Raw genomic sequence first — 57,344 nt, forward strand, 5'->3', positions numbered from 1 at the left:
GCTCGCGCGCTCGTCATGACGCACGCCAGGTTACCAGGATTCATTGTAGAAATGTGGGTAATTGAAAGATTTCGTCAAATGTAAACAGACCCTAGGTGGTAGCCATTGTGATGCGGATGCAGCAAGATCGAGGCGAATCCGTGGTCCGGAACCTCACGGGTGTATTGGAAAATTCCTCCTGGTTGCAGTCCGTAATGATCGGTCATTTCGCGGAATGTTGTGATGGCATGGAACACGGTACCTCTCGCAATCATCCACAGTGCGAAGAACAGAAGCGCGAAACGCATGCCGAAGATCACATCGAGTAAGGTTTCGCATGAAACCCACCACAGAACGATCTCGAGCCGCTGGCGGTGTGCGAGTCGCCTTCCGGCGAAATGCCCGAAGAGAGAACCAGCCAATATCGCTGGATTATTGAGTACGCGCCCGTAAGCGTCGAACCAGTGATTACCTTCATGCGTAACGCTCGATAGGTAGTCAGGGTCGTGAGTTGGATCGCCGAGCCAGGCATGATGCCGCGCGTGCTGGAGGCGGTAGAGCGTCAGGTCATTGAAGAGTGCTGGAGCGAGGAAGATGCGCGCCATCCAGTCATTGACGTTGCGGCGGGCACTCAGGTTTTTGTGGCTGGCTTCGTGCAGCAGGTTGCCGAGTGCCCGCTGCCGGTTGCCGATCACGAAGATTGCCACAACCGTAATCCAGGCGCCGATGCGGTAGTCACTCCAGACCGCAAAGCATATGATCGCCCAGTCCAAGGCAATGTCCAATAGCGATCGCCAAGCGCTGGCGCGAGGGATGTGCCAGCGTGCGCCTGTCAGGGCGATAGCTGAATGTATAGTTGTCTGATCGGCCATGACCGACGATGATGTGGCTAAACTCATCGCAGGCTCCTTCTGGTTACGTTAGGTCCCCGAGGGATCTACTCTGCGATACGTTTTTGTATCAGTAGAAGCATTGATCTGATCTTAGTCGGCCAATCGTATTTGAGAGGCTGCGGTTAGAACTGCTACGCAGCGTCTAGAATTTCTAAACACAGGGAGCGTGAACACCCTCTCCTGTGGCATAACGTCACTTTTTTCGGAGGGGTGCGTTGAGCGAAAAGGATCTTGCGAAGCTGTGTGCGACTCTCAGTCCGGTTATGGCGGAGCCGACCTATGTCTATTGTTCTTTTTCAGACTCCGTCTTGCCGTCCGGGCTATTGGCCCTTTGTACCGTAAGGGAGCGAGAGGGGCTAACGGCAATCGTGGAGCGCGATGATGCCCAACGCCTTGGGTTGCCGTACACATACGATGCTCGTCTGATCACCTTGTCGGTTCATTCCAGCCTCGAGGCAGTTGGATTTATCGCAATAGTCAGCCGCGAACTCGCGGCGGCGGGTATCCCATGCAATACGATCGCGGGCTATTACCACGATCACATCCTCGTTCCGGTTGACCGGGTGGAAGAGGCAATGACCGTGTTGCGGACAATCGCGGCGACGTCCTGCGACTGTCCTTGAGCTGGACTTGCACGTCAGATTTCGCGGACTGCCCGGGCCCGTTATTTTTTCTGCATTGCCGGCAATTTTCTTCGCGCCTACAGGTTCGGTCTTGCTCCGGTGCCATGTGTTCAATAAATTAAAGAAAACATAAGAAGATATGTCGGAGGACTGCCGGAGCATCTGGTCCAGTCGTGCTTTGACTGAGGGGACTACATTTGTGTAGTACGACTCCGCGCAGAGTTGGGAAGGAGGGAATATGTTCGAATCGGCTGAGGATCATCCAGCCCCGACACTACCGGAAATCGATGCAAACCCTGATCTTGAATACTGGCGCCGTCGTAGTGAAGAATCGCAGGCTTTAATTGCACGTCTGACGGCCCGTCTTAGAGGGCGTGATCGTCGTATCAGGTTGCTGGAACTCGCCATATCCCGGACGGCCGTCATGCATCATGTCTGGGCCACACATCTGGAACGCAGGCTCGAGCGGTTGCCTTTGGCCGGTGTGGCAGGTCAGGCCCGCAGGCATGAAGCCGTTTCAGAGCGTGAGAGCGCAGTAATTGTTGATCTTCCTCACCTGACGCACACTCTCGAGGCTCTTTTCGACGTTATGCGGGAGCATTGGTCGGAGTGGGATCCCGAACGACCGCCTAAATCTTCTACAGTTGCGCGCGCCATTGATGAGAAGCTGGGCCTCAAGGGGCAGGCCAATGGTGAAGCCTCGCGCAGCGCGCAGACCTTTGCTGCCGCACTGAGGCCGGATTCGGTTGTTGAGTCCGATGGCCGCCATCGCTGACGTTCACTACCCGACGGGATGTTCCGACGATATGACGGAATTGCCCGTCAGGTTCTCCCGCTGCTTGAATGGAGCCCATGCAGGAACTCATTCGGGCAATACAGCGGGAGGTCAATCATGTCCGATAGATTGCGTGGGGTGGGCGCGATATTGCGGCGCGGCGAGGTCGAACAGGAAGTCGGGCTGAAACGATCGACAATCTACCAGCGGATGCAGGAGGGGACGTTTCCGCGTCCGATCCGCCTGGGTGAACGGGCGGTTGGCTGGCGTGCGACCGACATCGAGCTTTTTCTTGAAGATCCCGCTGGATATCGCACGCCCCCGTCCGACGACGAGGCACGCGATGGATGATCACCTGAAACCGCGTTCGCTCGATGCCCGTCTGGATAACTGGGCGACTGCGAGTCGCGGTCCGTATGACCCGGCGGATGCAGTTCGCATAGAAGAGGCGTGGCGGCGGCTCGCAACGCCTCAGCGGGATTTGTTGCGCATGGTGTACCTGTGGCGCGCCGGTCGCGAAGTGATTTGCCGTCGACTCAGGATTCCACGATATCCGTGGTGCCGGTTTGAACTCGAACTGGCCTGCGCCAAGCAGGCATTAGCGGGTTTGCTGATGGAGAAGCCATGAGGTAGAACGGCCCGGCAATACGCTGGGAAACGGAGCAGATGGCCGATAAGATTCAATTTCGGTTGCCGGCGGTAAAGCTCCGTTCGTAGTCGACAATCTGTTCCGGTCAACGTGCCAATGTGTGATTGGCACAACCGAGTACGCGTGAGCGGCCCCGACGTATCGACGGATGCGTGTATGCACGGTGGTTATTTCACGTCCCGAAGCCTGCGTTTGAAGGCTTCTCTGCTTTGATCCCCCTTGAGCTTGCGGTGAGCCTCTCGGCGCCGCGGGCTCCTCTTCCCGCTTCCGCTCTCATACGCCGGTGCTGCATTGATGGAAGGAAGCGGATCATGAAGATGTTTCAGCCGATAGTGGACGGATCGCGGTTGCGCACGATGCACGGCATCATGCGCCGGCGGTCGCTTGCCTTGTCGTTGCTCGCCGGTACGTCGGTCTTCGCGCCCGGCCTGGCTCTGGCTCACGCCGACGACTGGGGCTGCCAGGTTCTCCTCTGCCTCTCCAATCCGGGTGGTCCCGAACAATACGGCGCGTGCGTGCCGCCGATCGAGAAACTTTGGAACGCGCTGCGCCACGGCGATCCTTTCCCGACCTGTGATTTTGGCGCAGGCGGCTCGCAGGGTACTTTCGCGACCGACATCTTCGCGAGCGGCGCTTACTGCCGAGAAGATCTCCTGTACTGGGGCGGTCCCGAGCAGAGCGAGCTGCTGTGCCATGCCACTGGGGCAATCAACGTCGAGATCGACAACCAGCTATATACCCGCGTCTGGTGGGACGTATCGGGTTCGGAACCGACGATCAACGAGTTCTATGGTGCGGGCAGCACGCAGGTGTCGTATGACCCGTCACAGTCCGCTGCGCTGTTCCTGCAGCAGACGGAACAGCAAAACGGCTTCGGTGAAGGAGGGCAATGATGCCGCCGCTCGATTTCACCACGCTCGCTCAGTTGTGTGCGCCACAAGTCGCATCGATCACTATGGCGGCGATCGTGCGGACTGAGTCGGGCTTCAATCCTTATGCGATCGGGGTCGTGCGAGGCCGGCTGGTGCGTCAGCCGGTGAGTGAGGCCGAGGCGGTTGCCACCGCCCATGCACTCGCTGCCGGTGGCTGGAATTTCAGCGTCGGGCTCGCACAGGTGAACCGTGCGAACTGGCCCACGTACGGGCTGAGCGAGTGGAGCGCCTTCGACCCGTGCCGTAACCTGGCCGCGGGCGCTGCAATACTGCGGGGCTGTTTCGAACTGGCGCGGCGCGCGCGAGCGGATACCAAGCGCGATTTGCAGTCGACCCTGCGCGCGAGCCTGTCGTGCTACGCAAGTGGCAATTTCTCGACAGGGTACCGCACCGGCTATGTACAACGGGTTATCGATAACGCCCGACTGCCGGCGCCACCATCCTCTCATGCAGTCGTACCGGCGATTGAGCCCATCCCGGTCGTTCCGGTTGATCCCGCCGTGCCTTCGAATCCGGTGCGATCCCGATCAGCTGATCACCCCGTATCGGAGCCACCTGACGCCTCACCGGGTACAAATGTTGGCGAGCCAGCCGGCAGCGCCGTGGTGTTCTAGTTCACTGGACAGACGATAGCAGTCCCATCGAAAGCAGAAAGGAGACAATGATGAATTCAGGAGTACATATTGTTAATCGGTGTTGTCGGAACGTGCTGATCAGAGTTCAGCCCGGTCGCAAAGTGGCACGTCAAATCGCCGCTACGGTTACGACGATACTCGTTGCCTCCCCGGCTTGGGCACAGCTCTCGCAGGTCAACACGCTCCTGAGCACAATCCAGACGACGCTCCTCGGCGTGGGCGGCGTGATCTGCTCGATTTCCATCATCTGGGCGGGCTTCCGGATGATGTTCCAGCATGCCCGGTTCGGTGATATCGCAAACGTGTTTATCGGGGGTCTCTTTGTCGGTTGCGCGACGGTGATCGCCGGCATGCTGATTCCGACGAGCTGATCCGAGGCGACGAATCATGAACTCGCTCAAGGATCCGGTTTTCAAGGGATGCACGCGACCCGCGATGATCTGGGGTGTACCGCTCGTGCCATTCCTCATGATTGGCGGCGGCATGCTGATTCCGGCTATCTGGGCGCTGCTGGCCAGTCCGCCGCTCGGCGTCGGACTGTTGTTCCTGATGATCCCGGTGTTCGTTGCCATGCGCGTCATCACGCGCCGCGACGACCAGCGCCTGGCGCAGTACGCACTGCGCCTGCGCATGGTCCTGCGTCAGGGTAACCGCCGCTCCTGGGGCGTACACGCTTACGTGCCGGTCCGCCTCAAGAGGAGGGCGTGACATGCGAGCTACCCCGAAACACGTCGACGTCGCGAACCGCGAAGTGGCACTGGCCGACACCATCCCGTATTCGACGCACGTGACGGATCAGGTGATCAGCACGCGCGAGGGCGACTACCTGCGGATCTGGAAGCTCTCGGGCATCGCATTCGAGGCCACCGATCCGGCCGACATCCTCGTGCGTCACGACGGATTCAACCAGCTGGTGCGTGGGCTGCCCGGGGGCCACGTGGCGCTCTGGTCGCATCGTCTGCGTCGGCGCGTGTCGGATCACTTTGCCACGCCATACGGCAACCGATTCTGCCAGGAACTGGCGACACGCTATTACGCGGGCTTTGCAGGCTACCGGATGATGGCAAACGAGCTTTATCTGACGCTCGTCTACCGGCCGAACCGCACGAAGCTGGGGCGCGTATTCAGTCGGGCTGCGCGTCGCACGCGTGACGATATCCGGCACGACCAGCATGAAGCACTCAAGGCAATGGACGAGCTGGCAGCTCAACTCGAATCAAGCCTGAAACCCTATGATCCGGTGGCGCTCGGGGCCTATCGAAAGCCAGGCCTTCATACCCGGCGTCCTCGCCGGTATTCGTCGGCGCTGGAACTGCTTGGCTATCTCGTCAATGCCGTCTGGGAGCCGCAGCCGGTTCCCTCGGGGTCAATCCGTGAGGCGCTGCCGACCTCCCGCCTGTTCGTCGGAGTGGAGAAGGTCGAGATCCGCATGCCAGCCGCGACACGGTATGCCGCGTTACTCGACCTGAAGGACTACCCCGAAGACACCGAGCCCGGCATGCTCAACGGCCTGCTGTACGGCGACTTCGAATATATCGAAACGCAGAGTTTCACCATCCTCGACAAGCCTGGCGCAAAGGAAGCGCTCGAACGGCAGCGCAACCAGCTCATTGCCGGCGAAGATGTGGCGCTCTCCCAGATAGGGGCGATGGATCAGGCATTGGATGACCTGATCAACGGCGATTTCGTGCTTGGCGAGTATCACTATTCGCTTGCCGTACTGGCCGATACGCCTGGAGACGTGTCGAAGCACGTCGCGAAGGCGCGCACGCAGCTCGCCGACGCTGGATTCCAGACGGCGCTGATAGATCTCGTGGCCGATGCCGCGTGGTTTGCGCAGCTGCCGGGCAACTGGCGCTACCGGCCGCGCGAGGCAAAGCTCACGTCCCGGAATTTCTGTGGACTGTCCAGCCTGCACAACTTTGCGACCGGCAAGCGCGACGGCAATCCATGGGGCGAGGCGATCACGATCGTCAGGACGCCGAGCGGTCAGCCGCTGTATCTGAATTTCCACGTCACACCGGAGAAGCAGGATTCGGCCGATGAGAAGGCGCTTGCCAACACCCAGATCGTCGGCCAGGCCGGTGCGGGCAAAACGGTGCTTGAGCTGTTCCTGCTCGCGATGGCGATGAAGTACGGCATCACGGCCGTCCTGTATGACAAGGACCGTGGTACCGAGATCGCGATTCGCGCGATGGGCGGGACATACACCGTGTTTCGCCGTGGCGAGCCCACCGGGCTCAACCCGTTCCAGATGACACCCGATGAAGCCGTGCTCGATTTATGGGAGCGGCTCGTGCGCAAGCTCGTTGACACGGGTTGGCTGCTGTCCGCGAAAGACGAGCTCGACATCTCGCGCGCGGTGCGGGAAGTCGCCCGTATGGACAAGCCGTTGCGACGCCTGTCGATGGTGCGGCAACTGCTGCCGAACGTGGGCGAGAACAGCCTGCATGCGCGCCTCGCGAAATGGTGCATGGGCGGGCGGCTCGGCTGGGTGCTTGACAACCCAACCGACCGAATTGATCTTGCGCGCTCGGGTCTTTTTGGGTTCGACGACACCGAGTTGCTGGACGATGCCGAAGTCTCGACGCCCGTCACGATGTACCTGCTGCACCGGACTGAAGGTCTGATCGACGGCCGGCGCTTCATCTACTTGATGACGGAGTTCTGGAAACGGCTCTCCGACCCCGTCTTCACGGATTTCGCGAAGAACAAACAGAAGACGATCCGCAAGCAGAACGGCCTGGGGATTTTCGATACGCAGTCGCCCGCCGACGTGCTGCGCAGTGATATTGCGCGCGCACTGGTCGAGCAGAGCGCAACCTTCTTCTTTCTGCCGAACCCGCGGGCGGATTACGACGATTATGTGCACGGCTTCAAGCTGACCGAGGCAGAGTTCAACATCGTGCGCAATCTTGGCGGGAACAGCCGCATGTTCCTCGTCAAGCAGGGCCACCGCTCGGCCGTCGGGCGGCTTGATCTTGCGGGCATGGGCGATGTGCTCGATGTGCTGTCTGGCACCACCGATAACGTCGAACTGCTCGACACGATCCGCGCACAGGTTGGCAACGACCCCGACGTGTGGCTACCGGTTTTCCACTCGCAACTGGCGAAGCGCCGCGCAGCGCAGCGGGGAGGCATGTAATGAGTGGCCTCTTTACCGCGATCGGCGGCACGCTCGAGAACGGCATGTCGACCTACGTGACGAACGTCTCGTCGGCGCTATCGGGCGTGCTTGTCCCTGTCGTGACGACGGCCGTCACGATCTGGGTCATCGCCTATGGTCTGGCGGTCGTGCGGGGCGAGGCGCATGAAGCCGTGCCCGCGTTCGCGTGGCGCGGGCTCAAGGTCGCTGCGATTCTCACCTTCGCGCTCGGCAGCGGCATCTACCAGCAGCAGGTCGTGACGGCCGTCAGCGGGGCCACGGCGGGCCTCGCCCAGACGATCCAGAACGCGGCGAACACGACGGGCGGTGGCAATCCCGGATGCGGATCGGTCAGCGGCAGCAGCGTGACGGCGACCAGTGCGACCAGTATCTACCAGACCCTCGACTGCTACGACCAGCAGATCGATCTCGTGCTGGATGCCTATTCCGAAAAGGCCACGCATGAAGGGCTCAGCCCGAGCGGACTTGCTGCGGCCATCGGCGACATTGTGTGCGGGTTCGTGGCGGCAGTGGGTGGCTCGATTTTCCTGATCGTGCTCGCGTTCGAGGTCGTGATGGGCCGCATGCTGCTTGGCCTTGTGCTCGGGATCGGACCGATCTTCATAGCGTGCGCCGCGTTTGCACCGACTTCCCGCTTCTTCGAGGCGTGGACCGCCAAAGTCGCGAATTACGCCCTGCTGCAGGTACTGGCTGCAGCTTTCCTGGGCATGGCCCTGACGGCATTCTCGACCGAGCTCGCGCCGTTCCAGGTGACAACGTCGGCGCCCGGTACCAACCCGGCCGCCCTCGTTGCAGCGGGCCAGGCAGCGCTGGAGGCGTCGGCCGCGTGGGGCGCAGCACTCGGCATGTTTGCGACGGCCATTTTCCTGGCGATGGTCGGCTGGCAGTTGCCCTCTGTGGCGTCCGGACTGTCCGGCGGCGCCACGGTATCCGGATTCGGGGCATTCGTGGCCGGTGTCGCGTCGCGCCGCATCGCGACCGCGATCGGACAGGCACTCAATCGCAGCGGAAACGGCCCGCGTCCCGGTGGCACGATTCGCGACCGGACGGGCTCAGGCGGCGGGTCGGGAAATTCAGGTGGTGGTTCGATGCCCGCGTATCAACGCGCGGCACGGGCCAACCTCGGACAGCAGGGTAGTTGAGTGAGGTGATCATCATGACAGGACGATTCAGGATAGCCGGTATCGCAGTCATATGGGCAGGGCTTTCTTCCGTGGGTCGTGCGCAGGGCATTCCGGTATTCGACGCGCAGAACGTGGCTCAGGCCATTGCGACGGTGCTCCAGCTTGAGCAGGAGGTCCAGCAGGAAATCCAGATCTACCAGTCGACGGTCGGCACGCGCGGCTTTGGTGCGCTTCTGAGTAATCCGGTGGTTGCCAGCTCGCTGCCGTCGAACTGGCAGAGCGTCTATACCGCGGTTCAGAACGGAGGCTACGACGGGCTGACGGGGAGCGCTCAGTCCCTGCGCTCGGCGAGTGAGATTTACAACTGCCAGGACCAGGCGGGTATAGACCAGCAGGTGTGCCAGCGCGCGCTGAACAAGCCGTTTCAGGACAAGGCGTTCGGCCTGCAGGCGTATCAGACCGAGCTGCAGGAACTGAACCAGATCCAGAGCCTGATGCAGCAGATCGACGTGACGCAGGATCCGAAGGGCGTGGCGGAGCTGCAGGCGCGCATCCAGACCGAGACCACGACGGTCGGCAACGAAATGACGAAACTGCAGCTTTTCCGGATGCTGGCTGAGACCGAAGACAGGCCCGTGGCCGAGCAGCAGAGCGAACTGGTGTTGAGCCGGGCCGGTAATACTGCCCGGCTGCAGGATCAGATGGCGCCGGCTTCATTCGGGAACTGAGGGGACGGCCATGTACAGAATTCTGATGGGATCATTTCTAGTAAATTTCGTTATCCTTATCAATGGATGTTCGTCAGGGCCGCCAAAGCTCGTCCTGCCGGACGGATCACATCGCGTGCCGATCAACCGCGTGTTTCCCGTTCCGGCGTCATCCGTTCCGTTGAAACCGCCCGCCGCATCGACCGTCGGAGCCGGAACATGAGCGCGCACGAAGACTATGGGCGCGTACTTGACATCGAGGCGTCGCTGACGCATCTGCAGGAGCGCTCCGAACGGCGGGCATGGCATGTTGCCTACGCCGCAGTCTGCGTGGCGGCGCTCAGTGCGGTGGCACTTGCTGTGATGGTGCCGTTCTACCGGGTTGTGCCGTTACCGATCGAGGTTGATCGCCTGACGGGCGAGTCTCAGGTGATCGACGTGCTCGATGCGCGTCATGTGCACACGAAGGAAATCCAGGACAAGCATTGGGTCGAGGCATACGTGCGTGCTCGTGAACGCTTCGAGTGGGGCCTGCTGCAGATGGATTACGACAGCGTGCTGGCCATGAGCGATGACGTGGTTGCACGTGATTACCGGGGTATTTATAGCGGACCGGATGCGCTGGACCGGCAGCTTGGTCCGGGCACCGAACGGCGTGTGCGGATTCTCTCGACCACGCTGCCGCCCGATGAACCGGGGCATGCGGTGGTGCATCTCGAGCGCACGACGTTTAAAAACGGCCAGGCGAACGCCGAGCCCACGCAGCGTTTTGTGATCACGCTCGCTTACACCTACCGCCCACCTGTATTCACGCGCGAAAGCGTTGCGGTCGCGAATCCGTTCGGTTTCAGGGTGACGGCTTACAGCCGGGATCCCGAATATACGCCGTCGGCTTCGACCGCGACAGCGGGAGGTATGCCATGAGAGCACTTCCTTTCCCGGCGCTCTGGCTTGCCGGCCTGCTGGTCGTGAGCCTGTCCGCCCGCGCGTATGACGTGCCTGGCTGGTCCAACGATTCGCGGGTCCGGCAGATCGTGTATGCGTCTGACGCCGTTGTGCGTATCGAAGCGCAGCGCGGCTTTGCCACCCATATTGCGCTTGATCCGCACGAACAGATCCAGGTGGTGGCGCCCGGTGACCGCGACGGCTGGCAGGTGGTGGCGAACAGGGGGGATCACGACGTGTACCTGAAGCCGCAGCTTGCCGCGCATGACTCGAATCTCGAAATCCGTACGGACAAACGCAGCTACAGCTTCGATCTGGTGGTGCTGCCGCTGAAGGCGAGGTTCGCAAACGGCGACGAGATGTATCGCGTGACGTTCGTGTACCGGGGGGAGATGAAGGCTCATGCGCAGGCTGAAACCGATGCTGAAGTCGTTTCCCGGCGCCTCGCCCAGTCGCCCGCGATACGCAACACGCGTTATTCGATGCAGGCCATGCTGCATTCGGACGATATCGCGCCGACGGCGGCCTGGGATGATGGCCGGTTCACGTACATCCGCATTCCCAGCAACCGGCGCATCCCGGCGACGTTCCGGGTGGCGGACAACGGAACGGAAAGCGTGGTCGACAAACATATGGAAGGCGACACGATCGTGGTTCACGAGGTGGCGAAGCGCTTCGTGTTACGTCTTGGTGATGAGGTTGTCGGTATCTGGAATGACGCGTACGACATGGATGGCGTGCCGCCCAGTGATGGCACGACGGTCAGCGGCGTGAAACGTGTCTTGCGGAGTCGCGACGATGAGTGACGATACTCGCAACACGATCGAACCGGACGAACCTGCCGATGGTGGTTCGACAAGGTATGGCCGGGATGCAGAGGGCGTGTCCGGAACGTCGGCCGATCGCGGGATGCCGGTGCTCGGGCAGTACCGGGGCACGCGCCCCCGCGCCTGGTGGCTGACGCCGCTTGTCGTCGTCCTCGTAGCCGGTGCCGGCGCGGTCTGGACGATTCACACGTTCCTTGCGCGTCACGACGCAGAAACGAAAGCGCATCGCGATGCCGTGGCGGAGACATCGACTCAGGGGCGCGTGTTCAAGGACACGCCGGCTGCGGCGAGCGCGGCATCCGCGCCACCCGTGGCAAGCGCACCTGTCCCAGGGGCGGTGCCAGTCGTGGTCAGTCCACCTGTTTCGGTTCAGCATCGGGCACCTGCTCGCAGCTACTACGATGCGCCTTTACTCGCGGCGGGCAGCACGTCCGGGGCGGGGGGGCAGGAAGGTGGCGTGACGGGCATGCTCCCGGCGGCGGGTATGTCTGGCGGAGTCGCGGAAGCAGCCTCGCCGGTGGCTGCAACCGTCTCAGCCCGGTCGGCTGCCGCACCCGGTCAGAGCGGGGCCGGAGCACTTGCCCAGGCGTTGACCCCGACCGCCACGCCGCGGGTGCGCGCGGACATGCTGGGTGACCGCAGCCTCATCCTTGCGCAGGGCGCCAAGATCGACTGCGCAGGCGACACCGCTTTTGATTCGACCGAGGCAGGGCTGTCGACCTGCACGGTGACAAAGAACGTCTATTCCGATGACGGGCGGGTGGTGCTAATCGAGCGCGGGTCCCAGATCAACAGTCAGTATCGCTCGAACCTGTCACCTTGGCAGAAGCGGACCTTTATCCTTTCGGCCCGCATCGAGACGCCTCACGGTGTGACCGTCGAGATCGATTCGCCAGCGGCTGACGCGCTCGGGCGCATGGGGATTGACGGTTATGTGGATAACCACTGGCGTGCGCGTATCGGCGCGGCCATGCTGCTCGGCTTCACCCAGGACGCGATCGGCTATCTGGCCACGCGCGGCGGCAACAGCAATGGGTCCGTCGTTTACGAGAACACGCAGCAGCAGGGCAACGACATGGCCACGCGGGTGCTCGACAGCACGATCAACATCCCGCCGACGCTGACGCAGAAGCAGGGAGCCGAATTTACGATCGTGGTTGCACGTGATCTGGATTTCGGATCCGTCTACGCCCTACGGCCGGAGGCCACGCCATGATCGCCCACGCTGCCATACAGGATCGAGCTGGCGATGCGGTGCTCGCGCGGCTTCCTGACGACGCATCGGTCCGCGAGCTGATGCGGCCATTCGCGCCGCTGCTCGACGATCCCGATGTCACGGAACTGGTCATCAATCGTCCGCAGCGCGTGCTGACCGAGACACACCTCGGCTGGCACGGCCACGACTATACCGATCTTGACTACGAGCGCCTGATGTCGTTCGCGGTGGCGGTCGCGACACTCGCAAACCAGGAGGTGTCGGCCCAGCATCCGGTTCTGTCCGCGCTGTTGCCCGGCGACGCGCGTATCCAGATTGTGGTGCCGCCCGTCGTACCACCGCGTACTGTCTCGGTCACGATCCGCCGGCCGTCCGCACGCGAAAAGGGCCTCGACGTGTATCGCGACGAAGGGTTGTTCGACGACACCGTGTGGCATCGTCCGGATGGCCTCGACGCGACGCTGCCGGCGCTGCGCCCTGAGGATCGCAAGCTCGTCCAGTGCCTGGAGGCGCGGGACTGGGGCACGTTCTTCCGGCTGGCCGTGACCGGGAGGCTCAATATCGTCATCGTCGGCAATACGGGCTCCGGCAAGACCAGCTTCATGAAAACCTTGTGCCGGTCGATTCCGTCAACCGAGAGGATCGTGACGATCGAAGATGTCCGGGAACTGTTTATCCGACACATCGAGAACTGCGTCCACCTTCTGTACAGCAAGGGTGGGCACGGGCAGGCGCGCGTAACGCCGGCCGATCTGATCGCGAGCACGATGCGCATGCGGCCCGATCGCGTGCTGCTTGCCGAACTGCGGGGTGCTGAAGCCTATGACTTCCTGAAGTTGCTGACAACCGGACACGCAGGCTCGATCACCAGCTATCACGCATCGAGTGCAACGGTCGCGATCGAACGCTTTGCGCTGATGGCGAAAGAGCATCCCGAAGCCGCGGCATACGACGATGCCGCGCTGAAGCGCCTGCTGTTCCTGACCATTGACGTGGTCGCGCACATGGAGGCGCATGCGCTTTACGACGACGCGGGTGAGCAGATCGGCAAGCGCTGGGGCATGACGGAAATCTGGTTCGATCCTGTGCGCAAGGTGCGCACGGCATTCGGGTGAGAACGGCATGAACACGAACCATCGATCCCTGGCTCACGCGGAAGCCGCAAGCACGGTAGCGCATCACGTGCGGACCGCCCTGGTCGCGCTCGTGATATTGGTGGTGGTAACGGGCGCTCTGGTGGCTTCACTGTGGCTCGCGTCCTTCTTCCTGTACGCGAGCCTGCGGCTCAATCCCTTCCATGCGGGGCTATGGGGTTGGCCCGATGCGGTACTTGCCTGGCGTGATGGCCAGATGTCGAGCGGTGGCCGGCGCGTGGCGGGTGCGGCGTTTCTGGGCGCGCTCGTCGCGGTGGGTGGTCCGGCAATGGGGCTTTACACGCTATGGGAGCGCACCGGACGTCGGCGCCTCTATGGCAGCGCGCGGTTTGCCAGTGAAGCGGAAATCCGCGCGGCGGGGTTGCTATGAATGCGCGCCCCGTTGCGGATGCACCAGCCATCGTCGTCGGCGTATGGCGAGGGCGTTATCTGCGCTTCACCGGTCAGCAGTTCGTGCTGCTCGCCGCCCCCGCGCGCTCGGGCAAGGGTGTCGGTATCGTGATCCCGAACCTGTTGAGCTACCCCGATTCAGTCGTGGTACTCGACATCAAGCGTGAAAACTATGTCCTGACCGCGGGGTTCCGGCGTGCGCACGGGCAGGAGGTATATCTGTTCGATCCGTTCGCAGAAGATGGTCGCACGCATCGGTACAACCCGCTATCAGCGATCTCGGACGGGCTGTTCCGCGTAGGCGACATCCTCGCGATCGGTTATGCCGTGTATCCGCCGGGCGGCCACGATGATTTCTGGAAGGACCAGGCGCGCAACCTGTTTCTCGGCATCGTTCTGTTGCTGTGTGAGTGGCGCGACGCGAGAAGGACCGGGAAGGGGCAGTCGACTCCCGACTATCCGGTCACGATCGGCGAGGTGCTGCGGCAGTCGTCGGGCAACGGCATGCCGATCAAAGCATACCTGCAGCGCGCGCTCGTCCAGCACCGTGGATTGCTAACCGGGCCCTGTGTCGACGCCCTGAACCGCTTCCTGTCGAACGACGACAAGGTGCTCGCGAGCATTCTCGCGACGTTCCACGCGCCGCTCACGATCTGGGCCAACCCGGTTGTCGATGCGGCCACGAGCGCCAACGACTTTGATCCGCGCGACCTGCGGCGCCGTCGGATGTCAGTCTATATCGGGATCACGCCCGATCACCTGTCGGAAGCAGCCCTGATCGTGAATCTGCTGTTTTCGCAAGTCGTCAATCTCAACACGAAGCAGTTGCCCGAGGCCGATCCCGCACTCCGGTTCCAGTGCCTGTTGCTGCTCGACGAGATGACGGCGATTGGCAAGATCCACATCATCGCCCGCGCAGTCGCTTACATGGCTGGCTACAACCTGCGCCTGCTTTCCATTGTGCAGTCGGTTGCGCAACTCGAATCCGTCTACGGCCGGGCCGACGCACGTACCTTCCTGACGAACCACGCGATGCAGATCCTGTATGCACCGCGCGAGCAGAAAGATGCGAACGACTACTCCGAAATGCTCGGCACCTTCACGGATCAGTCCCGTAGCATCAGCCGTTCGAACGCGATCTTCGGTGGCCGGGGCGGATCTAGCGAGAGCATATCCGAGCAGCGCAGGCCGCTACTGTTGCCGCAGGAGATCAAGGAGCTCGGGCGCGACAAGGAAATCATCGTGCTGGAGAACACCAAGCCGATCCTCGCCGACAGGATCTCCTACTGGCGTGATCCCGTCTTTGCCTCGCGGGTGTTAAGCGCACCATCGGTGCCTGCCATGAATCTCGCGCGTTTCAGTGCCCAGGTCGAGCGGCGGCTGCGCGAGGTGCAGCCCGAGGAGATCGATCCGGACGGCACCGGCCTCGTTCATCTGCCAACTGAGTATCTGGAAGTGCTGCAGGCCTGGGATCCGCGCGACCTGCCGCCGCGTCTGGCTGATCTCAGTGAGGACGAAGTGACAGCCTATGTCGAACGGCACTTCATGCTGCTGGGTGTCCCGGCCGCACGGCTTGCGCAGGCGAAGCGTCGCTTGTCGGTGGCGGACCTCGACGTCGCGGAGCTGGTGCCAGCTAAACCCATCCGTGCGAAGCGCAGACCTGTGCCCGCCGCCAGATCGGGTGTTGTGCAGATACAGGGAGGCCGGCAATGAGTGCACCGCATGTTGACGAGACCGCACGCGCGCGTGCTGCGCTCGCTGTAATTCCCGCGGACGAATACGGTACGTGGGTAGACATGGCATTTGCGCTCAAGAACGGCTTTGGTGACGCTGGTTTCGAGATCTGGGACGAATGGAGCCGCACGGCCGGCAATTACAACGAGCGTGCTGCCCGCACCACGTGGCGTTCGGTGAAGGAGTCGGGTGGCAAGACGCTCGCCTCGCTGTTCTGGCTCGCGCGGCAGCACGGTTTCGATCTGAAGCGCACGCATTATCCCGACCGGATGGCGACAACATTTGCGGTGAGTCCCGAAGTACTTGAACGGCGGGTACGTGAAGAGGCACGGCAGCAGGCCCGTCATGAGGCGGTAGCCCGCGAAGCGCAGGCGATCTGGCAGTGGGCGCGACCAGTCGGTCCGGAACACCCGTATCTCGTACGCAAGCACCTCCAGCCGGTGCCGGCACTGCGTGAGCTGGAGGCCGTTGAACTGCACGCGTTGCTGGGCTATGCGTCGGCGAGCGAAGAGCAGCCGCTCACGGGACGCGTGCTGGTGGTGCCGTTCTGGATCGGCGAGGCGATCTCCACGCTGGAGCTGATCGACGAACATGGCCTCAAATCTTCGCTGGCAGGTGGCCTCAAGAAGGGTGGGTACTGGATTGCCGGGCCGGCACCGGTTGCCGGAGACCCCTCCACGCCGATCCTGATCGGCGAGGGCATGGCCACCGTATTGTCCGCCTACCGGGCGACGGACTGGCCGGCGCTCGCGACGCTGTCGAGCGGGACGCTGCCTCAGGTCGCCGCAATCCTGCGCGAACGATATCCCGACGTCGGGCTGGTTGTGCTTGGGGATCTCGGGCCGGGCGAGAGCAGAGCCCGTCAGGCGGTGGAAGAGTCGCAGGCGCGTCTGGCACTGCCGGTATTCGCCGACGGCGCGCGTATCAACGACAAGGTGCCGACCGATTTCAACGACATGGCGGTGCTGTCGGGCTTTGGGGATGTGGGCGATTGCCTGCGGGAAATCGCGTACCGGGATGTCGGGCTGGCGGCTGTGGGTGTGGAGTCGACAGTAGGTATTGCAACCGGCGGAAAGCTGGACGACCTGAAGGAGGAAATCATGAGCCGCGTGAAAGAAACCCTGGTGAACGATGCAGAGGATGTTTCTCGTCGTCGCTCGTCGAAGCGTACCGAGCCAAAGCAGCACAACATGCCGGAATCCTCTGCGCCGACGAGCGAATCAGCGATTCCAGAGCGCCCGCCAACCGAGCCTTCCGTGGTACCCCCGGTTGGTGGTTCTCCTGCGGTCGAGTCGCGACGTCTGGCGCCGATACGCCCACCGGTGGGTGAGCCGCTGTTCGAAGTGGCCGATGTGCCCAACGAGATCCGGGCGCTGGCCGAACATCGTTTCGGCACACCGTTGCGCATGGGGACACCGCGTGAGAACGGCGGCCCCTACCGCGGCGAGGTGTTCAACACTGAGCACTACCTGATCCAGGAGGTGGCGACGCGCAGTGTCGTCTTTCATCCAAAGGCGCAGATGGAGTTCGCCTCCGACCGGCTCAGATGGATGGATCAGAACGCCCGGCTGAATGGCTCGGAATTGCAGGTCGGTTACGACGGTGACCGGCCGAAGGTCTATCCGTGGGATCGGGCGCGTGACCTGCTGGAGCGCACCGTCGGCTCACTCAAGAAATCCGCGCGTGAGTTGAATTTCAGTCCGAACCTCGAGGTGATGCTCGACCAGTTGCACGCGCGATCGTGGGCACGGGTGCGCGAAGCACGCGCGGCGGCGCTGGAGCAGTCGAAGGAGCGGGCGGCGTCGCAGGATCCTCCCGGGCCGGACCGCTAAACCGCCTCACGTGTCGCCGGTTGTGGCGAGTCGTACCTGATCAGGAAGAGGTCGCATCATGACTGAAACATCTCCTTTTGCCGCTCCGGTCATCAACGTGATCGAGCAGGATATTCCCGGGCGTCCGGGGTTTGCGGAGCAGTCCGGTGACGATGGTCGGAGCCGTCAGCTGGACGCGGCCGCGCTGGATGCCGTATCAGCCCGGCGCCGCCGCGAGTTTGACGCGGCGCGCTCACGCCTGCGTGATCAGGCGATCCGCGACGATGATAAGGCGGTACGGCAGCCCGGTACGGCTCCGACTGCAGATGCGCCGCCGGGGAACAACGACACGGCGCGCGTGCCACTTGATCAGCCGCCCGAACGGGTTCGCAAGCGCTACCTGCGTGCGTGTCACCAGTATTTCCTCAAAGATGCACCGTATCAGCTCGCGTTCGAGGATCTGGGACCATACCTCGTCACGGAACACAATCGGCCGGACGTCGTGGAGTCGATGGTAGACATCGTGGCGGCAAAGTCGTGGCGTCGCGTTCGGGTGTCGGGACATGAGGTATTCCGAAGCGAAGTGTGGCTGCGGGGGACGTTGCTCGGCATCGAGGTGAGTGGCTACGAGCCAAAAGCAGCAGACCTCGCGCGTCTGGCGGATGCCCGGCAGTCGCGCATGGACAACTGGATCGAGGCCGATGCGTCGATGCCTGCGGCCACGTCGCAAGCGCGTGCCGAAGAGACCAGCACGTCGGTGCCCGCATCCGCGTCCACAACCGGAATACCTGTGGGAGTGAGCGACACATTTCGCGCGGCGCCGTCCCGCACCGGAGAACATGTGGGGTCGCGCCAGGTTGAACGACAGCCGGCGACTGGCGACGAGCCTGATGCTCCGCGGCGGTATGCCGGCGAACTGCGCGAACATGGCCGCGCACCCTATCAGAACAACCCGGCTCGCAGCGACTCGTATTACGCGGTGTTCTGCGATGCGACGGGTGCCGATCACGTTGTCTGGGGTGTCGATCTCGAACGGGCGGTGCTGGAGTCGCGTGCCGAACCCGGGCAGCAAATCACGCTGGAAAACCTGGGTCGGCGGCTCGTCACGGTGAATGTGCCGATCCTCGATGACCGCGGCATGGTGGTGGGCGAGGAAGAGAAGGACTTTTACCGCAATACCTGGCAGGTCGAAGTGGTGGAGCGCGAACGCTCGGTGGCCGGGTCCGTGTCCCGCTCCGGGCGCGCATTCGATCGTGCCACGGCTCCTATTGGCAAGCCGGCGAACGAGGACAGGCAGGAACGTCAGCCTTCCACGATATCCGACGAGGACAAGGTTCTTCACCTGGCCGTTCTGGTCGGCGCCATGCGGGAGCAGGGGTTCAGCGTGCGGTCGATTTCACGCGTGCAGCGGCGTGCCGAACAGTTGCTGGACGCGTTCGGCAGGGAGGGTATCCCATTGCCGCGGCCGAAGGTCTTTGATCCGAAAGCACCTTCGGAGCGGGACCGCCGGGCACGGCCGGGTGACGGGCATGCACCGGTCCGCGAGATCGAGCGGACACCCACCGAACCCTCACCTGCGCGCTAGAGGGAGCCATGCCTCAGCGCGAACGCCTGTGCGTTGAACTCGGCGAAATGCGGCCGGGTTGGGATCAATGGTGCGCGCGCAGGGGCATGACGGTTGGTGAAGGCGTGCGGCAACTGATGGCATCCGCACTGCGTGCCGACGCTGACGACACCGACATCCGTGCCGAAGCAAATCTCCGATGGAGCGCTATCGGCGTTCCTCGCGCTCGAATCGAGATCAGGCTGACGCTCGCTGAACAGGAGGCGCTCGAGCGGCGAGCAGTGGTGTCGGGCCTGACCAGCAACCGCTGGATTGTGGCGTTGATCCGAGCGCAGTTCATGAAGGAACCCCAGTTCGGCGTGCAGGAGATGCAAGCGCTGACGGATTCGAACCGGCACCTTGCTGCGATCAATCGGTGGCTTGGACAGATCGCGCGTGACGGGAGTTTGGCAGATATCGGACGAAATGGGGGTGGAAATATGGACGCAATCCGGGACGTGATAGATGTTCATCTGCGCGCCGTGGCAGCCGTAATTCGCGCGAACCTTGATCGATGGAGCCGGTGACATGCCTTATCCGAAGGTCTACATTGATGCGATGCTTTTGAACTGGGGCGACCGTCTGTTTCAGGAACCGTTCAGGCATGCCCGCGCGCAGCGGCTTTCGCGTGCAGGCATGCGTGATGAAGCCACGCGCATGCGCGATCAGTTGGCCCGGACACTCAGGCGCTCGCCTGAAGTCATGATCAAAATCACCAACAAGGCGTCGAGTGCTCAGGGTATGGGCGCGGTGCGTCGGCACTTGCGCTATATCTCCCGCAACGGGCAGGTCGAACTGGAAGACCAGAACGGGGACTCGATTGCTGGTGCCGACGCTGTACGTGACCTTGTGCGGACCTGGCAACTCGGAGGGTGGGGGATTCCGGAAACGAATACCCGTCGTGAGGTATTCAATATTCTGCTGTCGATGCCGCCAGGGACGAACCGACAGGCCGTGCGCGATGCTGCACGGGATTTCGCGGCGCTCGAGTTCGGGGATGGGCGCGCTTATGTGTTTGCGGCGCACGACGACGAGGCTCATCCGCATATCCATCTGAGCGTGCAGGTGCGTGGGCCGGATGGTCGGCGTCTCAATCCGCGTAAGCAGGATCTTTGGCGCTGGCGTCAACGGTTCGCAGAGCAGCTTCGCGAGCACGGCGTCGAAGCGAATGCGACACCCCGGCGCACGCGCGGTATTACGCAGCGTTATCCCGGGCAAGGTGTCGCGCATATGCTGGCGCGTGGAGAAGTGCCGATGTACTGGCGGGCGGTCGCGAGCACGGAGCAGAGGCAGGCAGGCTGGAAGTCTCACGATGGAGTATTTGCTGCGTGGCGGGAGGTAGCGCAGATGATGGCAGCGTCGCCCACAAGACCGGATCGGGCGATGGCTGTCGGCATTGTGGATTTCGTGAAAGCAATGCCAGTGCAGCGGGATGCGCCAGCTATTGGACCGCGACCGGAAAGGGAGCCCGTCGGCGTGAGTCCCATAGTGCCGGACCGTGGCGCCCAACCCGATAAAACAGGTCCGGACGTCGAGCGTTGATGCGGAGATGCCCAGATTGCCTCGGATCGGCGGCAATCGGCATCTCGCCAATACCCTGCTCTTGCGCTTTCCGCTGCATCTCTGCCCATATGGAGGTGTTTGCCGACGCCACGGCACTTCTTCATGCGGCCGTGAGCGGGCTCCAACTAATGGGCCTCTGTTCAAGGATTATGGATCGACAAACCATGCAGGGCCGCCCTTATAAGTCGCGAAAAGCCGGAAGAAAATCACGATCACGAGAAGGGGAATACCGTAGAGGGCAACAGGGAAAAACAGTACAAACTGGAGCGACGAGCCGCCGATGCCGTGAAGGAGGTCGGTGTCACGAACGTTTTCAACTACCAGCCAGATCGCCATAGCGAGGCCCATCGCCATGAGGACAAGTCCGCCCGGCGGCTGCGTATGGCGAAGCGGGGCAGTTACCCAGAAATAGTATCCCCACCAGAGGAAATTGATGCCGATTGCCGCGAGCCAGAAGTCACGCGCCGAAAAGAAACTGCAACCGAACCGGCGCCGGCAATGGCGACTGAATAGCTGGATTCCCTTTGCAACCCCGCACAGGATAGCCACGACGATGGCGAGCTTCAGGATGTCCATGCGACGTTCTCCTCTGCGAGGTGCTCCTTTCAGCGCTGGATTCGCAGGAAAGACATGTCTCGCTATCTTCTTCCCCAATATAGACGGTCGTCGGGCGAATGCAACGTGGCTTTCGTTGAGCGGTCAAGAAAGGTGTGGTTGGAGACACGAGGTGGCACATCACTGTGCCGGTCACTGATTGTCAGAGAATGCGACAGGTCGATCGTTGTCTCCGTGCGCCCACGCAAAACTGCGATCGGATCCTTGCCACTGACTTTGTGAGTGCTTCACCAGCTTAACGGAGATGGATACATTGAGTGCGGGAGCGCTGTCGTTGTCTGCAGAAACACTGCAAGGGAGAAGTTGGAATCCTTAGCAAACCGAAATAGGTCGTGCCAGATTGCAACGCCTATTGCAGACTCAAACTTGCGACAAGCGGTGGAACTGCACTCGCAAGTCGCGCGAAGCTCTCCTTTTGATTCCCTACCTGCTATCGCGTTCGCTACACCGACTCGAATGACAAGCGCAGATAATGCGGAAAGCCGGGGACGCAGAGAAGATTATTTTTATTGCATTCTTCGCCACGATGTAGCAAAGCACATCTCCCCCGGCGACAGGGCGCGAAGGTGGCGTTGGCGAGACGTTGGCGGGATTTTTGAAGTGGAGCCGGCGCCCGTTCGGTGCCGCATCGTCGCGCCGATTAACGGCGCGGAGGGAATGGAGGAACAGCGATCGCGCCGAGGAAGCGCAAGTCGATCAATCATATGAATGCGATCCTTACCGGCCGGTCGCAAGACAAATTTCCTACGCTCGTTCAGTAGGGATCGCCGTTGATAAGGCCAGAGTACGTAACACGAGGGACCGTTATGGAATCAGTCCGGCGTCCCACGAGACTCAAAGTTTCTGTAGTCGATTTCTAAGCGTACTGTGCGATTCCGTTACCGAAGGACCAGTTTTCCTTTGCAACCTCGACGAGGCTGATGAAGAGATCCTCCCGTCGTAAGCCCACTCGCTCATATAAGCCGTCTGCAAGAGCTTTATAGAAGGCTTTCTTTATGTCGACGTCTCTTCCACTGTTAAGAGTGATCTGAACAAAGATGACCTTCGGTGAACGTTCGATGCCGAGATAACCTGGATCCGCAATCATGTCGGACGCGTTGTGTTCGCTAACCACCATAAAGCGGTCGTTCACGGGCACATTCATTGCACCTGTCATGGCTTTGTAGACTTCATCGGCGACGGCGGTACGGTAGTCCTCGGTTTGGCCGAGCGCCATATTGATGCGTACGAGAGGCATTTTATTTCTCCGGTTGTGAGGTACCAGTCGGCATTGGCAAAAGTGCTACCTCAAGGTGAGCGGTGATTTTTCACGTAGACGGCACAGTGCCATTATGGCGTCGGCGGGGTGTAACTGAACAGTGTAGGCCTACGGATTTAAATCTCCAAAAGATTAGCGTGCGCCCTCGTGGTGAACGTTTGTGCGGGCGTCTCTCCAAGTCGATCCTTCCCCCTCTTTCCGGCTCCAGGTGGCTTTCCCCGGGAACTAGCTACCGTGTGATCAGATGCAGTCGCAGGGTCATCGGGCATGTTTGCTTCTCACTTCACGGTGACCCGCAGTCACGAATTCTTTACGCGAACTCACCAGTCAAAAAAGGGCGATACGGTGACACCTCCAAATATGACTTGGGTTCGCGGGCTGTGTAGTAATACACGCGGACCTGATCGGCCATCTCCGTTAGATTGCTAAGACAATCGGGGAGTACGACGGCAGCCATTGCATTGAGCAGGCTGTGCGCAAACTGCTCTCGATCTGTGTTAAATGCATGCCGATGGATCCAGGCGAATGACTGTTCGAACGCTGGGTAGTGAGTGACAGGACCAGGAGTCGCCACGAGGTATTCTCGGCTGAATAAGGCATACCGCGATTTGGGGTATCGATGTACGCCGCGTCGGAACAACTCCGAGCCGCGGACATGCTGGACGAAAGTCGGACCTTGCATATGAAGGGCGCTGCGATATGGACTATGTCAGAGAGCAGGTGAGGCGGTCATCAGATCGTGGAATAGACGATCTATGTATTCAACTATTCGATCTCTTTTGCGAACGGCGACGCGTCATACCGCTCGCATTTCTCATGCGGTGTTGGCCGATCGCCGGTGACGCGCTCTATCGGGTGTCGCGGTTGGCCGATACGATGGATGAGCTGATCACGTCCTGCGGCGATCAACTATCCGGCGATGAATATGGAGTGATTCTGGACGTCCTTCGGCTCACCAGCAGCGTCTAGTGCCGCGCCGCCTGATAGCTACGCGCGCCGTGCCAGAGCGCTGCGATTGATGCTACGCGGTCCTGACAAGCGTGGCCAACCGGCAGTCGGCGTGCGCGGGAGGAAAGGACCGGTAGTGCGATGCTGGATTGTTCATGTTCAGTTAATTGTGTTCTGGTTTTAACACATTTATCGAGGGTTTTCCTTAGGTGAGAATTCGCTCGATTACTGCGGCTAGTTGGGGCGCTCGCATACCGATGTCCAGTTCAACCGCAGGCTCCTCGCACTTGCATGACATCGGTTAGACGACCACAGCTGTTCAGTCGCTTAGGCGCATGGCGGCCCACCGGGAATCCGCGTTCGCGTGCGGTCTTTAAATACAACGAGCGCCTGCCCTCGGCCTTGGGTGCTGCTCGATTTCACCGCTTCGACCTTGCGAAACCTCGCTCAAGGATAGGGCGTAGTTCTTTTTTACCCGCATTCCGGTGTTCCGCCGTTTTGACTGCACAGGTTGCGCCGGATGCGCGATAGGAAGGGGAGTTTCGGGATGGTTGGTTGACTCTACAGGAGCTGGAAATGTCCATAAAACTCTTTTGGAAATTTGGCGCAGCAGGCGGCATCGCCGCAGCATTTGTCGTTGGTTCTGTTGTGGTTTACAAGGGCATTGACGGATCAATCGTTAGTTCGGCGATTGCGGCGAATACGCCGCCGCTTACTGAAATTGACGCTGCCACGGTGCTGGCCGAATCAATCACCGACTATCAGTCGTATTCGGGACGACTGGAGGCGATTGACAGGGTTGAGGTGCGTCCTTTGGTCTCGGGGACGATTGTTGCGGTCCATTTCAAGGACGGTGCCCAGGTGAAAAAGGGCGATCCCCTTTTCACCATCGATCCACGGCTGTATGTCGCCGCCGTCGACCATGCGTCGGCCGATCTTCTTGCTGCGCAGGCCCGTAGTGGGTATGCCTCGACGGACGCGGCACGTGCTGAGCGCCTTCTGAAGGACAACGCGATCGCCAGGCGAGACTACGATCTTGCGCAAAACGCTGCTCGCGAAGCGATAGCCAATGTCAAAGCCGCAGAAGCGGCGCTCGAGAGCGCGAGAATCAATCTGGGCTACACGAACATCGTCGCGCCGGTCTCCGGAAAGGTCTCGCGGGCAGAGATGACGGTGGGCAACATTGTGTCGACAGGCGCGAGTGCTCCATTGCTGACTACCCTGGTTTCGATCTCGCCTATTTACGCTTCGTTCGATGTTGATGAGCAGACATACCTCAAATATCTCAGTCACGATTCCGCAACGCCTGTACCCGTCTCGCTAGGTCTCGCCAACGAAGATGGCTATTCGCGACAAGGAACGATTGACTCGATCGACAACAGATTGGACACCACTTCAGGGACGATTCGTGTCCGGGCTCGCTTTCAGAATTCAGATCGTGTGCTGTTGTCCGGCCTGTATGCGCGCGTACAGGTCGGTGGAGGCGCACCGCATCCCGCAATCCTGATTGACGACGCTGCGGTGAGCACCGATCAGGACAAGAAGTTTGTCATGGTCGTCGACACGAACAACAAGGTTCAGTACCGGGAAATCGTGCTAGGACCGGAACATGACGACTTACGAGTTGTCCAGAGCGGGCTCAAGCCGGGCGAGCGAATCGTTGTCAACGGATTGCAGCGTATTCGTCCAAACGATCTGGTCAAGGCGAACATGGTCAAGATGTCCCACGCCACCATTGCTGCCAAAGGTACCTCGTAGGGAGTTCTGGGTAAAAGCGCAATTCTCGACCTGTTACATCGAGAGGCGCGCGTCTCCCGTAGAGAACCCGCATCTAACGCAGATCCAGAGCAACTTATGAATATCTCCAAGTTTTTCATCGATCGGCCAATTTTTGCCGGTGTGATGTCGTCGGTGATTTTGCTGGCGGGCATGATTTCGATGTTCGCCCTGCCGGTCTCCGAATATCCGGCAGTCGTGCCGCCGTCTGTGGTTGTCAACGCCCAGTACCCTGGCGCCAATCCAAAAGTGATCGCGGAAACGGTGGCATCGCCTCTGGAAGAGCAGATTAACGGCGTAGAGAACATGTTGTACATGGAGTCGCAGGCCAACAGCGACGGCAATATGTCGACGACCGTCACGTTCAAGCTCGGCACGAATCCCGATCTGGCGCAGCAATTGGTCCAGAATCGGGTTCAGCAGGCGCTGCCGCGTTTGCCTGAAGATGTGCAGCGACTCGGTGTGACGACCATCAAGTCGTCGCCCACGCTGACTATGGTCGTCCACATTGTGTCGCCTAATGCCAAGTACGACATCAACTATCTTCGCAACTATGCGTTGATCAATGTGCGCGATAGGCTCGAACGCATTCCTGGTGTTGGACAGGTCACGCTTTGGGGTGCAGGCGATTATTCGATGCGAGTATGGCTCGATCCGCAAAAAGTCGCAGCTCGAGGCCTTGCCTCGAGTGACATCATCAGTGCGATCCGTGAGCAGAACCTTCAGGTTGCCGCCGGTCAGATTGGCTCTTCACCATCGCTACCCAACGTTCCGCTTCAACTGAATGTCAATGCAAGAGGGCGTCTGCAAAACGAGGAGCAGTTCGGCGACATCGTGCTTAAGACTGCACCGGACGGCGCAGTAACACACTTGCGCGACGTCGCTCGAATCGAGCTCGGTGCCTCGGAATACGCACGCCGTTCATTGCTGAATAATCAATCTGCGGTAGCGATGACGATTTATGAGCTGCCGGGCGCGAACTCGCTGCAAATATCGGATCATGTGCGCGAAGCGATGAAGGAACTGAAGGGCGACTTTCCGCCAGGAGTCGACTATGAAATCGTCTATGACCCTACGCAATTCGTTCGTTCAAGCATCGAGGCGGTAGTCCATACGCTTATCGAAGCCATTGCGCTGGTTGTTCTGGTGGTTATCGTTTTTTTGCAGACATGGCGTGCATCGATTATTCCTTTGCTGGCTGTTCCTGTGTCGATTGTCGGTACGTTCTCTCTGCTTCTCGCATTCGGGTTTTCAATCAACGCGCTATCGCTCTTCGGGATGGTGCTGGCGATCGGGATTGTTGTCGACGATGCGATTGTGGTGGTTGAAAACGTCGAGAGAAACATCGCGTTTGGCCTTTCACCAAGAGATGCAACCTACAAGGCGATGCAGGAAGTAAGCGGGCCGATCATCGCGATCGCGCTGACGCTGATTGCGGTGTTTGTACCGCTCGCTTTCATGAGCGGCCTTACGGGACAGTTTTACAAGCAATTCGCGATGACCATTGCGATTTCGACAGTGATCTCTGCGTTCAATTCCTTGACACTATCACCGGCGCTGTCTGCTCTCCTGTTAAAAGGACATCATGAGCCGAAAGATTGGCTCACCCGCGCGATGGACAAGTTGTTCGGTCGATTTTTCGGCGCCTTCAACAAAGTTTTCCATCGAGGCTCCGAAGGCTACGGGCGCGGCGTGACCAAAGTGGTGAATCGCGAGGCGATTCTACTGGGAGTTTACGTGGTCCTGCTAGGCATGGCTGTTCTCATGTCGCGAGTCGTGCCTGGCGGGTTTGTTCCAGGGCAAGACAAGAAATACCTCGTTGCCATCGTGCAATTGCCCAACGGCGCATCGCTTGACCGTACCGAAGAGGTCGTGCGCGAACTCGGAGATATTGCGCTGAAGACCCCCGGTATCGAATCGGCTGTTCAATTCCCGGGCATCTCGATCAATGGTTTTGCAAGTTCTTCAAGTTCCGCCGTCATCTTTCTTGGAGAGACCCCGTTTGAGGAACGCAAATCTTCGTCGATGAATGGCGTGCATATTGCAGCGGAACTGAATAAGCGGCTGTCGACGATCAAGGGAGCCTTCGTGGCGGTTTTCCCGCCGCCGCCCGTGCTTGGCTTGGGATTTCTCGGTGGATTCAAACTCCAGATCGAAGATCACGGCGCGGTTGGATACACGGCTTTGAACGAAGCCGTGCAGACGTTCATGAAGCGGGCCGCGCAGACACCCGAATTAGGCCCTTCTTTCACGAGCTACCAGATAAACGTGCCGCAGCTCAACGTGGATCTGGATCGCGTTAAAGCCAAGCAGTTGGGCGTTTCCGTGACCGACGTATTCAATACGATGCAGGTCTATCTGGGCTCGCTGTACGTCAACGACTTCAACAAGTTCGGGCGCGTGTACCAGGTACGAGTCCAGGCTGATGCGCCTTTCCGTGCTCACCCTGACGACATCGGCCTGCTGAAAACGCGCAACGACAAAGGAGAGATGGTCCCGCTCTCATCTCTCGTCAGGATTTCGCCGACGTTCGGTCCGGACTCGGTGGTTCGCTACAACGGGTATACGGCGGCCGACGTGAACGGCGAGCCAGCGCCAGGCTATTCGTCAGGCCAGGCGCAAGCGGCGGTCGAGCGTATTGCAAAGGAGACGTTGCCGCGAGGTGTCAAATTTGAATGGACCGATTTGACGTATCAGCAAATCCTCGCGGGTAGCGCCGCGTTATGGGTCTTTCCGATCAGCGTCCTGCTGGTCTTTATGGTGCTGGCGGCGCTCTATGAAAGCCTTACCCTGCCACTGGCCATCATTCTGATCGTGCCGATGAGCATTTTGTCGGCCTTGGTGGGAGTCTGGCTCACTCATGGAGACAACAACATCTTCACGCAGATCGGGCTGATGGTTCTGGTCGGCTTATCAGCAAAAAACGCAATTCTGATCGTAGAGTTCGCCCGCGAGCTGGAAATGCAGGGGCTGTCTACGCTGGATGCCGCAATTCAGGCGAGTCGCATGCGTCTTCGACCGATTCTGATGACGTCGATTGCGTTCATTATGGGCGTTGTCCCTCTCATGCTGTCTTCGGGAGCTGGTTCAGAAATGCGAAGAGCCATGGGTGTCGCTGTGTTCTTCGGAATGTTGGGTGTAACCCTATTCGGCTTGCTGCTTACACCGGTGTTCTACGTGGTACTCAGAAAACTTGCGGGCGGCGGGAAACTGGTGGACAAGCACGGGCTTCATCCACACCTGCAAGGCGTATCCAGCTCGGTTGAGGCCTAGTCAAACATGACATACTTTTATGCCGACCGCGGTCGCATGCCCGCGTTGATTACTTTTCTATGTTGCCTCGGCGCCTGTTCACTCGCTCCGAAATGCGCCCGACCTGATGACAATGTTTCCGCCGCATTCAAGGAGGCGCCGCCGGACATCACATTGGTGTCCGCAGAGGGTGCCAATGCCGACACCGGCGCCTGGAAAGTCGCGCAACCGTCCGATGCGATCGCGCGAGGGCAATGGTGGACAGTGTTTGGCGACCCGTTTCTCAACGATCTCGAAGAGCAGGCACTTTCGGCCAACCAGAATCTGAAAGCGGCGGCGGCCCGGGTCAACGAGGCGAGAGCGCTTCAACAAACCACTCGTTCGAATCTTTTCCCGACGGTCGGGGTGGGGTTCGGGCCGACCCGGGAAAAAGTCTCACCGACGTCCCTGTTCCAGCCCGATGGAAACGATATTCCCGCGCAGACGATTTGGCGTGCGCAGAGTACTGCATCGTATGAAGCGGACCTTTTCGGACGGGTGTCGGATGCCGTGAGAGCGGCAAAAGCGGAGAGCGAGCAAAGCGAGGCTCTGCTTAAATCTGTGCAGCTCACTCTTCAGGCGGACGTCGCGCAAAATTACTTCAACGTGCGGGAGCTTGACGCGGAGTTAGACGTCTACGCGCGAACGGTTTCGTTGCGGCAGCAGTCGCTGTCACTGACCCAGAAGCGGTTCGATGGAGGGCAGGTCGACGAACTTGATCTGGCGCGAGCCCGGACCGAGCTCGCCGCCGCGCAGTCTGACACGATGACCGCCCAGAGGTCGAGGGCAACGGCCGAACACAGTCTCGCCGTGCTATTAGGGAAGACGCCGGAGGAATTTACAATGGCGGCCAATCCTCTGGTTCCCATACAACTGCTAATACCACCGGGACTACCTTCTTCTCTTCTTGAGCGCAGGCCAGATATAGCCGCCGCCGAGCGCGCCATGCAGGCTGCGAATGCCCGAATCGGTGTGGCCAAGGCCGCCTATTTTCCGGCACTGTCCATAACGGGCGCTGCCGGGTTCGAAGCCGCGACGCTGGGTGATCTTTTCAAGTGGTCAAGTAGAGCATTCGTTTTGGGACCGCTTGCCGGCGCCGCGCTGACATTGCCGATATTCGATGGCGGGCGTCGCGCCGGTAACCTGGCGAATGCGAGGGCGGTTTTCGACGAAGATGCCGCTGGCTACCGGGAGCAGGTGCTTGTCGCCTTTCGCGAAGTGGAAGATAACCTCTCTGAGCTTCGCATCCTGAAGGATCAGACACGCACTCAAGCCGAAGCAGTTGCGGCGTCTAGCCGAGCAGCACAGATCGCGAGAACCCAGTACCTGGAAGGGGCGGTCAATTATCTCGACGTGATCGATGCAGATCGGACTGTATTGCAGTCGCAGAGGACCGCCGTACAGTTGTCCGGCGTACAGGCGGTCGCGTCCGTGAATCTGATCAGAGCGCTCGGCGGTGGATGGGGCGGGATGCCGGTGGTCTCTCCGCTTGCTAGTGGGGAGTAGGTTCCCGCAATGGATGCCATGTCGATGGCGTGGAGTGGTCATGGCATCCGGACCGGACCATTGCGCTCGACGCAGAGTGAATTCATGCTGCTAGTGACGTCTTGTGTTGCCGGTTTGACGCTCCGCGAGCAAGCCGCGGCTTGGCAATCGCAAGCCAATCTGGCAAAGAGGGCTTGCCGGTAGACGAGTTGGGTCTGGAGATGAGAGGGGCGAGCCGTCTCCTTTTCAGTGAATGCGTTTGTTACACTCGCGACGGCAATCGGCACAAGACAACAGGTAGCGTAATGAATCAACAATATTCGCTGACATTCGGACCGTTCAAAATAGACTTTCCGCGAAGTGGCCAGTCTAGCGAGTCCAAGCGCCGCATCCACGTGTCCTTGCACCCGTCATATGACGAAAGTAGCGACGTTGCGCGTTGGTAAACACATTCGCCAACCGATATCAGCGCAATCTTTCGCGTTGTGCGATTCAGGATGCGCACGCCCATTTCGTCCTCGAGCTCCTGGATCAACCGTGTTGCCGTTGAAGTCGACATCTGCATCGTTTCAGCCGCACGGGAAAAGCCTGCGTGATCAACAACTGCTCTAAGGACTTCAAGTGCCTTGAGACGGTCCATTTCACTATCTCCAGAAGTATGTCAAACAAGGGAGTGTCCATCACCGGAGTTCCGGGTCGGGACTGGTAGTTGATTGACATGGTCGGCGCCAGGCATCCAGTGGTCCAGTTAATGGCCGTTAATGGTTGTTACCGCTGCGAAAGGCCATTGATAGGTGTGAGCATCCTGAACTCGAATCACGCAGTTCGACGGTGCCTCGTGCGGTAGCCAGATTGTGAGCGAGGGAGATTAGCGAAGCTTAACGATACTTCACTACCTTGAGACCGAGCTCATGCCGCAGACTTCAGTCATACAAGTACGGCTTTACCGGATCGCCACGAGGACAAAATGCACGTCGACAACGCTGAATTCATAGCGGCAGAAACTACCGCGAGAGTAAAGACATTGCGTCAGCTGGGTCGCAGGCTGCGGGCCAGATTGATGTTCTGGTATCGCCAGCCGCGGTACGCACCGGCCGTTGGTGCGATCTGTTTTTGGTGCATCGCCGATTCGCCGGCGCAATTCGATGCCGACACCGGCTTGATGGGCGTTGGCGCGCTTCTGGTCTCTCGAACGATCTGGCTCGGCACCGGCGTCGCCGCCATTCTGGGTACGAGCCGCGCTTCAGGAGCGTTCTTTCTGCTGTGCGCCGCCAGCGTGGTTGCAGTTGCGCCGATGTTACCAACTGAACTCGAATATTCGTCAGTTCGATTCCTATTGTCGACTGTAGATTGCGCGTTAAAGGCCGCCTTCGTCGCATTGGTGACCGCCAAGTATCTGGCCAATACCAAGTATGCGAAAGATTGATTTGCCTGCTTCGATGAGAAGAGCGTTGGCGTTGCACCGCGCTCCCGTCATCGCACCGATATGTGCCATTACCTCAATGTTACTTACGGAGTTAGAAATGCTAGCTAATTCAATTTATCTGGACCCGTGGCTACAGACCGTACAGCTCCTTAGCCGCATTTCCGCCGATGTTGACGCGGACTGTCTGGCATCAAATTCCCAGCACCAGACTATCACGGGCAAGAACGCTTTTATCCCCATTACTTATGACCAGTTTTCCGGTGCTAGCATCCGGGTGGTCGAGCGAATGGGCAACCGCACTATCACGGTCAGTTGGTGCGATTCGACCATGTGTCACTACCCGGCCCAAATCTGGGAAATGGTTGTGGCGACACGCGCCGGACGCTGCGCGATCAGCAATGTTGCGGTTAAGTGCGGAGACCATGTTTTTCGACCGCGGAGTAGGGGCCTGAAACCGGTAAATGCCGCGGCGATCATAACTGTCGACGCCGTGGAAAACGCGCTCGCAGAGCAATTCGAACAACTCGCATAAGTGCTACGCCGGTAGCCGGTACAGATCTAGACTTTGGAACTTGCGCAGAACTCGGTGAGTTCTGCTGCAACACTGTCCAATATCTCGCGTGACAAGACTGGATCGACAACCGCGCGAGCCAATCCCATTGCCCCGACGCAGGCACTCAGAATCAGGAATGCCCGATTTCTTCGGGAGGATTCGGGGAGTCTGGCTTGTCCGGTTCCTAGAGCACTGACTGTGCGCGCTACACGCGAGGTGTACACGGTCCTCACGTCGTCGCCTTGGCGAGCCGTATCGTTCATCAATGCGGTCAGCGCGCAGCCGGTTTGTGGCGTGTCTCGATGAGTTTCAGTTAGATAACGATAAATCGCCTCCGTAAGATCGGCCTGGGCCAATTCTTCCCACGGGTCAAGGTCGGAAAAAGCTTGCTCCAACGCCTCAGCGACGAGCGCTTCCCGCGACGGAAAATGTCGGTAGAAACCGCCTACGGTCATCCCGGCCTCGCGCATCAATTCCGCCACACTAGCCCCGTCGATGCCAGCTTCGCGAAATCGACGCGCCGCGGCGTCCATGATTCGCCCATGCGTCGCGATTTTTTCCGATCGTGAGTGTCCCATTGGTTGTCCGCGCAAGTCAGAGATAGGGAATTGATCGGTGCATCTTAAACTTTGAACTTCAAAAAAGGAAGTAAGGTGCCAGAAGGCCGCATGTCGGGTGCTGTTCGAGGCGCAGCGCGAGGGTGTCTCATGCACACTTCTAAAAGTGAAGCTACAATAGTTGCGGTAGTCCAGATGAACCTGGTCTACCTCCAATTTCCTCTCTACGGACGCAGAGATTTTTATGGAATACAGGCATTTGGGTGCATCTGGATTCAAAGTTCCAGTGCTGAGTTTCGGAACGGCCACGTTTGGCGGCCAAGGTGAATTCTTCGGCGCCTGGGGCGCGACTGATGTGACCGAGGCGCGCAGGCTGATCGATATATGCCTCGACAGTGGCATCTCGATGTTCGATACAGCGGACGTCTACTCAAGTGGCGCGTCGGAGGCGGTTTTGGGAGAGGCGATCAAAGGTCGTCGGGATAAGGTTATCGTATCTACCAAGGCGACGTTCCGTTTCGATGATGCGCCAAACAGTGTGGGATCGTCCCGTTACCATTTGATTCGCGCCGTGGACGGCGCATTGAAGCGGCTGCAAACGGACTACATCGATCTGTTTCAACTACATGGTTTCGACGCAAAGACTCCGGTTCACGAGGTGATGTCCACTCTGGACGATCTTGTTCGCTCCGGAAAGATCAGATATTTGGGCGCGTCAAACTTCTCCGGTTGGCAACTCATGAAATCACAGGCCGAAGCGGATCGTTACGGTTACTCGCGGTACGTCGCGCACCAGGCTTACTATTCCCTTATAGGGCGCGACTACGAGAGCGAGTTGATGCCAGTGGCGGTTGACCAGGGAGTCGGTGCAGTAGTCTGGAGTCCTTTGGGGTGGGGGCGTTTGACTGGGAAGCTCAAACGGGGACAGCCATTGCCGACTATCAGCCGTTTGCACAAAACGGCTGATCAAGGGCCTCCCGTACCTGATGAGTACCTCTATGGCGTGCTGGATGCCTTGCAGGCTGTCGCAGTCGAAACGGAGAGGAGCATCCCGCAGGTGGCGCTGAACTGGCTGCTTCAGCGGCCAACGGTCGCCACCGTGTTGGTCGGCGCGCGCACCGAGGAGCAGTTGCGCCACAATCTGGGCGCGGTTGGATGGAACCTGACCAGCGAGCAGGTTCAAAGACTGGATGCCGCGAGCGCGGTTCGGCGCACTTACCCATACTGGCATCAGGAAGGCTTCGGCGAGCGGAATCCGTTTCCGGTTTGATACTTGTTCCGGCGAGAGGGCGCAATGAAAGAAGATCACGGTCTGTCTTCTGTCGAGCGCCGCCCTTGTCTTGACTCGCCGGGTTTTGACACTTCTTCTCTTGCTGGAATCCCTCATGCGACTCGTGCCAATTCCGCCGCCAGCACTTTCATCCGAACAGCAATCACTCTACGAATCGATCGACCATGTTGTTTCAGAATCTCTGAGAGGTTTCACCGCAAAATCAAAGGATGGCGCACTTCTCGGTCCGTTCAATCCGATGGTGCATTTCCCGCAGTACGGATCGGCGGCGTGGATGCTGACTGTCGCCCTTGCAAAATATTCAAAACTTCCGAAGCCCGTCAAGGAAGTTGCGATTCTAACCGTTGGATCCGCGCACAAGGCGCCTTATGAGATTTATGCTCATGAGCGGGTCGCGCGGCTCATTGGTCTCCCGGAAAAAAAGATAAAGAATCTCGCAACTGCTCAACGTCCAGTGGATCTTACGGATGAAGAGGCCGTGGCGTATGACGTCGCCGCGTCTCTAATGGCGGGTGGTCCGTTGCCTGGGAATATTTACAAGGCGGCTGTTTTGGCCTTCGGAACTGACGGTGCCGCGGAATTGATTTTCCTGATTGCGAACTATTCGCTCGTCTCGGTCCTGCTCAATGCTTACGACATCCCAGTTCCCGGGAGCGGCGAGTAATCCCGCTGGGTGTACGTGAGATCATGAAGCTTTTATTCAATAGGTAGAACGAGATCCGGCCCCGCCGAGCCGGATCTGGTCAGTTTAGCGCAGGAAAGAATTCAGGTAGCTCATCAATTCAGCTGGCTTCTCTTCGGCGATGAAGTGACCACTGCCCTCGATCTTGTAAGTATGCGAATCCGGCGCCTTTTGATCGAGCGTTGCCTTCAGGCGTCTATAGCCTGGACCGCCCAGCCCTAGAACGGGCACCGACAAGGTGGCATATTGCTCGTCATCCGCGATGTCCTGATTGAAGGCCTGATACCACGCATTACTCGATCGAATGGCATCCCTACTCGAATATGCAGCGGCGTAGACTGCTCTATCGCGTGCGTCGATAGCATTCTCATCTTTCAACATGTATCGAAAGAACCACTGCTGCTCCAGGCCCGCGCGACCTTCCAGTAAATCTTCCGGCAATCCTTTCACCTGCTGGAAAGCAAACCACCATAGATAGAGATGGCCCTCGTCGATCTTGTCATCGAAGGTGTCGGGGTCCGGCAGCATGGGGATTTTTCTATAGCCTGCGGATGGATGCGCTACATCCAGCATGACAAGTTTATTGACTTCATCACGATGGTTAGCAGCCAGACTGAACGCGACCGTCGCACCAATGTCGTGGCCGACCACATCCGCCCGTTTATAGCCCAACTGATGTATGAGTTCAGCAATATCGCCGGCCATGCTTTTTTTGTCGTATCCGTCTAAGGGCTTGTCAGATGCACCCATGCCACGCATATCGACGGCAATGACCCGGTGATTCTTCGCCAGTTCCGGCATGATCTTGTGATACGCCCACCAAGTCTCTGGCCACCCCGGCAGCAACACGACAGGGTCGCCTCGACCACCTATCACATAGTGAATCCTGATTCCATCGACGGTCGCGAATTTGCTCTCAAAGCCCGGCAAATCCTTGATCAATGCATCGTCCGAAATCCCGGACGCCGGTGCCGTGTTTAGATCGAGTGTTTGAGCGTGGATGGGTGTCATGAGACTAGTTGAGCAGACTATGGAAAGCGCCGCGACCAGGGGTTTGATCTTCATTCAACTTCCTTGGCGAATAAAAGAGAAAGATTGAGAGGGGTTGAGGCATCTATCGGCGAACCAGTACTAACTTACCCTTTCAATTTCCGGGCTCGGCAATCGTTAGTCGGTTGTCAATCACCTTCCCGGCCGCTATTGCCTTTGCGGTGTCGCCTGCGAGTTGGATTTGCCCGGCGTCTTTCACGCTTCCCGTCAAAACAATAGTCTCACCACGAGCGAGTACGGAGATCTTCGATGTATCGAGCCCCTTTGTGTTGACCAGCGACTGACGTACCATTTTAACGGTGACCCGGTGTTCAGCTCTAATGTTGGCCTTTGAAATTGCCGGAGCGACGACTGGCGAGCTCGCAGCGTCCGCAACAGTATTCTGAGCAAACACCGAGACGACACTGCGGCCACCACAGTGATCGCAACGGCTCTGTAGATTTTTCGAATTCCCACGATCTCTCCTTGAAACACAGATGGGTGCCGGCAGACCTAGATAGTCGGTGAATTCTGAAACGATCTCCATCGTAGCTCAGGATAACAAGGTGATTATTCGTGAGAAGTGAATAGAGTTTTGAGAATTGAACATTTCACTTATCGAGTTTGTGAATCAGAATGGCTGACAGGACGGAGGGCGCACGAGGTCACATATTTGGCCTTCAGGAGAAAGAAAATGGACGAAAAAATGACGCCTCGCGTGTTTCCCAACATTGGCAGCGAAACACACACGGGATACCAACGCGATATGTCGCAGGAATCAGCAGACACGGAACGCAAACCGACTAATCTGGATAGCAGGCTACATCAGATTTTTTTCGACCTGACTGACCACGAGATCTCCCGCGTATCCGAGTTTGCGGAGGAAAAGACTTTTGAGGATGGAGCGTTGCTGCTGGAAACCGGCGTCGCCGCCCCAGGCATGTTTGTCATTGTGTCAGGTACAGTGCGGCTCTCCCACCGTGATGGGCTGGGGAACCGCTCAAACCTCTCGGACCTGTTCGAAAGGCAGTTTATCGCGGAGACGTCGACACTATCGGGCATGCCGTCGCTCGTAGACGGGACCGCCGTTGGTCAGGTGAGCGCGCTCCTTGTGAGGCCCGAACGGTTGAGGGCCATGATCGTCGCCGAAGCTGACTTCGGAGAACGACTGATGCGCTCAATGATCTTGCGACGCGCTCGTCTGATCGAAAAAACCAGCGGTCCGATTCTGGTCGGAGACGCTGACGATGTAAGTATCGTCAGACTTCAGGAATTCCTTCGACGGAATGGCTGCCCGCATTCGACTATTGATACTCGTGGAGGGTCGGAAGCCAAAGAAATGCTTGCTGGATTGCAAAACTCCAATGTGGAACTTCCGGCAGTCATTTTCCCCGACGGCTCCGTGCTTGGAAACCCTTCGGAGGTGGAAATTGCGACGCGACTCGGTCTGGCGTCGGACATCGTTTCGGCGAAACCATACGACGTGATGGTCGTAGGTGCAGGACCTGCTGGCCTCGCAACAGCGGTATACGCGGCCTCCGAGGGATTGTCCGTCGTGGTGGTGGACAGCCGGGCGCCTGGCGGGCAGGCAGGCGCGAGCGCCCGAATCGAGAATTATCTCGGCTTTCCTACTGGCATCTCGGGTCACGCTTTAGCGCGTAGGGCGTATGTTCAAGCGCAAAAGTTCGGCACGCGCTTTTCGATCCCATTAGGCGCGCAAGCACTTCGTTGTGACAGCAACCCGGTCGAAGTCCAGCTTGCAGATGGCGTGGCAGTCGGTGCAAGAACGGTGGTGATTGCCTCCGGCGCTGCATACCGCCGCCCGAATATCCCGCATCTGGAGAAGTTCGAGGGCAAGGGAATCTACTATTGGGCATCTCCGGTCGAAGCGAGATTGTGCACGGATTCCGAAGTGGTTCTTGTCGGGGGAGGAAACTCGGCCGGACAAGCCATAGTATTTCTGGCTTCCCACGCGAAGCACGTTCATGTGCTCATTCGACGAGATGGTCTCGAAGCAACAATGTCGAAATACCTGATCGATCGGATCTCGGGGTTGCGGAATGTCACTGTCCACTCGCGCACGGAGATTGAATCGCTGGAGGGCGAGGCCGGCGTGTTGACCTCGGTGATGTGTAGGACTAACACCGAACCATTGAGACTGCCGGTGAGGCACCTGTTTCTCTTTACCGGTGCCATACCAAACACCGAATGGCTTAGTGGCTGTGGCGTCATGACCGACGCAGGCGGTTTTGTGATTACGGGCCGTCAGCCAACGGACCATGGGAAATATATTCCTGCGTCGCTCGAAACAACGGTCCCCGGCGTATTCGCTATTGGTGACGTGAGGTCAGAGTCGACCAAACGTGTCGCGGCCGCAGTGGGCGAGGGAGCGCAAGTCGTAGCACAGATACATCGCTATCTTTCGTCGCATCCTGAACAACTCATCGAGCAGGCCTCGATTTAAATTGGACCCGTGCAGAATGATGGCGCCATGCTGATCTCAATGGCACGGCTTCTATCATTGGAGAGTCGGCTAGCGATATTGAGCATGGGTCGATTCAGGCCGTTGTGCATTCGCGCACAACGACCTTCAACCCAGTGACAAGCGAAGAGGTTGGCGTCTGGTTCAGGCGATCGACGGGTAGTCGGTATATCCCGTAGCCCCCGCAGTGAAAAACGTGTCTAGTCGTACATCGTTGAATGGAAGGTCGTTGGCAAGTCGCCGCGGCAGATCAGGGTTGGACAGGAAACTGATGCCGAAAGCAATCGCGTCTGCCTTTCCCTCCGACAACGCAAGGTTTGCGCTTTGTTTGTTGAATCCCTGATTCGCAATATAGACACCACCAAACTCTTCTTTTAGCTTCTCCCCGAGATAGTTACTATCAAGTGCATCTCGCGAGCAAATGAACGCGATCCTACGTTTTCCCAATTCTCGAGCCACATAGGAAAACGTCTCGCCGGGATTCGAATCGCCCATGTCCGACACATCGCCGCGAGGTGCGAGATGCACGCCCACCCGGCCAGCTCCCCACACATCTATACATGCGTCAGTGACTTCAAGAAGCAACCGCGCGCGATTTTCAATCGGACCGCCGTATGAATCTGTGCGGATATTGGTGCTGTCTTGCAGAAACTGGTCCAGCAGGTATCCGTTGGCGCCATGCACTTCAACTCCATCGAAACCCGCCCGTTTCGCGTTTTGCGCACCCACACGAAAAGTCTCCACAATCCCGGCAAGCTCACCGATTGGCAACTCGCGGGGAGTTACATACGGCCGCTCGGGGCGTAGTAGCGAAACATGCCCAGCCGGCTTCACTGCGCTCGGAGCGACGGGGAGCGCGCCATCGAGAAAGTAGGGGTCTGAGATCCGGCCGACATGCCAAAGCTGAAGAAAGATCTTTCCACCTGCGGCGTGAACGGCCTGTGTGGTTAGTTTCCATCCTTCGACGTGTTCTTCGGACCAGATGCCCGGTGTCCTCTCATAGCCGACCCCTTGCGCCGAAACCGACGTCGCCTCTGTGATGATGAGACCGGCTGTAGCGCGCTGGGCATAGTACTCCGCCATCAAGGTATTGGGTACACGTCCTTCGTCGGCTCGCTGACGCGTGAGGGGAGACATGAAGATGCGATTGCTCAACTGCAAATCGCCCACCGTGATGGGCTCAAAAAGGTTTGTCATGTTCATTGGCTCTGTAGTTTCGGGAATTGCGGTGTCATCTGCTGAAATGGCCCGAGGCGAGACTACCGATGACGAGGTTCCGGATAAATAGTCCTCAAATGAATTGAGCATTTTGCGATCCAGAACAATCTTGACCCTGCGATAACCGTCCTGCGGCATGTCGTCGGGGAGGGCAAAGTCGTGTGATCGTACCGATTGTGAATTTGTGATGAACAGTCTTCATGCCAGCACTGAAAACGGCGCGGAATTTTTCAACAATCATTGATTCAATTGTTTCATCACGATGCAACTTCAAAAAAAGAAGTAACATGCGATTGTTTGGTGTAGGCTAGATGGGCGATGTCCTGCAGTCGCAGGCGAACACGGGCTGCCTGAAACCGCGCGAACGCGATTTCGGGTTGGGTTGGGCGAAGCGTCAGGGGAGGGTCATGGATCGGCTACAAGCAATGAAGATGTTCACCAAAATCGTCGAGATGAACAGCTTTTCGCGCGCCGCCGACTCTATGGGGCTGCCGCACGCCTCAGCGACAATGATCATCAAGAATCTCGAGGCACATCTCCGTGTCAGGTTGATGCAACGTACTACGCGACGTTTGAGCCTGACACCTGAGGGTGCTGAATATTACGAGCGCTGCGTGCGCATTCTCGCGGAGATCGATGAGACCGAGGGTGCGCTCGCGGATAGCAGCCGGGGGCCGCGCGGTAAGCTACGCGTCGACGTGCCGGGCGCAATCGGGCGGCTGATACTCGTGCCGCGCCTTATCGAGTTCCAGGAAGCATTCCCCGATATTGAGTTGACGCTCAGCTTCGGAGACAAGCCGCTGGATCTTTTGCAGGAAAGTGTGGACTGCGCGATTCGCATGGGCGCACTACAGGACTCGAGCCTGGTGGCAAGGCGACTCGGATCGCTCTCCACGGTCACCGTCGCTAGCCCAGAGTACATTAGAAGTTACGGGCGCCCTATCGCGATTGATGATCTCGAACGGCACATTGCCGTTCAGTATTTCTCGCAGGCGCTGGGCCGGGTGAGTCACATGAACTTCATCGTGAATGGTGAACTGCAGGAAGTGAGAGTGCCGGGAACGATTGCAGTCAGCGACCTGGAAGCGTACGTGACTTGTGGGCTCAAGGGAATCGGGATCATTCAACCGCCGCGGTTCATTATTGAAGCCCAGATCAGGTCAGGGGAGATGGTCGCCGTAATGCCGGACTGCATTTCGCCGGCGATACAAGTGTCCGCGGTCTATCCGCACAGCCGACATCTCGCAGGAAAAGTACGCGTCTTTGTTGAGTGGATCGCAATGCTGTTTGAAGAGTATTCGATGCCATTCTCCGCCCCTGCGCTCAACAGGCCTGAGCGGCATCATAGACAGGAAGACCTCGTCTAGAAATGTTAGGCGCATAAAAAGAGTTGCACCGATGTGAGTGCATGTGATCGTGTCACGATGCAACTAGCGATCGACACTCTCAATGGTGCGAATCCACGCTGACATAGCAGGATCTTTCGCGCAACGAGTTTTGCCATGTCTGCCTCCTTACCTCGCCCGACCTGCTTTCGATCTATCCCACTAAATGACGTAACGCGACGCGTCATTATTTTAAAAAAGCGAATTGTGTTTGCGTTTATGGATATTAGTCAGACATGGTTTCGGCTGCACAATGACTCCCTAGTGCTGAATTTTCGGCGATAACGGGAGCCAAGGGAACAACATGATCTCGCAGGGAGAGACGACGCTTTACGTCGAAAACATACAGATTCCCGGCTATGCACAGACAATCACGCTACGTAGCTACCGAACCAGGCAAGAAAGTGTGGCACGACCAATCGTGCTGTACTTCCACGGTGGTAGCTTTATCGAAGGCAGTCTGGAGGATGCGAATGTGGCCGCTTCAACGATCGCGAAAGGATCGCGCGCATGGGTCATATCCGTGGGGTATTCGCTGGCTCCCGACTTTCCATTTCCGACGGCGCTCGAAGATGGCTACCTGGCCATACAGTGGGCGGTTAAAAATGCGCGAGCTTACGGGGCGGATATGAGGCGCGTCGCAGTAGGCGGCCACGACGCTGGGGGTAATCTTGCAACGTGCCTCTCTGCCATAGTCCGGGACCGTAAGGAATTCACGCTGTCCGCGCAGGCGTTGCTCGCACCTTTGCTCGATCCAAGTATGACGCTTGTGTCGAATCAAATCACTATTGGCGAGTCAGACGCCAAGGCTCAGGAATGTGCGCATGGGTACCGTTCATATCTCACGCATGTGTCGCAGCGAATGCATCCATACGCAGCGCCAATAGAGTCGAAGCGACTGCGAGATCTTCCACCGGCACTGATTGCAAGCGCTGAAGACGACTTTCTTCATGTGGAAGCGGAGCGATACTCCTGCGAATTGATTGCCGCAGGCGTATCTACGGAGGCTACGCGGTACCAGGATGTGTCGCATAACGGCTTGGCTGCACATCCCGTGGCGCTTTCGGACGTGGTTGCATTCCTTGGTCGGAAGTTGAAGCCGCGTGCCGGGAAAAAGTGACGAAGGACGGGTGAGTGACCGGATCGCGAAATGCTGTTTTCCCAATCAGTGGGCCGGGAGGCAGGACGAGGCGCGGTTGTTAAGCAAGCCTTGAAGTGACTCCGGGCGATGTCGAAGAAAACCTTGAGTGTAGTTGACACCCAATTCACGCAGCATGGTCTCCACCTGCTCGGAGTCAACGCACTCTGCAATGGTCTCCTTACCGGTTATACGAGCGATATCCTGGATACAGCGCACGGTGGCCTGATCGACCTTGTCCTCGTGCAAGTTGCGGACAAACTGGCCGTCAATCTTAAGATAGTTGACTGGAAGCGTTTTCAGATATCCAAAAGAAGAGACACCGCTGCCGAAATCGTCAAGGGCGAATCTGACGCCGTAGCGACTCATGGATTCGAAGAATGCTATCGCCTCGTGGAGGTTCGTAATGGCGGCTGTTTCGGTGACCTCGAAACAAAGTTTCGAGCCGTCAAAGGACATCCGCTCGAATAGCGCCACGATATCCCGATGAAAAACGGCGTCTCCAAGCGAAAGACCGGATAGGTTAATGGATATCGTGCTCACGTGGTCCAACTCGCGGGCGTGACCTGCCATCCAGTCGAGTATCGTTTTAATCACCCAGCGATCCACGCGAGAAATAATCTGGTGCCGCTCAGCAGTTGGGAGGAAGGCTCCGGGCAACGTGAGATCGCCATTTTCCTCGATCATCCTGATCAGGATTTCGCAATGGACGGAAGTATCTTTCGGATCTAGAGCGCGAATCTCTTGCCAGAACAGTTCGAATCGGTTCGCGTCGAGGGCATTCTGTATTCGCTGTATCCAGCGGACATCGGCCTGATGCAGTTCGATTGCTCTATCCGTATGCGCATAAGCGTGGACTCTGTTTCGGCCAGCGGCCTTTGCGGCATAGCAGGCGGACTCGGCGGCCCGAAGGAGGCTGGCTGCGCTGGGCCAATGTTCATTCACAAGTACAAATCCGATGCTCGCACCGACTCTGAATCGTTGGGAGCCATGCTGGAATCGGTAATCACCAATGGCGGTGCATATGCGCTCTGCCCACCTCTTCGCGGACTCTGGACTACAAGCAGAGAGTACAAGTCCGAATTCGTCACCACCGAGTCGAGCAACGACGTCGCCCCGGCGGGTGTACCTAAGAAGAATGCCTGCAATCTGCTTAAGCAATTTATCGCCGGCTTCATGGCCAACGGAGTCGTTCACAACCTTGAACTGATCCAGATCGAGGTACATGACGGCGCTGGCCGTATCAGTGGGGCCACTTGATGCGACCAGTTGTTCAAGCGCGTTCGAAAATTCGCTGCGGTTCAATAGATCCGTTAATGGATCCCTGCATGCCCGATAGCGGAGCTCGGCGTTGAGTCGATATTGTTCCGTTACGTCGTAGAAAACCTGAACACATCCGATCAGTTCACCGCTGGCGTCGTGCATCGGCGATGCCGACTCCCTGATAATTGTTTCGTTGCAGTTTCTTGCAATCAGAACCGCGGCTTCTGGCATCGCCACGGCCCGGTTTTCAGCAAGGCATTTGCTTGCGGAACTTTGTACACGTCGACGCGACTCTACATTGATCATCCGCACAACGTCATCGACCGGCAAGCCTTTTGCTGCTTCATCGGACCAGCCTGTCAGTATGGTTGCGACGGGATTGACGTATTTGATGCGACCTTCGCAGTCAGTTGCGACTACCCCGTTGCAAATTGAATGTAGCGTAACCTGTAATTCTTGATGTTGCTCGAGCAGTTTTAAGCGAAGCTGTTTACTTTCACTTATATCGTGAAGGATGGTTAGCGAATGGGGGGGCGTATCGTTAGTGGCCGGAAGGACGATTGCGGAAAGAAGGACATCGATGATCGTGCCGTCCTTTCGGAGTATTTCATACTCTCGACTTCCCACACCGGCGGAGAACAGATTGGGTATGCCTTGTGACACCGCGAAATCTTTTGATGCCGTGGACAACAGGTTGGCGAAATACGCGCCAATCACTTCCGCCCGATCATAACCTAGCGTGGTTAGCCATAAGTCACTCACGTGGAGGATTCGACCGCTCGAATCGATGGATTGAATCATTGCGGGTGCGGAATCAAGGAAGAGCTGGCGACCGATGTCCTGGCTGAACTGCGGAGTGAATTCCCATTGCTCGGCTTCGTTCATCTCGTTTTCCCCCGACTCGTTGAGTGCGATTTCGCACTTATCGTGATGGCTTTATGTCTCGTCTTCTGGAGACGCTTTGTAGGAGCAGACCTGAAAGTACTGGTGATAAGCGGCGACGATTTCCGCTCCTGAAGGCCGAATGCAGCAAGCTCGTCCTTTGCAAAGATGTTACGTTGAGCAACTCAGCAAATGACGAAATCCGACAGTGACTATTGCATTGACGTCTTTACTTCACTTGGCCTTCATTGCCGCGGCGATGATAGCGTGGGCTACCTGTCGTGGCTGCCCCGGCATGGCTACGTGACTGGTGTTGACGTGGACCACGGTTGCACCAATCTCCGCAGCCATTGCCTCCTGAAGACGAGGATCGATCATGTGGTCTTTGCCCGCGATGACGTAAGTCGACGGCTTGGAATGCCACGCCGCAGTCGAGATTTTGCCGTCGAAGCATCCTGCAAACCACGGACCTTGCGTTGCGGCGATAAGCCTTGATCCGGCTACCGGGAGATCCTGGGAGAAGTCGTGGATGACGGTGTCCGTCTCAAGCGTTAAATATCCAGCGGGATCTTTCTGCAAATGGCTGGCCCACGGCGGTTGCGGTTTGCCCTTCAGGATGTCGTTCACCGACTGTCCATTGTCCGGCACCAATGCCGCGACGTAGACCAGAGCGCTCACTTTTGGGTCATTCCCCGCTTCGGATATCACGACCCCGCCCCAGGAGTGTCCTACGAGCACGACCGGGCCCGTTTGCTGATCGATTGCACGCCTGGCTGCGGCCGCATTGTCGGCCAATGAACTTAAAGGGTTCTGTATGGCGACTACGTGTAAGCCCCGCGCCTCCAGCAAAGGAATGACGCTGTTCCAGCTCGATCCGTCAGCGAACGCTCCATGGACAAGAACGACACTGACTCCATGTAGGTCCCGGATCGTAGGAGTTGCCGATTGTGATGGCATGCTCGACAGAGCCGATGCAGCCAGAATCGCCGTTGCCATAATCTTCTTCAATAGGCCGACCATATTTATGTTCCTCTTTAATTTCGAAGCTGTTCGATGAGTGACGTCCGACAGAGTCAAGTCAGGCTTTGATCGTCATATGCCGAGAAATGCAATTCTTGAGCGACTGGATCCTAGCATCCGCACAAAGAAGGGAAGTATATGAAGCGGCCGCATGGTTGTTCTATTCGAAGCTTAAATCCCGTCAAGAAGCCGCCTATACACTGGCTTGACGGGGAGGATTATCTGGCGAGTCGCTGGATGTGGAGGACGTTGGGTGACAACTGTTTCCGTTGCGTCAGCAATTCGGCATTTGCGACGCAATGATGTGGTATGAACGCTATCGTCATGTCTGGCCGAAGTCGTTTCCTCCGTACGAGTACGCCGCCGGGTGATTGATTGCTTGGGCCCTCGAGGCCAACTAGGCCGAATCCACACACGTCCGTCGAATCTCATCAGTTGTTCAACATTTCTTAACAGGAATGACATGAAAAAATTGACAACAGCGTTTGGCGCACCGGTCGCCGATAACCAGAACATCCAGACTGCAGGGGCCAAAGGTCCGGCTCTTCTGCAGGACGTATGGTTCCTAGAGAAGCTGGCGCATTTCGACCGGGAGGTCATTCCAGAGCGTCGGATGCATGCGAAGGGGTCTGGTGCATTTGATACGTTCACGGTCACACATGACATAACGAAGTACACGAAAGCAAAGATTTTCTCGGAGATCGGAAAGGAGACAGAGATGTTCGTCCGCTTCTCGACCGTGGCGGGAGAGCGCGGTGCGGCCGACGCAGAGCGCGATATCCGAGGATTTGCGATGAAGTTCTATACGGAGCAGGGTAACTGGGATCTGGTCGGAAACAACACACCTGTGTTCTTCTTGCGTGATCCGCTAAAGTTTCCTGATCTAAACCACGCGGTGAAGCGCGATCCGCGAACCGGCATGCGAAGCGCAGAGAGCAACTGGGACTTCTGGACTCAACTGCCTGAGGCTTTACATCAGGTGACAATCGTCATGAGCGACCGCGGCTTGCCAAAGAGCTATCGACATATGCATGGCTTTGGAAGCCATACGTTTAGTTTCATCAATAGCGATCGAGAGCGATATTGGGTGAAGTTCACCTTCAAGACAGCGCAGGGCATCCAGAATCTGGGCGACGCGGAAGCTTCGGAATTGATCGGGCGGGATCGGGAAAGCCATCATCGCGACCTTTACGACGCGATCGAACGAGGCGACTTTCCAAGGTGGAACATGTACGTGCAGATCATGCCGGAGAAAGAGGCGGGCTCGTATCGCATCAATCCGTTCGATTTGACGAAAGTCTGGCCGCGCGCCGACTACCCGCTTATCGAAGTCGGTCATTTCGAATTGAATCAAAATCCGGAGAACCAGTTTGCAGATGTGGAACAAGCCGCTTTTTCACCGGCCAATGTGGTGCCTGGTATCAGTTTTTCACCGGACAAGATGCTTCAGGGCCGGCTCTTTTCCTACGGCGACGCACACCGATACCGCTTGAGTGTCAATCACCACCAGATTCCGGTGAATGCCCCTCGTGGGGCGGTGGCCGTTCATAACTACCATCGCGATGGCCTTATGCGTGTCGACGGAAATGCGGGTGGCCTGCTCGCTTACAATCCGAACTCCCGGGGAGAATGGGAGGAGCAGCCGGATTTCGCAGAACCGCCGCTTCTCGTTGAGGGTGGTGCCGGGCATTGGGATCATCGGGTGGACGACGACTACTATTCACAACCTGGCGAATTGTTCAGACTGATGTCTCCGGCACAGAAACAGGCTCTCTTTGAGAATACCGCCCGATCGATGCATTGTGTGTCGCAGCCCGTGAGAGACCTTCACATCGAGCACTGTACGCACGCGGATCCGGAATATGGAGCCGGGGTCAGGCAAGCTCTTAATGATTTGAGCCCGCTCGAAGTCACCGCCGTTCGTTCAGAGGACGCCGGCACCTGAACCGTTCGATCCAAAGTTCAGAGTGTGCGCCGACCCGGTTCGGCGCACGCCCTGAAATTTTAGAGCGACACTAGTCAATCAGTTTTGCGTTAAGTGTGATTTCCGCATTTCCGGAGAAGAGCTTGGAGACCGGACAACCTTCCTTTGCGGCCTTCGAGATCCGGTCGAACGTCGCTCGATCAATCGAGGGAATTTTTGCCTCAAGATCAAGATGGCATTTTGTGATGGCGAAGCCTTCGCCTACCTTGTCCAGTGTGACCGTCGCTTTGGTGAAGATACTGTTGGCGACGAACGACTCCAAGGTTAGCATCAGTGAGAATGCCATTGTGAAGCAGCCGGCGTGAGCCGCCCCGATCAGCTCCTCAGGATTGGTGCCGGGGCCGCCTTCAAAACGAGACGCAAACCCGTATGGCGCATCTGACAAGACACCGGTTTGTGTCGAAATGCTTCCTTTGCCGGCTTTAATGTCGCCGCTCCACTTCGCTGATGCTGTCTTTTCCATACCTGTTCTCCTAAGAACTTCGCCGCCAGTTGGAGGTACGCACGTCATAGCGGTGTCTGACGTATCGTTGAATTCGACTATTGCGTCTACTTTAGTATCGACCGCTCCGTTGCGTTTAGTGGGTATCGATTCTTGCTTGACTCAAGTCGAGTTCATGTTCCAGTCGACGTAGCACGATGTCATTGATCTTCCCTTCGTTACGCAACGCAATTGCAACATTACGTTCGATCTGGAGCACTTCACGGGAAATGGCATTGAACGCCTTGTGAACTTCTCCGCTGGTTCCCATCGTCCACGACTGTAAAAATAGCAGGCGGTTGTGATGTTGCCGTATCATATCCTGGAGCAGGCGCGTCAGTTCTGGCGTTTTGGGAAGATACTTCTGTCGCTCCTTGAGATGAGCGAGAGACGCATCGATCATGAGACGACGCGCTTCCTGTTCCTCGCGATCGGTCGAGCGGTCTTGCGAGAAACGCAATATGCGTATCAGCCACGGGAGGCTGAGCCCTTGGAGCACCAGTGTTGTGAGGATGGTGCTGAAAGTCAGGAAGATGATGAGGTCGCGCGAAGGAAATGCCGTCCCATCCAGCATGAATTCCGGCAGCGACAGTGCGGCGGCAAGGGATACAACACCTCTCATGCCGGTCCAGCCGACGATGAACAGTGCCTTGATCGATGGAAGTTGTTCTTGTTGACCCAGCAGTCGACGACGGATCACGTACGAAATATACGCGCCAGGGTACGTCCATACGAGTCGCAACACAATCACAAACGCACTGAATCCCGCAGCATAACCCAACAACGCGAGCGCACTATAGTGGTGTAAGGCATCGTGAACTGTCGGTAACTGCAGCCCAATCAGGACGAAGACCACGCCGTTCAGAATGAAGTCGAGTGACTTCCAGACTGCGACCGCCTGCAGACGTACACCGGGAGAAAAAAATTCGGAGCTGTGTCGGCCAAAATATAAGCCGCAGGCGACGACGGCAAGCACTCCGGACGCTCGGACTTCTTCGGCAAGGAAGTACGCTACAAAAGGCGTCACGAGGCTCAAGGTAATTTCGATTGGACCGTCGTCGATAAAGCGCTCGAAGCTCCGAACAAGCCATGCGACTGCGAGTCCAACCGCAATTCCACCTATTGTTAGCCACAGAAAATGTAGACTCTCGTGGGTGACGGTCGGCGTATGTTTGCCAAGAACAAGAGAGATTCCTAGCTCCAGTGCCAATAGGCCGGTTGCATCGTTGACGAGACTTTCGCCCTCGAGAACATGGGTTGCTCTGCCTGAAAGACCGACGCGTCGCGCTATCGAGGTGGCGGCGATCGCGTCAGTAGGAGCGACAATCGCCCCAAGAACAATGCCGGTGCGCCAGTCGAGCGATGGAAACAAAGTGTTACTAGCCAGCGCAACGCCTGCAACGGTAAATACCACAAGACCTGCGGCAAGCATAAGAATGCTGACGGCGTTATATCGGAACTCGCGCCAGGAGGTCTGCCAGGCTGCATGAAAGAGTAGCGGCGGCAAAATGGTCAGAAAGACGATATCGGGGCTCAGCGTGAAGCGCGGTAAGCCGGGCACAACACCGATGATCGTTCCGACAACAACGAGAACGATCGGGTACGCGACGTCGATGCGCCGCGCTATGGTGCCGAACACGACTACAAGTACAAGTAGCAGGAAGAAAACGGTTTCCGTCTGCCGGATGCCGTCGTGTGAAAGAAACTCGGACATAGGTTTCAGCTTCGTGGGAAAGGTGTCGACGTGCGAGCGAGACGGCAGCTTACTTACTGTCACGTATCCTCGCGTCCAGTTTGATCGAGCGACCGCTTGGGATGGGCTAACGGAGTGGGTTTTTGCCAATCGTCTCAAGACGTCGAATCGCAGCTTTCATGCAACCTTAGCTTGAGAAAATCGATGAGCGTCCGCGCGGCAGGCGAATTCCTCTTCTGTCTGGAGCGAAGTATCCAGATAGGAAGCGCCGGCGGTGCGAAATCGTCTAGAACGGAAACGAGGCGGCCTTCGTTGATGGAGGCATCGGCAAGGTATCTGTGAACCATAATTATGCCTGCACCAGCCTCCGCGGCGGCCAGCTGTCCAGCGCTATCGTTGAGTGAAAATTTGAAGTTGGGCGAAATCACCTGTAGCGAGCCATCGTTCGCGAACAGCCAATGAGGGCGACTGGAGTCTTGTACTTCCAGAAAGCCGATGCAGCGGTGGCGCAACAAGTCGGACGGTTTTGACGGCGCGCCCATTGCCGTCAGATAACCCGGCGACGCACAACATACGAAACTTGTTGTTGATGCACGAGTGGCGAGAAGTTGCTGGTCCGTGAGATTGCCTATTCGAACAGCAACAGCGACGTCTTCATCATCAAGGTTCACACGTCGATCTTCAAGCCGAAGTGAGATGCACAGTGTAGGGTGGCGTTGTGAGAACTCTGCAATCAGAGGAACCACTCGGCTTCTGCCGAACGCAGTGGGAGCAGAAACGGAAAGCTGTTCTCGCGTCGCGCTCGAATTACTGGCGATGTCACGCTCCACTTGCGCCAGGTCCTGGAGGATCTCCTTGCATCGGCTGTGGAATTCAAGACCTTCTTTGGTCAATTTGACTGACCTCGTAGTGCGCGCGATCAACCGGGTGCCGAGACGACGCTCAAGACGCGCAATAGCCTTGCTCACTCCAGATGGCGTCATGCCGAGTTCATCGGCGGCTGCACGAAAACCGCCAATCTCGCCAACGCCAATGAACGCATTTAGCGCTACCAGGTCGAATCCAAAGTTCATGGACTATCCGTTACGTTGCATCAAACACATTTCGCAATCTGTGTTCACGATTCGCGAAGCCATTGGACAAGACTTGCAATCCGCGCGAAGTCTGGCTACTCAATCAACCCAGACTATCCGACGTCCCTCATGGAGCTGTCAGTTTCTACTGCGATTTCCTTAGCGGCTCTGCTCTTTTCTTGCCGTCTAGCGCGCTCCGCTTTCCATTCCGGGCTCATGGTCGGCTCCAGGTGTGCGCGTTCGACCGGCACGCCGCAGCGACGGCAAACTGCGTCAAGCCCGACGTCTGTGCCGCAATACTTATGGGTGAAGCGAACCGCGTAGTCCGAACCCTCCGGTTTGGTCCACTTTTCGCCCCATGCGCGGAGTGCGTAAATCATCGGATAGATCGCCCGTCCTTTTTCAGTAAGGCCATAGGCAACAGAACCCTGCCTGGCGACGAAGATGAGACCGTTTTGCTCCAGCGAGTCGAGCCGGGCAAACAGTTCTTGCGTCGGTGTTTCTGTTTGGACCTGGATATCGTCGAATCTGGTTGCGCCGCCGAACAGTTCCCGAAGGATGAGCAGTGTCCACGGATCGCCAACCACTTCAAGTGCCGTCGAAACCGGGCAGACTGTGCCGGTTTCCGTAAGTACACACGTCATGTTCGCCTCTTATCCATATTCTTCGAGGTGGCAGCCAGGGATCGCGCATCAATTGCGCGGGCTGGAACGTCTCTTTATTGGTCGAGTGTGCCGCGCACGTTGAGTTCGGCCAGCGACATCCCTGATCTCTATTGGAACGCGTACTAATCGCTCACGGGCCGTGTACCGCCGCGCCGTTCGCATTCACTGCGTGGCGGCGTTCAGAATAACCCCATGGAAACTATTGTAGCTTCAAATTATGAAGCTTGTGTACGACTTTGTTGCGGAGATATTTATCGGGGACGGAACAGGTCAGATTCGAGAATGCTGTTGGTTTCTGCAAGCAAGAATCACCGCGTGAGGATCTGGGTGAGCTTTGCAACGGCCGGCGACTGAACGCGGAAACATGAGGTGACGTGGAGCAGGCAAAAAAAGGCGATGCAGCCTGAATTTCTCGATCAATCGTGCCCGCGAGAGGACGGAAACCAAGTCAGTCAAACACCAAGCTGACGCATTTTGAGGGTGGCGAAACAGTTTATTCGCCCTTGAATTCGGCGCGCCGTCGTTCACGTTCCTCTGCATAGCGCTGGCTTATCGAGCCCTCAATATCATCGAAGGTGAAGTTCTTACCGCCGTTCGGGGCCTGCCAAAGGTGATCCACAATTTTCTTGGTGCGCTTATGGACCATGGCGACGGCGGGCTCATCGTCTTCCATGTTCCATTTTTGCCCCCAGGAGCGGAGGACCATCAGAACAGGGTCGAGTTCTTTGCCTTTCTCAGTGGTGTGATACTCATAGCGTGGAGGGCGCTCACTGTACTGTTGCTTCTCAATGACGCCATCAGTGATGAGTCGTTTCAGCCGGACATTCAGCAGGTTCGAAGACATCCCGGTTTGCGCTTGCAGTTCGTCAAAGGTGTGCACCCCGAGCGACAATTCACGCAAAATCAGCAGTGTCCAGCGGTCACCCACCACCGCCAGCGCTCGTGCAATTGGACAAACGCTATCGCATACATGGTCCCAGCTCATGATCGCCCTCTCGTAACCAGGCTTCAGTATACCAAAAGAAGGCGGTGTACCTCGCGCCTTCCTCCACCATTATGCGCTGATGATTCGCGGGTTTTCCGGCAGTATTTGAAAAATCCTCTTGTCACTTTTGTTTTTGAAGTTACAATGCAGTTGATTGACGCGCACTCCATCTGACCGGGGGCCCTTCGCTGAAGCTCGGGCGATGGTTGAAAGTGTACAGGCGGAGTGTCAGCCACATCGAACCTGACGGAATGGGGGCGCGTGAAGACGTCGCTCCGGGCGACGGCAGGCGCAAGAGTTCTACTGTTTTCATGGGTGAGTTGGCAGATGCCGTGCAAGCACCGACATAAGGACTGAATATCAGTTCATCAGGTAGGTAAGTTAACAAATCCAATGCTGGATCGCGTCATTCTGATCGAAAGAGTCGGCGCGAATGCCATCCTTGGGGTCTCTCTTCGAATCATTCCAGGATATATATGTCAAGCGAAAAGTATCTGGCCGAGTCTACTGGTCTTCTCATCGTCGATCCCTACAACGACTTCATGACAGAGGGTGGCAAGCTCTACGATGCGATCAAGCCCACGGCAGATGAGTCAGGGATGTTCGACAACTTGCGTCGTATCATTCCCGCAGTGCGCGCGGCCAAGATGCAGATTTTCATTCTGCCGCATCATCGCTCGTGCGAAGGCGACTTCGACGGCTGGCAACATATGACGCCGTTCCAGAAGGGCGGTGTGCCACTGAAGGCTTTTGAAGCAGGTTCGTGGGGTGGCGAGTTCAACCCTGAGTTCGGTCCGAAAAAGGGTGACGTGGTGATTCACGAGCACTGGGCTCAAAGCGGCTTCGCGAACACGGATCTCGATGCGCAATTGAAACAGCACGGCATCCGCAAGATCATTCTTGTCGGTGTTATCGCCAATAGCTGTATTGAGTCGACGGCGCGCTGGGGCATGGAACTCGGCTATCACGTGACGATGGTCCGCGATGCCGCGGCGGCCTTCTCTGCTGAAGGGATGCATGCCGCGTTCAATGTCAACGCCCCGATGTTCGCGCACGCGGTACGAACCACTGACGAGCTGTTGGGGTTGTTCCCCGAAAGCGTCCCAGCCTGAAGATAGCAAACCACTCTGTCGCTATCGTTGAGTCTCCCATCGACGATAGCGAGAAAAAGCCAATCTTTCACGGTCATCAGCATTGCCCCAAACAGGACTTCCGCAGGGTGTCAAACACGCTGGTTCGACGTGCCAGAGCCTCGCTGACCGCATGACGGCGCACGCGATAGAGTTTGTGAATAAAGGCCTGACTGAGCGCACTACTAAGTAGCCAATCCGGAGCTCGGCTTATGCAAGCATCGCTGCTGCGATGCAGCTGCGCTTGTGCGTACTTGGTGGACGCCTGGTCGTTAAAGCGAGACGGAAGCATAGGTATGAGTGAAGACATTTCGACTACGGGCAAGTGGCAGTTCAGGCCAGAGCTAATCTGGCGCCTGCTCGTGTTCGTTGTTGCAATCCTGATCGTGGTTGTCGTGACCACGCGTTGGACTTTCTGGGAAGGACGCGCAGGTTCGCAGGACACGGATGATGCTTATCTGCAGGCCGACGTGACTCCAATTGCTGCGAAGGTTTCAGGCTACATCCGTGATGTTCCGATCCAGGACTACCAGCACGTCACAAAAGGTCAACTGATTGCCCAGGTTGTGGATGACGACTATCAGGCGGCCGTCGCGCAAGCGGACGCGAGCCTAGCCGGAGCAGTCGCGCAGTCGGAGGCACTGCGCGCGCAACAGCAGTTGCAACGGGCGAATGTCGAAGCGGCGAATGCCGCAGTCGACGTATTGTCCGCCAATCTCGTGCAGAACGATCGGGATGTCGCCAGACAGCAGAAGCTTCTTGAGGGCGGATCATCATCGACCGAGGCGGCGGAAAAATTGCGCACAACGCAGGCCCAGTTGACGGCACAACTGAAGCAATCCCGCGCGCAAGCGACCGCTGCGGCACGGCAACTTGATGTGCTGGGAGCACAAATCAAGCAGGCCGACGCGACCATCGCGGCCCAGCAAGCTAACGCGCGTATCGCCCACATCAACCTCGGATATACGCGAATTGTCGCACCGCGTGACGGTGTGCTCGGCCAGCGTCAGATCTTGCCTGGCCAATACGTTGCAGTGGGCGCGCAAGTTGTTTCAGTAACACCTCTTCCGCACGTTTGGGTCATTGCAAACTACAAGGAAACACAGCTCGGACATATGGCGATCGGAAACAGAGCCGAACTTAGTGTGGATACGTTTCCTGACCGCAAGCTGAGCGGACACGTAGTGGCATTCTCCCCGGCGTCAGGTTCGCAATTTTCGCTGTTACCGCCCGATAACGCCACCGGCAATTTTACAAAAGTGGTTCAGCGAATCGCCGTGAAGATCGAGATCGACAATGCCGACGGACTCGCGGGAAGGTTGCGCCCGGGCATGTCCGTGATAGCGCGGGTCGAGGCGTCTGACAGCAAGCAGTAGAGGGAGAAAACCATGTCAGACCAGGTTCTGGACAAGTTGGCGGAAAAAGTGCCGGCAAGTCAAATGGCCGGCGTCCCTTGGATGGGGCTGTTTGGCGTATTGCTGGCAACCTTCATCTCCACACTGAACGGCCGCCTATCCACCTTTGGGCTGAACGACATTCGTGGCGCCATGCACATCGGATTCGACGAGGGAGCATGGATTTCGACGTCTCAAACCGTTGCTCAGATGGTCATCGCACCGATCGCCATCTGGCTTGGTGGCATGTATGGGCCACGCAAGGTGTTGCTGTCTGCCGCCATTGCATTCGCGATATTTTCGTTTCTCAAGCCCTTCTCGCCGAATCTCGACTCCTTGCTTATCCTTCAGTTCGCCGGAGGGATCTCCTCCGGGTTTTTTGTGCCGTTGACGGTCGGATATATCCTGAAGAATGTGCCGCCTCGATACTGGGCATATGGGATCGCCCTGTACGCGCTCAACCTTGAATTCTCGCTGAACATATCTGCTTCTCTCGAAGGGTGGTATGTAGACAACCTCTCCTGGCACTGGATTTTCTGGCAGAACGTGCCGCTCGCCGCTGGAATGGCTTTGTTTCTACATCTTGGCATCAAGGCCGATCCGGTCAGCCCGGGCATCGCGCACGCTGACTACTTCGGGATGGCCTCGAGCGGGATCGGCCTCGGACTCATCTATGCAGCGCTTGACCAGGGCGATCGACTTGACTGGTTAGGTTCTGGGCTCATCTGCGGACTGCTTCTGGCCGGTGGGCTGCTCATAGTTGCTTTCTTTGTTCACCAATTCCGCACACCACGTCCATTCATCGATATGAAAGTCGCGGTTACAGCGCCGCTTCCCCGGATAGTTTTTCTAACCACATTTCTCCGCGTCACCGGCCTCTCGACGTCTATTGTGATTCCGCAATTCCTGGCCGTAGTTCGCGGGTTTCGGGCGTTGGAGGCTGGCCAGACGTTAATCTGGCTGGCTCTGCCACAGTTGCTCGTGTGTGTGCTGGCTGGCTTCGCGCTCCGACGCATGGACGCGCGCCTAGTTGCGTCAATCGGATTCGTATCGATTTGTCTGGCCTGTCTCATGGTCGCATACGGATTGACGCCGTTTTGGGGATGGCCCGATTTTCTCGGTTCGCAATTGCTGCAAGCGCTCGGCCAAACGTTCGCGCTGACTGGCGTGCTTTTCTTCGCGGTTCTCAATCTTCGTCCCCAAGACGCGCTGACGTTCGGCGCGATGGCGCAGGTGGCACGACTGATGGGCGGGGAAATTGGTCAGGCATTCATCACGACGTTTATTCGGCAGCATGGCCAAACGGCATCCAACCTCATGGGGCAGCACGTGCAGTCAGGAAGTGGCTCCGCGTTGACGAGACTCGGAGCCTATGCCAATAGCACGATCGCTCACAGTGGAAATCCTGCGAGCGCGGCCGCGCGAGCATTTGGAATCTTGAACGGGGTCGTTCATCGTATGGCGACAACTCAAGCGATTATTGATTCGCTAGCGTTCATTTCGGTACTGACAGCCATCGCATTGCTATTGCTCGTGACCTGCAAGTCCGCGCCGATTGGTCCGGCCTCCCCAAAGCCAATCTGGTCGGCGCGAGAGACGAAATAAGTTCAATGACAGCCATACGTACTCATCTGCTCATCGCCGCTTCAGTTACTGCTCTTGTTGCGTGCGCTGTCGGACCGGATTACCGACGGCCGACTTTGCCAGCTGGCGCGGACGCGCCCATGGTATCCATCAACAAGGAGGCGGAGGCATCGATTGCCGTTCCTGACGATTGGTGGCGTCTATATCAGGATCCGAAACTCAACGATTTGCTGGAAGAGGCCTTCAAGGCCAACTACGACCTCAAGGCCGCGGAAGCGAACCTGTCGGCTTCCCGTGCTGTTCTTGATGCTTCACGCGCTGGTCTTTATCCGAGTACCAATGCGAATGTCGGCGCCATTCGAGGCCGCAACGCAACGACGGATCAGATACTTGAGGTCGGCGGGCACGAGCCGAAAACGACATGGTCTTACGACGCGATCCTCGACGTATCGTACGAAATCGATCTGTTCGGACACGTGCGACGGTCGATTGAAGCATCGCAAGCGGATGCTCAGGGTGTACAGGCAGCCCGCGACGCGGTGAAGATAACAGTTGCGGCGGAGACGGCTCGGGCCTACGGTCAGATCTGTTCGCTCGGCGAGGAGATCGAGGTCGCACAGCACTCGGTCGACGTCGTTACACATGAGGCGGACATAGTCCATCGGCGAATGCTGGCGGGAGGCGGTTCGGAATTTGAGTTTGTTCGCGCGTCGGGTCTGATAGCGCAAGTGCGTGCGACAGTTGCACCTTTGGAAGGGCAGCGCGATGCAGCTCTTTTTCAGCTTGCTGCGCTGCTTGGACGCACTCCAGCTAATGCGCCGGTCGAGACGCTGCAATGTCATTCGCCGCCGCGTCTGTCGAAGCTGATTCCCGTGGGTGATGGAGTTGGCTTGTTGCGTCGAAGGCCAGATATTCGCCAGGCGGAACGAAGGGTGGCCGGGGACACCGCTCGTGTCGGCGTCGCCACGGCCGATCTGTACCCTCGAATAAGCCTGCTCGGTTCTGTGGGAGGAGTGGGCGGGCAACTGAGCGCATTGACCGCCGCAAGAGGGCTGACCTGGGGGCTCGGACCAAGCATAAGTTGGACGTTCCCCAATCAGATTCTGTCTCGGGCGCGGGTAAAACAGGCCGGCGCGCTCGCGGACCAGTCCCTCGCAAACTTCGATTCGACTGTACTGCAAGCGTTGAAGGAGACTGAACAGGCCCTTGCTACCTACAATGCGGAATTGATCCAGAGGGAATCGTTGAACGACGCGCAACGTCTGGCGCATCGAGAATTTTCCCTTGCGAAAGAGCAATTCTCGTATGGTGCTATCAGCAGCCTCGACAT

Annotated in this window: 51 protein-coding genes (1 of these 51 running past the window's edge); 36 read left to right on the forward strand and 15 right to left on the reverse strand. The window is 58.0% G+C overall.

Annotation, left to right across the window (positions count from 1 at the left end):
• Positions 1–74 precede the first annotated feature (74 nt).
• Entirely contained in the window at positions 75–878 is an 804-nt protein-coding gene (locus HDG39_RS31490; RefSeq protein ID WP_184011726.1) for a fatty acid desaturase family protein, read from the reverse strand.
• A gap of 209 nt (positions 879–1,087) precedes the next feature.
• Here HDG39_RS31490 and HDG39_RS31495 point away from each other — a divergent pair, with 209 nt between their 5' ends.
• The 21 genes from HDG39_RS31495 (at position 1,088) to HDG39_RS31595 (ending at position 20,705) form a co-directional block, all read left to right on the forward strand.
• Positions 1,088–1,495, forward strand: a complete 408-nt coding sequence (locus HDG39_RS31495; RefSeq protein ID WP_184011728.1) for an ACT domain-containing protein — start codon at positions 1,088–1,090, stop codon at positions 1,493–1,495.
• Positions 1,496–1,733: 238 nt separating this feature from the next.
• Complete coding sequence (locus HDG39_RS31500) at positions 1,734–2,270, forward strand: hypothetical protein (RefSeq protein ID WP_184011730.1); 537 nt, start codon at positions 1,734–1,736, stop codon at positions 2,268–2,270.
• A 117-nt stretch (positions 2,271–2,387) separates the two neighbouring features.
• A complete protein-coding gene (locus HDG39_RS31505) occupies positions 2,388–2,621 on the forward strand; it encodes a helix-turn-helix transcriptional regulator (protein WP_184011732.1) in 234 nt (77 codons plus the stop codon).
• On the forward strand, positions 2,614–2,898 hold the full coding sequence (locus HDG39_RS31510) for a hypothetical protein (RefSeq protein WP_184011734.1): 285 nt from the start codon (positions 2,614–2,616) through the stop codon (positions 2,896–2,898). The genes HDG39_RS31505 and HDG39_RS31510 overlap by 8 nt, the downstream gene beginning before the upstream one ends.
• A 332-nt stretch (positions 2,899–3,230) precedes the next feature.
• Complete coding sequence (locus HDG39_RS31515) at positions 3,231–3,812, forward strand: hypothetical protein (protein ID WP_184011736.1); 582 nt, start codon at positions 3,231–3,233, stop codon at positions 3,810–3,812.
• Complete coding sequence (locus HDG39_RS31520; protein WP_184011826.1) at positions 3,812–4,465, forward strand: lytic transglycosylase domain-containing protein; 654 nt, start codon at positions 3,812–3,814, stop codon at positions 4,463–4,465. The genes HDG39_RS31515 and HDG39_RS31520 overlap by 1 nt, the downstream gene beginning before the upstream one ends.
• Before the next feature lie 50 nt (positions 4,466–4,515).
• On the forward strand, positions 4,516–4,857 hold the full coding sequence (locus HDG39_RS31525) for a TrbC/VirB2 family protein (RefSeq protein WP_184011738.1): 342 nt from the start codon (positions 4,516–4,518) through the stop codon (positions 4,855–4,857).
• A 16-nt stretch (positions 4,858–4,873) separates the two neighbouring features.
• A complete protein-coding gene (locus HDG39_RS31530) occupies positions 4,874–5,194 on the forward strand; it encodes a VirB3 family type IV secretion system protein (RefSeq protein ID WP_184011740.1) in 321 nt (106 codons plus the stop codon).
• A gap of 1 nt (position 5,195) precedes the next feature.
• Positions 5,196–7,631 (forward strand): VirB4 family type IV secretion/conjugal transfer ATPase, encoded by a 2,436-nt coding sequence (locus tag HDG39_RS31535; protein WP_184011742.1) that lies wholly within the window; start codon positions 5,196–5,198, stop codon positions 7,629–7,631.
• A complete protein-coding gene (locus HDG39_RS31540) occupies positions 7,631–8,794 on the forward strand; it encodes a TrbL/VirB6 family protein (protein ID WP_184011744.1) in 1,164 nt (387 codons plus the stop codon). Before HDG39_RS31535 ends, HDG39_RS31540 begins: the two co-directional genes overlap by 1 nt.
• A gap of 14 nt (positions 8,795–8,808) precedes the next feature.
• The gene (gene virB5, locus HDG39_RS31545; RefSeq protein ID WP_184011828.1) at positions 8,809–9,504 is read left to right on the forward strand and encodes a P-type DNA transfer protein VirB5; all 696 of its coding nucleotides are present in this window, start codon (positions 8,809–8,811) and stop codon (positions 9,502–9,504) included.
• Between the two features lie 198 nt (positions 9,505–9,702).
• Entirely contained in the window at positions 9,703–10,407 is a 705-nt protein-coding gene (locus tag HDG39_RS31550; protein WP_184011746.1) for a VirB8 family type IV secretion system protein, read from the forward strand.
• On the forward strand, positions 10,404–11,234 hold the full coding sequence (locus HDG39_RS31555) for a TrbG/VirB9 family P-type conjugative transfer protein (protein WP_184011748.1): 831 nt from the start codon (positions 10,404–10,406) through the stop codon (positions 11,232–11,234). Before HDG39_RS31550 ends, HDG39_RS31555 begins: the two co-directional genes overlap by 4 nt.
• Positions 11,227–12,471 (forward strand): type IV secretion system protein VirB10, encoded by a 1,245-nt coding sequence (gene virB10, locus HDG39_RS31560; RefSeq protein WP_184011750.1) that lies wholly within the window; start codon positions 11,227–11,229, stop codon positions 12,469–12,471. The genes HDG39_RS31555 and virB10 overlap by 8 nt, the downstream gene beginning before the upstream one ends.
• Complete coding sequence (gene virB11 / locus HDG39_RS31565; RefSeq protein ID WP_184011752.1) at positions 12,468–13,586, forward strand: P-type DNA transfer ATPase VirB11; 1,119 nt, start codon at positions 12,468–12,470, stop codon at positions 13,584–13,586. Before virB10 ends, virB11 begins: the two co-directional genes overlap by 4 nt.
• Positions 13,587–13,593: 7 nt before the next feature.
• Positions 13,594–13,995 (forward strand): hypothetical protein, encoded by a 402-nt coding sequence (locus HDG39_RS31570; protein ID WP_184011754.1) that lies wholly within the window; start codon positions 13,594–13,596, stop codon positions 13,993–13,995.
• Positions 13,992–15,728, forward strand: coding sequence for a type IV secretory system conjugative DNA transfer family protein (locus tag HDG39_RS31575; RefSeq protein WP_184011756.1), 1,737 nt, complete (start codon positions 13,992–13,994; stop codon positions 15,726–15,728). Before HDG39_RS31570 ends, HDG39_RS31575 begins: the two co-directional genes overlap by 4 nt.
• Entirely contained in the window at positions 15,725–17,581 is a 1,857-nt protein-coding gene (locus HDG39_RS31580) for a PriCT-2 domain-containing protein (RefSeq protein WP_184011758.1), read from the forward strand. Before HDG39_RS31575 ends, HDG39_RS31580 begins: the two co-directional genes overlap by 4 nt.
• A gap of 58 nt (positions 17,582–17,639) precedes the next feature.
• Complete coding sequence (locus tag HDG39_RS31585; RefSeq protein WP_184011760.1) at positions 17,640–19,145, forward strand: LPD7 domain-containing protein; 1,506 nt, start codon at positions 17,640–17,642, stop codon at positions 19,143–19,145.
• 8 nt (positions 19,146–19,153) lie between these two features.
• Positions 19,154–19,690 carry a plasmid stabilization protein gene (locus HDG39_RS31590; RefSeq protein WP_184011762.1) on the forward strand — a complete coding sequence of 179 codons (537 nt, stop codon included), beginning with the start codon at positions 19,154–19,156 and terminating at the stop codon, positions 19,688–19,690.
• Position 19,691: 1 nt separating this feature from the next.
• Positions 19,692–20,705 carry a relaxase/mobilization nuclease domain-containing protein gene (locus tag HDG39_RS31595; RefSeq protein ID WP_184011764.1) on the forward strand — a complete coding sequence of 338 codons (1,014 nt, stop codon included), beginning with the start codon at positions 19,692–19,694 and terminating at the stop codon, positions 20,703–20,705.
• A 168-nt stretch (positions 20,706–20,873) separates the two neighbouring features.
• On the opposite strand, the gene HDG39_RS31600 is transcribed toward HDG39_RS31595, so the two are convergent.
• Positions 20,874–21,302 carry a hypothetical protein gene (locus HDG39_RS31600; protein ID WP_184011766.1) on the reverse strand — a complete coding sequence of 143 codons (429 nt, stop codon included), beginning with the start codon at positions 21,300–21,302 and terminating at the stop codon, positions 20,874–20,876.
• An 895-nt stretch (positions 21,303–22,197) separates the two neighbouring features.
• On the reverse strand, positions 22,198–22,578 hold the full coding sequence (locus HDG39_RS31605; RefSeq protein WP_184011768.1) for a tautomerase family protein: 381 nt from the start codon (positions 22,576–22,578) through the stop codon (positions 22,198–22,200).
• Between the two features lie 1,545 nt (positions 22,579–24,123).
• Here HDG39_RS31605 and HDG39_RS31610 point away from each other — a divergent pair.
• The 3 genes from HDG39_RS31610 (at position 24,124) to HDG39_RS31620 (ending at position 30,120) form a co-directional block, all read left to right on the forward strand.
• Complete coding sequence (locus HDG39_RS31610; RefSeq protein WP_184011770.1) at positions 24,124–25,305, forward strand: efflux RND transporter periplasmic adaptor subunit; 1,182 nt, start codon at positions 24,124–24,126, stop codon at positions 25,303–25,305.
• 96 nt (positions 25,306–25,401) lie between these two features.
• A complete protein-coding gene (locus HDG39_RS31615) occupies positions 25,402–28,596 on the forward strand; it encodes an efflux RND transporter permease subunit (RefSeq protein ID WP_184011772.1) in 3,195 nt (1,064 codons plus the stop codon).
• Positions 28,597–28,632: 36 nt separating this feature from the next.
• Positions 28,633–30,120 (forward strand): efflux transporter outer membrane subunit, encoded by a 1,488-nt coding sequence (locus HDG39_RS31620; protein WP_260328406.1) that lies wholly within the window; start codon positions 28,633–28,635, stop codon positions 30,118–30,120.
• A 289-nt stretch (positions 30,121–30,409) separates the two neighbouring features.
• Here the strand turns inward: HDG39_RS31620 and HDG39_RS31625 are convergent, their stop codons facing one another.
• The gene (locus HDG39_RS31625) at positions 30,410–30,739 is read right to left on the reverse strand and encodes a LysR family transcriptional regulator (RefSeq protein WP_184011776.1); all 330 of its coding nucleotides are present in this window, start codon (positions 30,737–30,739) and stop codon (positions 30,410–30,412) included.
• Between the two features lie 327 nt (positions 30,740–31,066).
• On the opposite strand from HDG39_RS31625, the gene HDG39_RS31630 reads away from it, so the two are divergent.
• Positions 31,067–31,525 (forward strand): hypothetical protein, encoded by a 459-nt coding sequence (locus HDG39_RS31630; protein ID WP_184011778.1) that lies wholly within the window; start codon positions 31,067–31,069, stop codon positions 31,523–31,525.
• Positions 31,526–31,622: 97 nt separating this feature from the next.
• Positions 31,623–32,057: a DUF3331 domain-containing protein gene (locus HDG39_RS31635; protein ID WP_184011779.1), complete on the forward strand. Its 435-nt coding sequence runs from the start codon at positions 31,623–31,625 to the stop codon at positions 32,055–32,057.
• Positions 32,058–32,083: 26 nt separating this feature from the next.
• Here the strand turns inward: HDG39_RS31635 and HDG39_RS31640 are convergent, their stop codons facing one another.
• Entirely contained in the window at positions 32,084–32,611 is a 528-nt protein-coding gene (locus tag HDG39_RS31640; protein WP_260328409.1) for a TetR/AcrR family transcriptional regulator, read from the reverse strand.
• A 268-nt stretch (positions 32,612–32,879) separates the two neighbouring features.
• Between HDG39_RS31640 and HDG39_RS31645 the strand changes: the two genes are divergently transcribed.
• Positions 32,880–33,905, forward strand: coding sequence for an aldo/keto reductase (locus tag HDG39_RS31645; protein ID WP_184011783.1), 1,026 nt, complete (start codon positions 32,880–32,882; stop codon positions 33,903–33,905).
• Between the two features lie 115 nt (positions 33,906–34,020).
• Positions 34,021–34,590 carry a carboxymuconolactone decarboxylase family protein gene (locus tag HDG39_RS31650; protein WP_184011785.1) on the forward strand — a complete coding sequence of 190 codons (570 nt, stop codon included), beginning with the start codon at positions 34,021–34,023 and terminating at the stop codon, positions 34,588–34,590.
• A gap of 84 nt (positions 34,591–34,674) precedes the next feature.
• Here HDG39_RS31650 and HDG39_RS31655 read toward each other — a convergent pair whose 3' ends face one another.
• Positions 34,675–35,673, reverse strand: coding sequence for an alpha/beta fold hydrolase (locus HDG39_RS31655; RefSeq protein WP_184011787.1), 999 nt, complete (start codon positions 35,671–35,673; stop codon positions 34,675–34,677).
• 79 nt (positions 35,674–35,752) lie between these two features.
• Entirely contained in the window at positions 35,753–36,184 is a 432-nt protein-coding gene (locus tag HDG39_RS31660; RefSeq protein ID WP_184011789.1) for a BON domain-containing protein, read from the reverse strand.
• Between the two features lie 147 nt (positions 36,185–36,331).
• Between HDG39_RS31660 and HDG39_RS31665 the strand changes: the two genes are divergently transcribed.
• On the forward strand, positions 36,332–38,101 hold the full coding sequence (locus tag HDG39_RS31665) for an FAD-dependent oxidoreductase (RefSeq protein WP_184011791.1): 1,770 nt from the start codon (positions 36,332–36,334) through the stop codon (positions 38,099–38,101).
• A 162-nt stretch (positions 38,102–38,263) separates the two neighbouring features.
• Here the strand turns inward: HDG39_RS31665 and HDG39_RS31670 are convergent, their stop codons facing one another.
• A complete protein-coding gene (locus HDG39_RS31670; protein ID WP_184011830.1) occupies positions 38,264–39,316 on the reverse strand; it encodes an alkene reductase in 1,053 nt (350 codons plus the stop codon).
• A 332-nt stretch (positions 39,317–39,648) separates the two neighbouring features.
• Here HDG39_RS31670 and HDG39_RS31675 point away from each other — a divergent pair, with 332 nt between their 5' ends.
• Positions 39,649–40,704, forward strand: coding sequence for a LysR family transcriptional regulator (locus HDG39_RS31675; RefSeq protein WP_260328410.1), 1,056 nt, complete (start codon positions 39,649–39,651; stop codon positions 40,702–40,704).
• 322 nt (positions 40,705–41,026) lie between these two features.
• Positions 41,027–41,842 (forward strand): alpha/beta hydrolase, encoded by an 816-nt coding sequence (locus tag HDG39_RS31680; RefSeq protein ID WP_184011793.1) that lies wholly within the window; start codon positions 41,027–41,029, stop codon positions 41,840–41,842.
• A 45-nt stretch (positions 41,843–41,887) separates the two neighbouring features.
• Here the strand turns inward: HDG39_RS31680 and HDG39_RS31685 are convergent, their stop codons facing one another.
• Together HDG39_RS31685 and HDG39_RS31690 are read right to left on the reverse strand one after the other, a co-directional pair.
• Entirely contained in the window at positions 41,888–44,008 is a 2,121-nt protein-coding gene (locus tag HDG39_RS31685; protein ID WP_184011795.1) for an EAL domain-containing protein, read from the reverse strand.
• A 231-nt stretch (positions 44,009–44,239) separates the two neighbouring features.
• On the reverse strand, positions 44,240–45,025 hold the full coding sequence (locus HDG39_RS31690) for an alpha/beta hydrolase (RefSeq protein WP_184011797.1): 786 nt from the start codon (positions 45,023–45,025) through the stop codon (positions 44,240–44,242).
• A gap of 463 nt (positions 45,026–45,488) precedes the next feature.
• On the opposite strand from HDG39_RS31690, the gene HDG39_RS31695 reads away from it, so the two are divergent.
• On the forward strand, positions 45,489–46,970 hold the full coding sequence (locus tag HDG39_RS31695; RefSeq protein WP_184011799.1) for a catalase: 1,482 nt from the start codon (positions 45,489–45,491) through the stop codon (positions 46,968–46,970).
• A 70-nt stretch (positions 46,971–47,040) separates the two neighbouring features.
• Here the strand turns inward: HDG39_RS31695 and HDG39_RS31700 are convergent, their stop codons facing one another.
• From HDG39_RS31700 to HDG39_RS31720, 5 genes are all read right to left on the reverse strand, one after another.
• Positions 47,041–47,472 (reverse strand): OsmC family protein, encoded by a 432-nt coding sequence (locus HDG39_RS31700; protein ID WP_184011801.1) that lies wholly within the window; start codon positions 47,470–47,472, stop codon positions 47,041–47,043.
• Positions 47,473–47,587: 115 nt separating this feature from the next.
• Positions 47,588–49,204: a Na+/H+ antiporter gene (locus tag HDG39_RS31705; protein WP_184011803.1), complete on the reverse strand. Its 1,617-nt coding sequence runs from the start codon at positions 49,202–49,204 to the stop codon at positions 47,588–47,590.
• A gap of 134 nt (positions 49,205–49,338) precedes the next feature.
• Entirely contained in the window at positions 49,339–50,256 is a 918-nt protein-coding gene (locus HDG39_RS31710; RefSeq protein ID WP_184011805.1) for a LysR family transcriptional regulator, read from the reverse strand.
• Positions 50,257–50,369: 113 nt separating this feature from the next.
• On the reverse strand, positions 50,370–50,900 hold the full coding sequence (locus tag HDG39_RS31715) for a winged helix-turn-helix transcriptional regulator (protein ID WP_184011807.1): 531 nt from the start codon (positions 50,898–50,900) through the stop codon (positions 50,370–50,372).
• Between the two features lie 514 nt (positions 50,901–51,414).
• Positions 51,415–51,906, reverse strand: a complete 492-nt coding sequence (locus HDG39_RS31720; protein WP_184011809.1) for a winged helix-turn-helix transcriptional regulator — start codon at positions 51,904–51,906, stop codon at positions 51,415–51,417.
• Positions 51,907–52,382: 476 nt separating this feature from the next.
• On the opposite strand from HDG39_RS31720, the gene HDG39_RS31725 reads away from it, so the two are divergent.
• The 4 genes from HDG39_RS31725 to HDG39_RS31740 all read left to right on the forward strand — a co-directional run.
• Positions 52,383–53,018, forward strand: a complete 636-nt coding sequence (locus HDG39_RS31725; protein WP_184011811.1) for a cysteine hydrolase family protein — start codon at positions 52,383–52,385, stop codon at positions 53,016–53,018.
• A 314-nt stretch (positions 53,019–53,332) separates the two neighbouring features.
• Complete coding sequence (locus tag HDG39_RS31730) at positions 53,333–54,412, forward strand: HlyD family secretion protein (RefSeq protein ID WP_184011813.1); 1,080 nt, start codon at positions 53,333–53,335, stop codon at positions 54,410–54,412.
• 12 nt (positions 54,413–54,424) lie between these two features.
• Positions 54,425–56,035 carry an MFS transporter gene (locus HDG39_RS31735; protein ID WP_184011815.1) on the forward strand — a complete coding sequence of 537 codons (1,611 nt, stop codon included), beginning with the start codon at positions 54,425–54,427 and terminating at the stop codon, positions 56,033–56,035.
• 5 nt (positions 56,036–56,040) lie between these two features.
• On the forward strand, positions 56,041–57,344 hold the 5' portion of the coding sequence (locus tag HDG39_RS31740; protein ID WP_184011817.1) for an efflux transporter outer membrane subunit. It continues 112 nt past the right edge of the window; the window shows 1,304 of its 1,416 coding nt (coding positions 1–1,304); its start codon is at positions 56,041–56,043; its stop codon lies off the right edge, out of view.

It is taken from the genome of Paraburkholderia lebeckiae, from assembly GCF_014201005.1.
Classification (GTDB): Bacteria; Pseudomonadota; Gammaproteobacteria; order Burkholderiales; family Burkholderiaceae; genus Paraburkholderia; species Paraburkholderia tuberum.

What these genes read in the sequence shown, in the direction of transcription:
- HDG39_RS31490 (WP_184011726.1), bottom strand. Translation starts at nt 878, where the DNA reads ATGAGTTTAGCCACATCATCGTCGGTCATGGCCGATCAGACAACTATA.
- HDG39_RS31500 (WP_184011730.1), top strand. Translation starts at nt 1,734, where the DNA reads ATGTTCGAATCGGCTGAGGATCATCCAGCCCCGACACTACCGGAAATC.
- HDG39_RS31505 (WP_184011732.1), top strand. Translation starts at nt 2,388, where the DNA reads ATGTCCGATAGATTGCGTGGGGTGGGCGCGATATTGCGGCGCGGCGAG.
- HDG39_RS31510 (WP_184011734.1), top strand. Translation starts at nt 2,614, where the DNA reads ATGGATGATCACCTGAAACCGCGTTCGCTCGATGCCCGTCTGGATAAC.
- HDG39_RS31515 (WP_184011736.1), top strand. Translation starts at nt 3,231, where the DNA reads ATGAAGATGTTTCAGCCGATAGTGGACGGATCGCGGTTGCGCACGATG.
- HDG39_RS31520 (WP_184011826.1), top strand. Translation starts at nt 3,812, where the DNA reads ATGCCGCCGCTCGATTTCACCACGCTCGCTCAGTTGTGTGCGCCACAA.
- HDG39_RS31525 (WP_184011738.1), top strand. Translation starts at nt 4,516, where the DNA reads ATGAATTCAGGAGTACATATTGTTAATCGGTGTTGTCGGAACGTGCTG.
- HDG39_RS31530 (WP_184011740.1), top strand. Translation starts at nt 4,874, where the DNA reads ATGAACTCGCTCAAGGATCCGGTTTTCAAGGGATGCACGCGACCCGCG.
- HDG39_RS31535 (WP_184011742.1), top strand. Translation starts at nt 5,196, where the DNA reads ATGCGAGCTACCCCGAAACACGTCGACGTCGCGAACCGCGAAGTGGCA.
- HDG39_RS31540 (WP_184011744.1), top strand. Translation starts at nt 7,631, where the DNA reads ATGAGTGGCCTCTTTACCGCGATCGGCGGCACGCTCGAGAACGGCATG.
- virB5 (WP_184011828.1), top strand. Translation starts at nt 8,809, where the DNA reads ATGACAGGACGATTCAGGATAGCCGGTATCGCAGTCATATGGGCAGGG.
- HDG39_RS31550 (WP_184011746.1), top strand. Translation starts at nt 9,703, where the DNA reads ATGAGCGCGCACGAAGACTATGGGCGCGTACTTGACATCGAGGCGTCG.
- HDG39_RS31555 (WP_184011748.1), top strand. Translation starts at nt 10,404, where the DNA reads ATGAGAGCACTTCCTTTCCCGGCGCTCTGGCTTGCCGGCCTGCTGGTC.
- virB10 (WP_184011750.1), top strand. Translation starts at nt 11,227, where the DNA reads ATGAGTGACGATACTCGCAACACGATCGAACCGGACGAACCTGCCGAT.
- virB11 (WP_184011752.1), top strand. Translation starts at nt 12,468, where the DNA reads ATGATCGCCCACGCTGCCATACAGGATCGAGCTGGCGATGCGGTGCTC.
- HDG39_RS31570 (WP_184011754.1), top strand. Translation starts at nt 13,594, where the DNA reads ATGAACACGAACCATCGATCCCTGGCTCACGCGGAAGCCGCAAGCACG.
- HDG39_RS31575 (WP_184011756.1), top strand. Translation starts at nt 13,992, where the DNA reads ATGAATGCGCGCCCCGTTGCGGATGCACCAGCCATCGTCGTCGGCGTA.
- HDG39_RS31580 (WP_184011758.1), top strand. Translation starts at nt 15,725, where the DNA reads ATGAGTGCACCGCATGTTGACGAGACCGCACGCGCGCGTGCTGCGCTC.
- HDG39_RS31585 (WP_184011760.1), top strand. Translation starts at nt 17,640, where the DNA reads ATGACTGAAACATCTCCTTTTGCCGCTCCGGTCATCAACGTGATCGAG.
- HDG39_RS31590 (WP_184011762.1), top strand. Translation starts at nt 19,154, where the DNA reads ATGCCTCAGCGCGAACGCCTGTGCGTTGAACTCGGCGAAATGCGGCCG.
- HDG39_RS31595 (WP_184011764.1), top strand. Translation starts at nt 19,692, where the DNA reads ATGCCTTATCCGAAGGTCTACATTGATGCGATGCTTTTGAACTGGGGC.
- HDG39_RS31600 (WP_184011766.1), bottom strand. Translation starts at nt 21,302, where the DNA reads ATGGACATCCTGAAGCTCGCCATCGTCGTGGCTATCCTGTGCGGGGTT.
- HDG39_RS31605 (WP_184011768.1), bottom strand. Translation starts at nt 22,578, where the DNA reads ATGCCTCTCGTACGCATCAATATGGCGCTCGGCCAAACCGAGGACTAC.
- HDG39_RS31610 (WP_184011770.1), top strand. Translation starts at nt 24,124, where the DNA reads ATGTCCATAAAACTCTTTTGGAAATTTGGCGCAGCAGGCGGCATCGCC.
- HDG39_RS31615 (WP_184011772.1), top strand. Translation starts at nt 25,402, where the DNA reads ATGAATATCTCCAAGTTTTTCATCGATCGGCCAATTTTTGCCGGTGTG.
- HDG39_RS31620 (WP_260328406.1), top strand. Translation starts at nt 28,633, where the DNA reads ATGCCCGCGTTGATTACTTTTCTATGTTGCCTCGGCGCCTGTTCACTC.
- HDG39_RS31625 (WP_184011776.1), bottom strand. Translation starts at nt 30,739, where the DNA reads ATGGACCGTCTCAAGGCACTTGAAGTCCTTAGAGCAGTTGTTGATCAC.
- HDG39_RS31630 (WP_184011778.1), top strand. Translation starts at nt 31,067, where the DNA reads ATGCACGTCGACAACGCTGAATTCATAGCGGCAGAAACTACCGCGAGA.
- HDG39_RS31635 (WP_184011779.1), top strand. Translation starts at nt 31,623, where the DNA reads ATGCTAGCTAATTCAATTTATCTGGACCCGTGGCTACAGACCGTACAG.
- HDG39_RS31640 (WP_260328409.1), bottom strand. Translation starts at nt 32,611, where the DNA reads ATGGACGCCGCGGCGCGTCGATTTCGCGAAGCTGGCATCGACGGGGCT.
- HDG39_RS31645 (WP_184011783.1), top strand. Translation starts at nt 32,880, where the DNA reads ATGGAATACAGGCATTTGGGTGCATCTGGATTCAAAGTTCCAGTGCTG.
- HDG39_RS31650 (WP_184011785.1), top strand. Translation starts at nt 34,021, where the DNA reads ATGCGACTCGTGCCAATTCCGCCGCCAGCACTTTCATCCGAACAGCAA.
- HDG39_RS31655 (WP_184011787.1), bottom strand. Translation starts at nt 35,673, where the DNA reads ATGAAGATCAAACCCCTGGTCGCGGCGCTTTCCATAGTCTGCTCAACT.
- HDG39_RS31660 (WP_184011789.1), bottom strand. Translation starts at nt 36,184, where the DNA reads ATGGAGATCGTTTCAGAATTCACCGACTATCTAGGTCTGCCGGCACCC.
- HDG39_RS31665 (WP_184011791.1), top strand. Translation starts at nt 36,332, where the DNA reads ATGGACGAAAAAATGACGCCTCGCGTGTTTCCCAACATTGGCAGCGAA.
- HDG39_RS31670 (WP_184011830.1), bottom strand. Translation starts at nt 39,316, where the DNA reads ATGACAAACCTTTTTGAGCCCATCACGGTGGGCGATTTGCAGTTGAGC.
- HDG39_RS31675 (WP_260328410.1), top strand. Translation starts at nt 39,649, where the DNA reads ATGGGCGATGTCCTGCAGTCGCAGGCGAACACGGGCTGCCTGAAACCG.
- HDG39_RS31680 (WP_184011793.1), top strand. Translation starts at nt 41,027, where the DNA reads ATGATCTCGCAGGGAGAGACGACGCTTTACGTCGAAAACATACAGATT.
- HDG39_RS31685 (WP_184011795.1), bottom strand. Translation starts at nt 44,008, where the DNA reads ATGAACGAAGCCGAGCAATGGGAATTCACTCCGCAGTTCAGCCAGGAC.
- HDG39_RS31690 (WP_184011797.1), bottom strand. Translation starts at nt 45,025, where the DNA reads ATGGTCGGCCTATTGAAGAAGATTATGGCAACGGCGATTCTGGCTGCA.
- HDG39_RS31695 (WP_184011799.1), top strand. Translation starts at nt 45,489, where the DNA reads ATGAAAAAATTGACAACAGCGTTTGGCGCACCGGTCGCCGATAACCAG.
- HDG39_RS31700 (WP_184011801.1), bottom strand. Translation starts at nt 47,472, where the DNA reads ATGGAAAAGACAGCATCAGCGAAGTGGAGCGGCGACATTAAAGCCGGC.
- HDG39_RS31705 (WP_184011803.1), bottom strand. Translation starts at nt 49,204, where the DNA reads ATGTCCGAGTTTCTTTCACACGACGGCATCCGGCAGACGGAAACCGTT.
- HDG39_RS31710 (WP_184011805.1), bottom strand. Translation starts at nt 50,256, where the DNA reads ATGAACTTTGGATTCGACCTGGTAGCGCTAAATGCGTTCATTGGCGTT.
- HDG39_RS31715 (WP_184011807.1), bottom strand. Translation starts at nt 50,900, where the DNA reads ATGACGTGTGTACTTACGGAAACCGGCACAGTCTGCCCGGTTTCGACG.
- HDG39_RS31720 (WP_184011809.1), bottom strand. Translation starts at nt 51,906, where the DNA reads ATGAGCTGGGACCATGTATGCGATAGCGTTTGTCCAATTGCACGAGCG.
- HDG39_RS31725 (WP_184011811.1), top strand. Translation starts at nt 52,383, where the DNA reads ATGTCAAGCGAAAAGTATCTGGCCGAGTCTACTGGTCTTCTCATCGTC.
- HDG39_RS31730 (WP_184011813.1), top strand. Translation starts at nt 53,333, where the DNA reads ATGAGTGAAGACATTTCGACTACGGGCAAGTGGCAGTTCAGGCCAGAG.
- HDG39_RS31735 (WP_184011815.1), top strand. Translation starts at nt 54,425, where the DNA reads ATGTCAGACCAGGTTCTGGACAAGTTGGCGGAAAAAGTGCCGGCAAGT.